Here is a 55,092-nt window from a genome sequence, read left to right as displayed (position 1 = left end):
ACAGCCACTGTCGGCCGTCCCCGATGCGCCCACCGAGACCGGCGGTGAACAACGGTCGCAGCAACCGCAGGGTGCCCCCACGCGGGGACTGCACGATGCCGGTGCGCACCCGCACGACGCGGACTCCGCCCACCGCCGCGGGCTCGCACGCGTCCTCCCACTGTTCGACCACATCGGCCAGGAAGCCGTCACCGCGCTCGGACTTCTCGGTCAGCGCCTGCTCGCCGCGGTCATAGCCGTAGTAGCCGATGGCGGACGCGCTGACGAAGGTGTCGACGTCCGAGGCGGCGGCGAGTTCGGCGAGCCGCCGGGTCGGCTCGATGCGACTGTCGGCCACCGCACGCCGGTGCGCGGCGGTGAATCGGCCCGCGATGGAGGCCCCTGCCAGATGGACCACGGCATCGACGTCGGCGAGCAGGTCGGCGGCAGGCGCGGCGGGGTCCCACTGCCGTTCGTCGGGATGACGGGTGGGATGGCGGACCAGCCGCACCACGCGGTGCCCGCCGGTGCTGAGGAAGGCGCTCAGCGCGGAGCCGACCAGGCCCGACGCGCCGGTCATCGCGATCGTCGTCGGTGGTAGGCCGGACTCGGCCGCGCGGCGGTGGGCGGCCAGATCATTGGTGAGCTGGCGGTAGCGGTAGTGGAACATCGGCCGCAACACGGACTCCGGAATCGGCGTCTGCACCCGATCGATGACACGGGTGTGGGCGTCGTCGATCTCGGCGAACTCGTGTACATGCCGCCACGGCAGCAGCCGGGAGACCGGCAACGAGGCCGGTCCTTCCGCCGCGACGGCGTCGGCGAACCGCTCGGGCGGTCGATACTGCTCGGGGTCGTGCTGAGCGATCCAGCGCAGCCCGCCGGGAAGGCCGAGCACCGCTCGCCCGGTGGCCAGCGAATCGGCTTCGGCGAGCAAGGTGACCGGCTGCCATGGTGGAGCCAAGCGCGTGAACGCACCGCGACGGGCGAACCAGGCGAAGACGTCGGCCCGGGGTGTCGCAACGATGTCAGAACACTCGATGCCCATCACTCGACTGTAGTCACGATCCGCCGTGACCCATGGCGCCCATGTCCATCTGCATGGGTGTGGGTTGCTGCCCCGGGGCGAGGACCAGGAACTGGCCCATCATGCCCTGGTCTTCGTGGTGGAGGAGGTGGCAGTGGTACATGTACGGGTAGGTGGGGTCGGTGTGGTCGGCGAAGTGCATGGCGAGGGTGTAGGTGGTGTCGGGGGCGGTGTAGACGGTGTCCTTCCAGCCGGAAAGGGTCGCGGGAGGCGGTGTTCCGTCGATGGCGATGATCTGGAATTGGACGTCGTGTACGTGGAAGTTGTGCGGCCAGTTGTCCTTGTTGCGGACCGTCCATACTTCGGTGGTGTCGACGGGGATGGTCATGTCGATGCGGTTCATGTCCATGCGGCGGTTGTTGATCATGAACCATTGGAGGTCGAACGAGCGGGTCGGCGCGGTGGTCGCGGAGGCGAGCGCCCGCATCGGGATCAGGGTCGCGGGCAGCGCGCCGGAAGGGCGCAGAGTGTCGGCGGCACGCAGCGTCAGGATGTCGAAGGTGTCGTCGAAGCCGAACTCGGCGGCGCGGTCGATGCCCGCGCGCTCGGTGACCGGCAGGGACCGCAAGGTGACGTTCTCGCCCGCACCGAGGGTGACCACCAGCTCGGCACGTTCACCGGGGCTGAGTGGAATCCGGTTCAGGGCAACGGGTTCCGGCAGTAGACCGCCGTCGGTGGCGATGAGCTGGAACGTTCTGCCGTCGCCGAAGGCGAGGTTGTAGAGGCGACCCGACGAGCCGTTGAGGATTCGCAACCTGACCCGGTCGGTGGTGACCGGCAGGTGGGCGTTCGCGATGCCGTTGGTGACGATCGTGTCGCCGAGCAGGCCGACATCGGTGGCGTCGGATTCGTCGAGCGTGCCGTCGGCGGTGAAGCGGCGATCTTGAATCACCAACGGAATATCGTCGACACCATAGTTTTTCGGCAGATCGAGAGCGTCCGCCGGATCGTCGTCGATCAGGAAGAAGCCGGAAAGGCCACGGTGGACATGCTTTTCGGTCGCGCCGTGCGGATGTGGGTGGTACCAGAGCGTGGCGGCCTGCTGTTGCACCGTCCAATTCGGCGCCCATACCGCGCCGGGCCCGATCATCTGGTGGGGGCCACCGTCGAACTTCGCGGGCAGGTGCATGCCGTGCCAGTGCACCGAGGTGGGCTCGGGCAGATCATTGGTGATGGTGAAGGCGAGCTTCTCGCCGCGTCGAGCGCGCACGGTCGGTCCGAGGATCGACCCGCTGTAGCCCCACGTCGGGGTCTGCTTGCCCCGGATCATCTCGGTGGTGCCCGCCTGCGCTCGCAGCGTGAACCGGCGGACGCCGTCCGCGCCGACGGCCGATGCGGCCAGCGGTGGGATGGGCAATGGGCGGGTCGAGTCGGCTGCCGAACCGGGTGTCGACGGGCGGATCGAACACCCGGCCGCGTACACCACCGGTGTGAGGGCGAGCCCGGTGAGAAATCCTCGTCGCGAGACCACGTGTGCTCCTTCTGTACGGGAACCTCCAGCCTCGTTCGGCCACGGCGGCGGCGACTCCGCCGAACAGTCGGATCCGGCCCGACGGATTCCGCCCGCGCGGCCCTTGCGGACGGGCCAGTCGCGTGGTATTTCGTGTTCGGTCCGATCCCGGACGGGTCGGCCGCGTGGCCCGTGCCCCTCTCGCGGACGCGCCGACCCGCCTGCTCGCGCGGTCCGAACCGCTCGGTCACTTACCGTGGGGATGTGATCGACATCCGTGCACACCGCGACTGGCGAAGGCTGCTGCGGTGGCTGCCGCTGCTGCTGATTCCGGTGGTATTGCTGGCCAGCACCTACCCGGACCAGTACCGTGTGCCGCCGCACTACTGGTTGCTGGCGATGACCGCGGGCGTGGTGTTCCTGGCCGGCTCGCGGTGGCCGCTCGTGGTGTCGATCGTGCTGTCGGCGCTGGCGGTGCCGATGCTGCGGACGGATGCCTGGGGTGTGTCCGGTCTGGTGCCCTACCTCGGCGCGGTGGCTCTGGTCGATGTGGTGGCGCGCACGCATCGGTGGTCGACCGTCGCGGTGGCGACGGCCGGATGGGCCGCGGCGGTGGCGCTCGGGCGGGTCGGTCTGCACGACAACTCGATCGGTCGGGCGTCCACTCTCGTCGAGGCCGCGGCGTATGTGGGACTGCCGTTGCTGCTCGGGTTGTATCTGCGTGGGCAGCGTGACCTCGCGGAGAATGTGCGAATACGCGCCGAAGAGGCGCAAGCCCGTACCCGCCTCGACGAACGCGCCGCACTGGCCAGGGAACTCCACGATGTGGTCGCCCACCACATGGCGTCGATCATTCTGCGGATCTCGGTGGCCGGACATGTTGTGCGCGAAGCTGATCCGCGTATGGTCGCCGTGCTCGACGATGTGCGTGGCACCGCGGCCGATGCGCTCGCCGATATTCGCAGGCTGCTCGCCGCCCTGCGTGACCCGGCCCTCGGCACTGTCGCCCTGGTCGATACCGATGCGGTCGTGACCGAGGTCGAGGCCGCGCTCACCCGGGCCCGTGCCGCCGGGTTCGCTGTCGCGGCCGAGGTCGATGCCGACCTCGGCGGGCTCGACGCGATCAGCAGGCTCACCCTGTTGCGCCTGGTTCAGGAATCGCTGACCAATGTGATGAAACACGCGGATCGTGGTGTGCCGGTGCGGTTTCGGATCATCAGGGACGCGGACGGGATCGCGCTCGAGGTAGTCAACGGCGCTCGCGAGTTGTCGGCGCCGGCGGGACACGGAATCGTCGGAATGCGGGAGCGCGCCGAACTCGCCGGGGGCACTCTCGTCGTCGGCACGGGCGCCGACGACGAGAATTGGACGGTGCGCGCCTGGCTGCCGGACACCGCGAGCGAAGTGGAGCTGTCGTGATCACGGTCTTGTTGGTGGACGATCAGCGTCTGGTACGGGCGGGCTTGCGGATGCTCATCGAGGACACCGCCGACCTCGCCGTCGTCGGGGAGGCGGCCGACGGCGTCGAAGCGGTGCGGCTGTACGCCGAGCTCGCCCCCGACCTGGTCGTCATGGATCTGCGGATGCCCGGCCTCGATGGTGTCGCGGCGACCCGGCAGATCCTTGCCTTGTCGCCGCGCGCGAAGGTGCTCGTGCTGACCACCTTCGACGACGACGAACACCTGTTTCCCGCGCTGTCCGCCGGGGCCGCGGGCTATTTCGTCAAGGACACCGAGCCCGCCGTACTGCTCGACGCGATCCGGCGCACGGTGGACGGCGATCTGCTGTTCTCGCCCGCGCTGCTGCGCCGCCTGGTCGACCGGGCGCTCGCGGCACCGTCGGCGCCGGTCCCCACGCCCGATCTGACGCCACGGGAGCTCGACGTCCTTCGTCTCGTCGCGCAGGGGTACGGCAACCAGGAGATCGCTGATCGGCTCCACCTGGGCGTCAGCACCGTCAAGACCCACATCGCCAACCTCCTCGGGAAGACCGGCACCGACAACCGTGTTCGCCTCGCCGTCTACGCGGCCGAGGTCATCGACCGCTGACATCCCGAGGTGAGATAGGTCGTCCGGAGTCGGATTGTCGTGCCGGTCGGGTTGGCCGACCAGATCGTCGTCGGCGGCGTCATCGAGGCTACGACCCGCTGGTGCACCAAGAACCTGCAGAAGCGCCTGGACGACTCGACATCCCCGCGACCTTCGACCTGTCGAACCAGGGCACCCACTCGTGGGGCTACTGGCAGAAGGTCTTCAAGAACTCGTGGCCGCTCCTGGCCGAGGGGATGGAGATCCCGCCTGATCAGCCGAGCTCGAACAGCCGTGCCGCATTGTCATGACAGACCTTGCGCAGCCATTCCGGACCGAGGTCGAGACGTTCCAGTGCGGCGACGGCCTCGGCATAGGGATAGGGGATGTTCGGGAAGTCGCTGCCGAACAGAATGCGATCGGCGAAGCGGCGCAAGCGATCTCGTTCGGCGGGTGGGAAGGGCGCACCGCCTTCGCTGAAGTCGGTCCACACCATGGTGGCATCGAGATAGAGCAGCGGGTACTGCTCGGCCAGATCGAGGAACTCGCTGTATTCGGGGGTTCCCATGTGCGCGATGATCAAGCACAGGGTCGGGAAGCGCCGCAGGAGTTCGGCGATGGGGGCGGGCCCGGTGAATTCGCCCGGGGCGGGACCGGATCCGCAGTGGATGACAACGGGTGTGCCGGTCTCGGCGAGGATTGCCCACACCGGGTCGAGCAGGGGGTCCAAGGGCGAGAACGCGCCGACCTGGATGTGCACCTTGAACACTCGCGCACCATTGTCGATGGCCTCGCGGACGTAGCGTGGCGCGTCCGGCTCGGGGTAGAAGGTGGCCGTGTGCAGGCAGTCGGGGGTGCGGGCGGCGAACTCGGCGGTCCAGCCGTTGAGCCAGGCCGCCATCTCCGGCTTGTGCGGGTACACCAGCGAGGTGAACGCTCGGATGCCGAAGTCGCGCAAGGTCTTCAGACGCACCTGCTCGTCGTCGCGATAGGTGATCGGCCACGGTCGGCCGATCAGCGGCCCGACGGCGTCGAAATACGCCCAGACCTTGTGCATCACCTGATCGGGCATGAAATGGGTGTGGACGTCGACGATCGCGGGCAGGTTGTAGCGTTCGCGGAAGTCGGCGAGATAGGCGACGGTGTCTTGGGTCATGACGGCTCCGGGTAGAGGTGGCGGGCCAGGGCACCGACGCGGGTGACGAGGCGTTCGAAGAAAACGGCGGGGTCGGTGCCGATCACGATGTCGGCGTTGGGTTCTCGGCCCCACATGCCGGACCAGTCGGCGACGGTGGTGGCGCGGGTGATGGTGCCGGTCAGCTCCACGTCGACGGTGGCCGGGCGGGTGGTCGCCAGGGCCGGATCGAGTGCGACCGCGGCGGCGAACGGGTCGTGCATGTGCGCCAGGTAGCCCAGGTCGTACTGGTGGTGGAAGTCGAAATAGAACCGCACCGCGTCGGTGAGATAGCGGATGATCGGATTGCTTGCCGCCGAACGGAATTCGGTGGGATCGCCCGCGCTGACCTGCTCGATCGGTGCGCTGTGTGCCGACTGCGCCAGAAGCGCGAGGTGTTCGGGGCCCATCTCGATGGACTCGGTGATGTCGAGTGCGCAGATCAGCGGCCTGCGCTCCGGCGGCGCCGCGGAAAAGGCGTCGAACACCTCTTTGGCCGCTTCGGGGTCGACGTGGATGTTCCACTCGTTGGTCGGGGTCGTGTTGCCGGGGTGGTTGAACGCGCCACCCATGATGACCAGACGGTGCAGCAGGCGCGGCAGTTCGGGTTCGATACGCAGGGCCAGCGCGAGATTGGTCAACGGACCGGTGCACAGGCCGGTCACCTCGCCGGGGCTCGCGCGAACCAGGTCCACCCAGAGCTGGGCCGCCGACCGCGACGACAGCGCACGCGGTGAGACGGGCAGTTCGGCGTACCCGAGGCCCTGCGGACCGTGGGTGTCCTCGGTGGTGCGCAAGGGGATGGCGAGCGGTTCGGCCGCGCCGAGCGCCACCTCGATCTCGGGTGCCCGGCCCAGGTCGAGCATCGCCAGGGTATTTGCCGCGACCTGTGCCCCGTCCACGTTGCCCGCGGTGGCGGCGATGCCGATGATCTCGGCGTCGTCGGAGGCCAGCAGGTAGAGGATGGCCAGGGAGTCGTCGATCCCGGTATCGACGTCGAGGATGATCTTCTGCGGCACGTCATCGAGAGTAGCCGCGGACCATGCGGGGTCCGCGGCCAGTCGGTAGGTGGGGTCAGTAGGTCGGGAGGGCGAACTCCTCGGTGTGGCCGAAGAAGATCTTCTTGGTCAGCGGGCGCATCGGGCGCGACATCATGAGTCGCACGTTCGCCTTGGCGAGCCGCGTCAACAGCGGGGATTTGGGGATCATCATCGCCATGCCGCCGCCGGGGATCTCCTTGGCCTTGTCGAGGAACGGCGAGATCTTGTCCTGGTAGCGCTGCTGCGCGCCTGCCAGATCGTGCGGGGTGGCGGCGATCTCGGCGGCCAGCACGTAGGCGCCGACGATGGCCATCGCGGTGCCCATGCCGCTCAGCGGGGATCCGCAGTAGCCCGCGTCACCGATCAGCGTCACCCGGCCGATGGACAACTCGGGGACGTCGACGCGGGCGACTTCATCGAAGTAGAAGTCGGCGGTGGAGTCCATCGCGTCGAGGACCGCCGGGGCGTGCCAGCCCGCGTCGCCGATCGTCTTCCTGATGAGAGCGCGCTGGGCGTCGACGTCGCGGCGCAGTGCCGGGTCGACCTCGGTGCGCATGGTGATGATCGCCTTGGCGGTGCTCGGGTCGCCGTCGGGGCGGATGCCGAGCATGGCACCGGGCACCAGGCGCATGCTGAACCAGCCCGGCTCCATATCGGCCGGCTTCGGCATGGTGAAGAAGGCGCCGTACCCGCCGAGGTTGGTGCTGAACTTCTCCTCGGGCCCGAAGACGAGCCGGCGGGTCGCCGAGTGCACACCGTCGGCGCCGATCACCAGGTCGAACCGCTCGGTGACCCCGGATGCGAACGTGACGTCCACGCCGGTGTCGTCCTGGACGACCTTGTCGATCCACTCGCCGTAGCGATAGTCGAGCTGACCGTTGTCGGCGATGGCCACCGCGTCGAGGAGCACCTGATTGAGATCGCCGCGGGTGATCTCGATTTCGGCGACGGCGCCCTGACCGTCGAAGTCCGCCATCGCCATCCTGGCGTAGATCTTGCCGTCGCCGTCGATATAGGACATCCCGCGCTCGTCGAGCTGGTACTCGGCGATGCCCGCCATCAAACCCATCCGCTCGGCGGCCTCCTTGCTCGGACCACGCAGATCGACGGCCTGACCGCCGGGACGGGGGACCGTGGCGCGCTCGACGACGGTGGTGCGAATGCCGGTGCGCAGCAACTGGAGTGCGACCGCGTTGCCCGCGATACCGCCGCCGGAGACGAGAACGTGGAGGGGACTGGTAATGCTCATGATGGTGCTTCCCGTCTGATGTACGAATGTCTTAGACATATGTCTAACAGAGGCTGGCACGGATGTCTAGAACAAATGTCTAAGACGTCGGGTAGGCTGCTGAGCATGGGTAACAGAGAAGATCTACTGGCGGGGGCGCGCAAAGTGATTCTGGAGCGCGGCGTCGCGAAGGCGACCGCGCGCGATATCGCCGCCGCGGCGGGGGTGAGCCTGGCCGCGATCGGCTACCACTTCGGGTCGAAGGATCGCCTGGTCACCGAGGCGTTGAGCGAGGCGCTCGGCAACTCCATCGGTGACGCGATGGACGAGTTGATCGCCGCGGGAGCCGGGAAGTCGCCACTGGAGGGGCTCGCGCTGCTGTGGAACGCGATGCCCGCGGTGTTCGCGGGCAATCACGAGGCGATGCTGGCCAGTCTGGAGAACATCGTGCGGATCGTGCGCTCCGACGACGCGCGGGCGCAGTTGGGCGACCAGCTGTCCGGGGCGTTCGCCGATCTCGGGGCGCATGTACAGGCCGCCCATCCCGAACTCGATCCGGCGCAGGCCGCGGCGATCGGGCGGTTGTACTTCGTGCTCGCCCAGGGGCTCGGGATGCTGTGGTTGCTGGATCCCGGCGAGGTGGCCGTCGATGGTGATCAACTCACCGTGGCGGTCCAGGCGCTCGCGGGGAAGTGATCATGGGCGGTGGTAGTGGTCGGGCGCTTCGACCCAGAACGGCTGCGCCGATCCGTACGGTGGCGCGGGCCAGCGGTAATCGTCGTAATCGGCGAATGCCGGTGCGGCCGTGACGAGTTCGTGGTGGGTGACCGTCGATGCCGGATCGGGTGGTAACGCGGCAGGATGTTCGGGGGAGCGGCCGTCAGCCGCCAGGAGCCAGGATGCGGTGCGGGCCAGCGAGACTCCGATGGTTCGACCGAACCCGTCGTGGGCGCGGGCCAGGAGTGCGTCCATGACGGCGGCGGCCAGGAGGTAGCCCGACCCGTGGTCGAGTGCCTGGGCGGGCAGTGCGCCGGGACGATCCGGTGTTCCCTCGATGAACGAGATGCCGGATGCCGCCTGGACGATGCTGTCGAAACCTCGTCGGTCGCCCCACGGTCCGCTCGTGCCCCATGCGGAGACCGAGGCCTCGATCGAACCGGGACGCCGGGCCGCGCCGACACCGGCCGCGGCGAGCGCGCCCGGGCGGTAGCCGGTGACGAGCACGTCCGCCTCGGCGAGGAGAGCCTCGAAGGTCGCGAGGTCGGTGCGTAGGTCGAGCAAGGTCGAGCGCTTGCCCTGGCAGTTGTCGGCGAACTGCCAGTCGATCTCGGGGAGGTGCGGTGGGTCGATGCGGAGCACGTCGGCGCCGAGCAGGGCCAGCGTTCGGGTGGCGACCGGCCCGGCGAGGACGCGAGTCAGGTCGAGCACGCGAATGCCGGTCAGCGGTCGGTCGGTCGTGGGACCGGCCCCGGTGGCGCCGAGTGGAGTGCGCGGCCGGTGATCGTTCTCGCGCGGGCGAGGATCGTGCCCGCCCGCCGACAGCCTCGCATCGGTGGTGGGCATACGGTCCGCGCGCACGTCCGAGGCGACCAACGGGCCGGTCGCGGCGGCACGGCCCATCGGGCTGGTCGACCATTCGTCTTCGGCGCGGACGCGGACCGCGATCGCACCCGCCGCGGTCGCGGCGTCTTCGATCTCGGCGCCCTTCATCGTGGACAATCGTTCGGTGAGCCGGCCGGCGTCACCGTCGGCGGGCAGGTCGAGTGCCCGCAGGAGCCGGTCACGGTGATGTGGGTAGTTCGCGTGGGTGCGGACCCAGCCGTCGGCGGTGGGGAAGAAGCCTGACAGCTCGGCGAAGATCGAGGGGGCGCTCGCGCCTCGACGGAACAGACGTTCACTGCTGAATGCCGCGCTCACCCGGTCGGCATCGAGGCGAACAGGGCGGGTGGGCAGTCCCCGCGCGACTCTGACCCGGTTGGCGGCCGCGCTCGCCGCCGCGACCGAACCCGCGGCGAGTGCCCACACCGGTAGGGTGGCCGCCAACCGCGCACCCGCGTCCGGCACGTCGACATCGCTCGACAGGGGGAGTCCCAGTCCTGTCTCGTAGGCGTGGACGAGCTGCTGCGCGGTGGTCACATCGACCAGCCTAGTTGCGGTGATGATGGTGAGGAGTGTGATGTGGGCGTGAATACGGCTGCGACGGAGTGGGTTCGAATACTGCGACCGGACACAGCGGCGCGCGGGCGATTGACGTGCTTTCCGCCAGGCGGGGGATCGGCGACCTTCTATCGGGAGTTGGCGCGACACATCGGTGCGGGCGTCGAGGTGGCGGCGGTGCAGTATCCGGGGCGGCAGGACCGCCTCGCAGACCCGACGATCACCGACCTGCATCTGCTCGCCGACCGGATCGCCGCGGACATCGCGCGTCAGCCGGGACCGGCCCGTTCACTGTTCGGGCACAGCATGGGCGCGACCGTTGCCTACGAGACCGCGCTGCGACTCGCCGCGGCCGGACAACCGGTTCGCGCACTCATCGTATCCGGCCGTCCCGCACCGGAATTCGTCGAAACGGCACGGCTGCACCAGGCCTCGGACAGCGCGCTCATCGACGATCTGGAGCGTCTGGCGAACGATCCGGCACCGGTGCGACTGCTGCGTACCGAACCAGGATTCGCCGATCTCGTACTGCCCGCCGTCCGCGCCGACTACCAGGCGGTCGAGACCTATCGGCAGCGACCGGGACCGTCGCTGCGCTGCCCGGTAGTCGCGCTTGTCAGCACCGAGGACCCGACGACCACCGTGGCGCAGGCCGAACAGTGGCGTGCGGTCACCGACGGGCCGTTCAGCATCCGCACGTTCGGTGGCGGGCACTTCTATCTCGACGAACAGCACGCCGCGGTGGCGCAGGAGATCACACGGCACGTGAACTGAGTCGGCGCTGGTGCAGGCGCGCGTAGCCCAGCCACGACACCAGCACGGCCACCGCCGCGAGCGCGCGCACCAAGCCGAGTGCGCTGTCGGGGTAGATCACGCCGGTCAGGTAGTGGTCGATGAATCCCGCGGCGGGCAACTCGCCCACCTCGGCCTGCCTGCGCGCCCAGTTCTCGGCGTAGGTCAGCGGGCAGTGGAAGCCGATCAGGACGGTGCCGAAACCCCACGCCACGGCCAGCACGTGCAGGCCGATCGTGCGCGGCCATCGCCACGCGAGGAATCCACCGGCGACCACGTACGCGATGAACGCGACGTGGGTGACGGCGAAAACGTCGGCCAGCACCCGGAACAGCACCTATTCAGAATATGTAACCGTTCGCCGGTCGGAATCATGATCATCATTCCGGTTCGGCATCGCTTGGATCACCAGGGCGAAGGCCGGTAGTCCTTCAGGAAGCAGCCGTACAGGTCGACGCCGTCCTCGCCCTGCACGATCGGGTCGTAGACGCGGGCGGCGCCGTCGACGAGATCGAGGGGCGCGTGGAAGCCCTCTTCGGCGAGGCGGACCTTCGTGAAGTGCGGGCGTTCATCGGTGATCCAGCCGGTGTCGACGGCCGTCATCAGGATCGAGTCGGCCTCGAACATCTCGAGCGCGCTGGTACGGGTGAGCATGTTCAGCGCGGCCTTGGCCATATTCGTGTGCGGGTGCCCCGGGCCCTTGTAGCCGCGGCCGAACTGGCCTTCCATCGCGGAGACGTTGACCACATACTTGCGCCTGCCCGCCGCGGCGGCCAGCGCCGGACGCAACCGCGACACCAGGATGAACGGTGCGACCGAGTTGCACAGCTGCACCTCGAGCAGTTCGGTGGCTTCCACCTCGCCGACCGTCTGCACCCAGCTGTTGGTGTGCGCGAGATCGGGGACGAGGCCGCCTGCGTCGATGGCAACGCCCGCCGCGATCCGTTCCGGGGTGGCCGAGCCCGCGACCAGCGCGAGTTCGGCGACATCGGTGGCCGACAGCGACGGCGTGAGCGAGGCGGTGAGCGCGGTCGGGTGCGCCTGCATGGTCTTGCCGAAGGTGACCATTTCCGGCAGGACGCCCGCGGGGAGCGGGGCGGTCTCGGCGTCGACCAGAGCGCTGTAGGCACCGGCCGAGCGGCGCACGGTCTGGGCGGCGTTGTTGATCAGGATGTCGAGGGGGCCCTGTGCGGCGACATCGTCGGCCAGTGCCACGACCTGCGCGGGGTCACGCAGGTCGATGCCGACAACGCGCAGCCGGTGCAGCCAGTCGGCGCTGTCCTCCATGGCGGCGAAGCGGCGGATCGCGTCGTTGGGGAAGCGGGTGGTGATGGTGGTGTGCGCGCCGTCGCGCAGCAGGCGCAACGCGATGTACATGCCGATCTTGGCGCGGCCACCGGTGAGCAGGGCGCGCTTGCCGGTCAGGTCGGTGCGGGCGTCGCGCCTGGTATGGCTCGCGGCCGCGCAGTCGGGGCACAGCTGGTGGTAGAACGCGTCGACCTGGGTGTATTTCTGCTTGCAGATGTAGCAGGGTCGCGCCTTGAGCAGGGTGCCCGCGCTCGCACCGGAGGTGGTCGAGCTGATCGGGATGCCCGCGGTCTCGTCATCGATCCGCTGTGGGGAGCCGGTCGCGGTCGCGGCGATGACCGCGCGGTCGTTCGAGGAGATCTGCTCCCTGGCCTCGATGCGACGGCGGTGCTTGAGTTTCTTGAACATGTGCCCGACGGCGCGCTGCACGGCGATGGAATCGGGGTGTTCCTTCTCCAACTGCCCGGCGCGTTCCAGTACCCGCAAACAGGTCGCCAACTCATCCGGATCGATCATGTTCTCGGTCATCGGGGAGTGCGACATTCCTTCGTGCGGGAGCGGTGGACGACATCTATTGTCGCATTGGCCGCGCGAGCGACCCGCTGGGTATCGTGATGGGCCGTTGCCGCAACCGCGCGACGACGATTCGAACCCGACGGAGCAGCCCGATTTCCCCGCTGGAGACCGACACCGCAGACGCGCCGCGCAGGCGCAGGCTCGAACCCGACGAGCGACGCGCGCAGATCCTGGCCTGTGCCATCGACATGTTCGGTGAGCGGCCCTATGCGGCGGTGTCGACTGCGGAACTAGCCCAGCGAGCGGGGGTGGCGCGTGGCCTGATCAACCACTACTTCGGCAACAAGCGCGACCTGTATCTGGCGGTGGTGCGTCGCATGGTGACCCTGCCGCGTCAGGACAAGGTCTCCATTCCCGACGGCACGCCGGGCGAGCGGGTCGACGCGATCGTGAGTTGGCTGCTCGACACCATCGCCGAGCACGGCACCACCTGGGTGAAGGTCACCAGCCACGAGGGCGTCGGTGACGACCCCGAGGTGCAGCAGATCCTCGACCAGGCCGACGATGCCGCCGCCGAACGCATGCTGGTGATGATCGGACGCCCCGATCTGGCAGACAATGCACCGTTGCGCGCACTGGTACTGGCCTACGCGGGCCTGGTGAAAGTCGCCGGGCGCGAATGGATCACCCGCGGCACGCTCAACCGGGCACAGATACATCAACTGCTGGCCGACACCTTGCTCACGATCATCACCCAGACGATCCCCAGCGTTGTCGGCACCGAGCCGACAACGCGACATCGCTAGGAATCGAGCGCGCGCCTCGGGCGTGGCATCGCGACCGCGGCGCTGTATCGCTGTGGTCCGGCATGGCCGGGTGCGTGGCCGGTGCGGCCGAGCGCCTGTTCGATCTTCTGCTCGCGGTGATGTTCGAACATCAGCGCCGCGACGCCGCCGCCGAGGAAGAACACCGTCGCTATCCCGGCCAGCACGGCCCACCCGGTGTGCTCGGTGCCCGCTGCGACGAGGGTGCAGGCGAGCCCGACCACCCCGATCGCGCACATGATGATGCCGGGAACGTTGTAATCGTCGGCCAGCAGATCGCCGGCTTGGGCATGCCAGGTTCGGTCTGCCGAAGGCGTGCTGTCGGACATGAGTCCTCCTCGCGAGCTCAGGAGTGCGCGCAGTGGTGCACTTGATGACCAGCATGAACCTGTTCCTTCTGAGGAGGCAAAGGTGTTAGCCGGTTCGTTACCAGGCGGGTTACCGCGGAATCACACGTTATGTCACTGTGACCCTATTTTGCGTTTGAGCTGTCCTACCGGGCTCTGAGTCCTTATTCTCGTCGCGTAACCCGGCGTCGCACCGGTTTCGTTGTGCGCCCGGGGAGATCGGAGAGGGAACCCGGGGTTGATGGCACGGTACGAGGAATGGGACGACGACCCCGAGCAGGAGTCCGACGATCGGCGTTGGAACGGCCAGCGCTGGCCGCAGGTGTCATCGGACGGTTCGGGCGGTGGTAGCCGCGGTGACCAGCCGCGCGTGAATCCGTACGCGATGGTGGCGCTCGCCGCCGCGTTGGTGGTGCTGTTCCCGATCGCGATCGTGTTCGGGCTGCTGTCGTTCGGGCATCCGCGGGGGCGGGGGATCGCGATGTTGGCCTTACTGCTCGGCATCTCCGAAGCGGCGGTCGCGATCGCGATCGGGCTCGCGGTGTTCGGCGGGCTGGACGTGTCCGTTCCGACGCTGGCCCAGTCGGCAGCGACGACACCCTCGCCGGTGTCGGTGACTTCCCACGGCGTGCCGACGGTGACCGAAGCCGCGCCGACGACTGAGGCCGCCCCAGTGACGAGTCCCGCGGAGAAGGGCAGCGTCGTCGAGAAGGGCACGCAGTGTGCCGCGGAGAAGGCCGGTCTGCTCGGTGTTGCCGCAGACGGTGCAACGTTGCTGTGTCTGCGCGGACCGGGTGGTCACACCTGGTCAGGGCCGTTCCGGGTGTCGGGGTCGTACTACAGCGCGGGGGCGAAATGCGATCCCTCGGTGGACAAGTCGGGGCGCACCTCCGACAACCACGCGCTCGTGTGCGAGGGCAAGGGCAGCGCCGCGGTCTGGTCGCCCTGGACCACCGAGTAGATCTGGAGTTCAGTCCTTCTTGGCCCGGCTCGGTTGCACGCGCGGTGGCTCGTTCGGCATCTTCGGATACTGCGGTGGCCACGGTGCGTCCATCAGCCCCGCCGCCATGTCGCGCTCCGACATTTCCAGCAGTGGTTCGATCGACTGCGGTGCCCGGTTCGCCCACGGATCACCCGACTCGGCGAGGCGCGCGGGCACGGTCGCGAGGGTGAGTTCGTCGGGGACGACGGTGTCGAGTTCGGCCCAGGTGATCGGCGTCGACACCTGGCCGCCGACCTTCGGCCGCACCGACCAGGCACCGAACACGGTCTTGTGTGGCGCGTTCTGATTGAAATCGATGAACACCCGCGAGCCGCGCTCCTCTTTCCACCACTGCGCGGTGATCTCCTCGGGGTGCCTGCGTTCCAGTTCCCTGGCCAGCGCCACCGCGGCCGCCCGCACCTCGTAGCCGTCCCACCGGGGCTCCAGCGCCGCGTAGATGTGCAGGCCACGCGAACCCGAGGTCTTGATGGACGAGTCGATGCCGAGTTCGGCCAGCAGTTCGCGGGTACGCACCGCGGCGCGGCGCAGATCGTCGAATCCGATGCCGGGCGAGGGATCGAGGTCGATGCGCAGTTCGTCGGCGATCCGCAGATCGGGAACGTGATTGGGCCACACGTGGAAGCCGAGGCAGCCCTGATTCACCGCCCACAGAATGTGCGCGAGATCGTGGGCGACCAGCGCGTCGCTGGTGGTGCCGTTCGGGGTGGACACCTCGACGGTCTGCAACCAGTCCGGCGCCGACTTCGGTACCCGCTTCTGGAACCACGATTTGCCCGACGCGCCGTCGGGATAGCGTTCCAGCAGCAGTGGACGCCCACCGATCACGCCGAGCAGCGGGTCGGCGACGGCCCGGTAGTAGTTGACCAGGTCGAGCTTCGTCTCGCCGCGTTTGGTGAAGTAGATCTTGTCGGGATTGCTGATCGTCAGCGCACGGCCGTCGACGTCGAGTTCCACCGCGGTGCTCATCGGCCGCCTCCGAAGATCGCGTCGAGCTCGGCGGGTGCCACTTCGTCGAGTTGGGCGTAGGTACACGAATCCGGGGTGCGGTCGGCCCGGAACCGGGCCAGCCGCCCGCCGTGGCGGAACCGCCCCGACTGCACGTGCTCGTAGCGCACTTCGGCGACCAACTCGGGCCGCAACGGCTCCCACGACAGGTCCTTGCCGCCGCTCCATCGACTCACCCCGCCCGGCATCTTGCCGTCGGCGTTCGCCTGCGCGGCGGCGTCGGCCCAGTTGCGCCACGGATGGTCGTCGAGCGCGTTCTCGCGTAACGGCGCCAGCTCGCCGAGCAGTTCGCGGCGCCGGGCGGCGGTGAAACTCGACGCCACCCCGACATGATTCAGATTGCCCTCGTCGTCGAACAGCCCGAGCAGCAGCGAACCGACACCCTCGCCGTCCTTGTGCATCCGGTATCCGGCGACCACGCAGTCGGCGGTGCGTTCGTGCTTGATCTTGAGCATCACGCGCTTGTCCTGCAGGTAGGCCAGCTCGTCGGACTTGGCCATCACACCGTCGAAGCCCGCTCCTTCGAACCGGGTGAACCAGTCCTGAGCCACGTCGGGATCCTGGGTGATCGGCGTGAGGTGGATGCGGCCGGGCGCGGCGTCGAGCAACGATTCGAGCTCGCGGCGCCGCAGCGCGAACGGTTCGGTGGTGAGATCGCGATCGCCGAGGGCGAGCAGATCGAAGGCGACGAAACTGGCCGGTGTCTCCACCGCGAGCTTGTTCACCCGCGAGGCCGCCGGATGCAACCGCTGCTGCAAGGTATCGAAATCGAGGCCCTGCTCGGTGACCACCACGATCTCACCGTCGACGACACAGCGTTGCGGCAGCGCCGCTTTCAGCAGCTCGGCCAACTCGGGGAAATAGCGGGTGAGCGGGCGATCGTTGCGGGAACCGAGTTCGATCTCGTCACCGTCGCGGAACACGATGCAGCGGAAGCCGTCCCATTTCGGCTCATAGCGCAGCCCTGGTTCGCGCGGTAGCGACGGCGTCGACTTGGCCAGCATGGGGCGCACTGGCGGCATCACCGGTAGATCCATCCGATCCTCCTCGCGGGTCTGTACACCCGTGTCGACGATGCGAGCACGCCCGATTCATCGGTGTGTGAGGCGATCGTAGGACGGGGCACCGACACGTGCGCGGACATCGGGTGCGCGCCTGTCGCGCTCAGCGGTCCGCGAGCGTCAGCTGTCGAGCCAGCCGTGCTCGTCGGCGAAGGTGGTGAACCGGTCGCGGATGGTGATGATCTCGGCCGCGGTGAGCGCCGGGGAGGCCTCCAGCAGCAGCTCGGTGATCTGCTGACGCAGTTCGTCGGGACCCAGCCGGTCGCCGTTCTTACGCGTCTTCGGGGCTGCGGGTGCCTGGCCGACCCCGGTCAGATTGATCGCTTTGGGGCCCCGGTCACCTTCGGTCACATCGAATTCGAACAGGCGGCCCTGACGGAGCTCGTCCTCGTCGAGGCCGATGTCGTTGACGTGGACGAATACATCGGGCCCGCCGTCGTCGGGCCGAATGAACCCGAAACCCCGTGAACCGTCGAACGACACCAATTTCCCGATGGACACCAACAACTCCTCGCTCCGCTTCCCGTCGCTACTCTAACGCGGCTTTTGGGCGATTTCGCCCGGAAAGTGGATAGTGGGCGAAATCTTCGGATTCGCGATGCGGACGGTCGACCGAGCATGGTCACGATCTGGCAACTGTGTGTTCACATCGGGTCATTAGCGTTCCTCCCTGTCGGAACGGTGTGGAGGTTGTAGACGCGTGCTCGACCCCGGTGTGGGGATGAGATCGGGGGGATTCGATGTCGGTCGCGGCGTTCTGTCGGCGACGGCCCGCACCGGGAGTGCCTCAGCGTGTCTGCGGCCTTCCATGTCACCGGCGCTCGGCCCGGCTCAGCAGGTGGTCGACCCCGGCGATGTCGTCCTCGATGTGGCCGAATGTGAGGTCGTGGAAGCCGAACTCGCTTCCGCGGTCGCCGCACAGCCCTTCGACCTCACCCGGGATCTGCCGGTGCGGGCGCGGCTGTTCGTGCTCGGCCCCGGCGATGTGGTCCTGGCCCTTGTCGTGCACCACATCTCGGTCGACGGCCGCTCGATGGGACCGCTGATCCGCGACCTGGTCACCGCCTACCTGGCCTGCCGCGCCGGCACCTCCCCGCAGTGGCCGCCGCTGCCGATCAGCTACATCGACTACACCCTGTGGAAGCACGAGCAGCTCGGCGAGTTCACCGACGAGTGGAGCCGGGCGACCCATCAGCTGCGGTACTGGGCCAATGCGCTGGCGGGCCGTCCCGCCCTGCTCGACCTGCCCGGCCGCGAACAGCCCGTGGCGCCGATCGACCCGGTCGCCGGTGCGCTGCTGCCGATCTCGTTCGACGCCGCGACCCACGCCGGGCTGCTGCGGGTGGCGCAGGACGGGCGGGCGAGTCTGTTCATGGTGTTGCAGGCCGCGTTCGCCCTCACTGTGGGCGCCTTCGCGCGAAGCGCCGATGTCACTGTCGCCACGGCGGTTTCGGGTCGCGATCACCGTCTGCTCGATGATCTCGTCGGCAACTTCTCCGATGATGTACTGATGCGAATCCGACTCGACCGTGCGGGTGACGTCGGCGAGCTCATCGATCAGGTACGCCGCGTCGCGCTCGCCGCGTACGCCCACCCTGACACCCCCAACCCCCGCGTCAAGCGCTGTCTGCTGCAGGACGCCGCGCTCCCGCTGTTCCAGGCGACGCTCATCCTGCAGCGGGCGGGTGCACCGCGCACCGCCACTGAACCGTCACCGGCGCAGGGGCTTTCGATCACCGAGGTGCCGACCGGCGTGGTCAGGGCCAAGCATGATCTCGAGTTCGGGCTCACCGATCACTACGATCCGCTCGGCACGCCCGCCGGTATCGACGGGTCGTTCATCTATCCGATCGCCCGGTTCGACGAGGCGACCGCACAGCAGTTCGTGGCGCGCTTCCGTGCGGTCGTCGGACTGCTCGCCGATGGGTATCGCGGCCCGCTCGCGGCCCTGCTGGCGACCACCGGTCGCGGTCGTTCGCTGAGCACCGCCCGCCGGGCGACCAGGGCGCTCGTCTGATCAGCCGCCGCGCTCCATGGCGTATCCGGCGTCGCGCCACGCGACTATGCCGCCCGCGAGGCTGAACGCCTCATAGCCCGCGCGGTGGGCGAGTGCGGCGAAGCGCAGCGAGGTCTCCCCGACAGGGCACACGAACACCACCGGCCGTGACCGTGGAAACGGCACGCCCTGGGTGAGCATTTCGTCGAGTTGGTCGTCGCGGATGTTGAGCGCGCCGGGGACATGCCCGACTCGGTAGGCCATCGCGCCACGGGTATCGACGACAGTGGGTCTGCCGGTGCGGTCGAGTTCGGCCAGCGCGGCGGGCGAGAGCGTCGGCGCGGTGTCGTCGGGGCTCGGCGGCGGCGGTCCGGTGGGCTTGCCGAACAGGTCCGGCCTGCGTTTGGCGAAATAGGACAGATACGGTTCGATCCGGTCGCACACGATCAATACGGCGACGAGTGGTCTGTCGTCGGGTCGCGGTGCCGCTGCCAGGGCGCGAAGGGCGGCGAAATAGCCTGCGCCGCTGGTCGGCCCCGCGAGGATGCCGTAGCCGCGAACCAGGTCGAGGGTCGCCGCGATGGCTGCGGCGGAGTCGACGGTGACGATCGAGTCGTAGAAATCCGGCTGGAACAGGCCGACCTCCCACATCTCGCGCTCGGAGCGGATACCGGGAATGAAGTCGAAACGGTCCGACACCACCCCGATGGTGCGCAGCCCGGGATGGTGGGCGAGCAATGCGGTCGCGGTGCCGCGGGTGGAGCCGGTGGTGCCGAGGCCGCCGATCAGATAGTCGAGATGGCCGATGCCCGCGTCCGCGAGGTCGGTGGCGATCTCGGTACCGGTGCCGTCGTGGTGGGCCGCGATATTGCGCTCATTCGTGTATTGCGAGGGGTGATACCAGCGACCCTCTGCCTGGCTGATGGTCTGCTCGATGACGGCTGACACATCGTCGGCCGCATGGGGATCGGGGCATTCGGACAGGCCGGGAAGTTCCACGATCTCGGTCCCGAGCAGTTGCAGCAGCTGGCGGACTTCGCCCACCCTGATCCGGTTGGTGACCGCGCGCAGCGGGATGCCGTGCAGTGCGCCGAGTACCCGCAATGCTTTGGCGGTGTTGCCGCTCGACGCCTCGATGAACGACTGCCGACCCTCGGTGACGCGCTCGAGATCATCGCGAATCATCGCCCACGCGACGCGGTCCTTCACCGAACCGAAAGGGTTGTGCGACTCCAGTTTCGCGTACAGATCGACATCGGGCAACCCGTGGACGGCGGGGTCCAGGCGCAGCAGGGGAGTGTTGCCGATCAGCTCGGTGATGTGGGTGTAGACCATCACCGGGCCCCGGGGCGGTAGTCGGCATCAGGGCAGAGCACGAACCGTCCCTCGTCATGGAGCACAGCGACTTTCGCCGGAACCGGGTGCATGCTGGCCTGCGCGGCCGACAGATCCATGTGGTAGGCGGCGGTATTGGCGAACACCACCGGATCGCCCGGCGACGGCAACCGCGCGAGGCGCACCTGCCGCTGGGTGACCAGGTCGCGCTCGAGGCACAGGTGCCCGGCGAAATACACCCCGACAGGCCGGGATTCGACTTCCTCGGTCAGCACGATCGGATCGATGAGCACCTCCTGGTCGGCGGCGGTGACGGTGTCGCGGCTGAGATCCAGATGTACCAGCGTCGCGCCGTTGCCCGCCTGTTTGACGAATTCGACTTGCGCCACGGTGATTCCGGCGTGGTCGACCAGCGCTTTGCCCGGCTCGAGCCAGAGGTCGAGGAGGTTGTCGGTGAGCACCGTCCCCAGCGCCCGTCCACCGTGTCCGGGCAGCGGAGCGGCGAGTAGTTCGGCGAGGATATCGGCGGCGGGTGCGGTATTGGCGTACTTGTGGAACACCGGTCCGCCGTGCACCATTCCGTCGGCGAGGTGGTAGCCGAAAGTGTTGTTGCCCCAGTGCATCGCGGGTCCACGCCCGAGCAGACCTGCCCGCAGAACGTGGTCGTAGGCGTCGTAACCCGCGGCGTCGGTGGTGAAGACCTGGCGCAGGCCACCGCCGATATCGAGCACGGTCGGCGCGAGACCGTGCGCGTAGGCGCGTTCGATCAGTTCGAGACAGTCGCCGACAGCGTTGACCCGTTCGGTGGTGGCGGCGGTATCGAGGTGGAAGGCGAACCCGAACAGCCGCAGCCGATCGCGGTGCGCCACCAGCAGGTCCAGCGCTGTCGGGACATCGGCGAGATCGATGCCGAACCGGCTCGGCGAGCTACCGGAGAATCCCGAAACACGCAGCAACACCGGCACTGTCGGCTCCGGCGGCGCCAGCTCGGCCAGGGCCGCGAGTTCCCAGAGATTGTCCACATTGACCGTCACCCCCGCCGTCAGTGCGGCTCGCAGCATCGCGGCGCCTTTGGGTCCGGTCACCTCGATCCGGTCGGCGGGGAATCCGGCAGACAACGCCGAACATAGTTCTCGCGCGGACGCGACATCGACGGCGATTCCCGCGTGCGCGGCGGTATGGGCGAACGCCGCCGAGCGATTCACCTTGTGCGCGTAGCAGATTCGATGCCGGAAAGACCCGGCGTCGAGCGCGGTCCGCAGCGCTACGAGGTTGGCGGTGAAGACCTGCGGGAACACCAGATGCAGGGGGGAGCCGTAGTGGCGCAGCGCCGCACGCACGCCGTCGCGATCGGTGAGAAACGCGGCGACGAGCGGATGCAGCGCGGCGGGAACGGCGGGCGGGATCATCCCACCGACGCGCCGGGCACCTGCGCCGGCACGTCGTCGACCGGGTTGTAGCCGCCGTCGCGCAACGCCTCGAACACGCGCGACCTGTTGCGCGGACTCCGGATCCGGGCGATCACCCGCTTGGATTCCAGATCGATGTCGACGAGGGGGATATCCATCGACTCGAGCAGCGCGGTGATCGTGCGGACGCAATGCCGGCAGCTCATATCGGGGACGTAGAAGACACCGTCGTCGCCTGCCGGGTCGGTTCCGGGTCGTTCCTCGGTCAGGTCCTCGACCACCTCCACCGAGCCTGCCAGCGCGGCGAACATCTCGACGAACCGCTCTGCGACGGTAGCGAGCACGTGCACGCCCGCACCGTCGATGTCGTGCTGAGTCGCCGCGAGGCAGGTGGGCCGGGTGTCGGCCGGGAGCAGCGCGTATTGCCGGGAGATCAGGTCGAGATCGTCGTGGTATTTCGCGACGGCCGTCTCGGTATCGAGGCCTTCCTCGGTGGTCGCGCGCAGCATCACCGCGTGCGCGTCGGCGATGGTGGCGTCCTTCATCGCGCGCAGGACGGCGATCGAATCGGCGGTGTAGCGCACGGACCCATCGGGTTGGGTGGCCAATCGCACCGGGATCATCCCGCGCCGGAAGGTCGACGCCTGCAACTCCCAGAACCAGCGGGTCGCGACGGCGGTGAAGATACCGGAATCATGGATCCCCCTGGCGAATTCGATGACTCCGCGATACGGGGTGTCGGCGGCGATCAGTCCGTGCTGGACCAGCGCGCGTCCCGTTGCCTCGATCCCGACCCGGAAGATCTCGTGCGGATCGTGATCGGTGGTGGTCGCGGAAAGGACGCCGTGATCGCGGGCGGGCAGCGCCTCGGCCCGCGCCGGCAGACCGGATACCGACAGTGAATGCCACAGTGCGAGCACGGTTTCCCGCGCGATCACCGCGAGTTCAGGACCTGAGCCCGCGGTGTGGAAGTAGCCGGTGTTGGGAATGCCCGCGCTGTCGGTCCAGGTGAGGCGGTGGGTCGCGCTGGTCACCTGGTCGGGGCGGCAGGGTCGCATGAACCGTTCCAGGTACATCCGCTGGGACTGCGTCAGCGCGGCGCCGGTCTCGGGTGGTAATGCGCGGGTACGGAAGGCGATTCGAACCGGAGGCGGTGGTTCGGTCGAGGCGAAGAGTCCGGGGGCGGCCAATCGGGCCAGTACCCGGGACGCGGCGCGGCGATCGTAGTGCTGCACGGTGGGTGTACCCATCGTTCCTCCTCGGCGTCGGGGGCATCGGGACAGGTCGGGTCAGCGCCCGTGCCCGGCGATGCCGGACACACAGGCGACGAATCGGTCGATCTCGTCGAGGGTGTTGTAGAGGTGGGTGCTCACCCGCACCGACGCGTTCCCGGCATCGGCCGAGGGCACACAGTGCGCCCCGGTGCGCACCAGGAAGCCGGCATCGGCCAACACGAACCCGAGGTCGGCCGCGCTGAGCGTATCGAGGGTGAACGAGACGATTCCGTAGCCGACGGCGCACGCGGCATGCGCGGGCCCGGGGAGGAAATCGAGCCCGGGGACCTCGCGCAGGCCATCGACCAGCCGCCGGGTGAGCACCCGGTTGTGCTCGGCGACAGCGAACCGATCGAGTTCGTCCAAGAGGTCGAAAGCCGGTGCCAGGGACAGGATCCCGGGAATATTGTGGGTGCCGCCCTCGAGCAGTTCGGGCATTCCGGTGCCGACGAGACCGGCATCGGTGATCGTGACCCCGGAGTGCCCGCCGGGCAGGAAAGGCCGCAGTCTGTCGTGCACCCGGCGGTGGCAGTACAGCAGGCCGGTGCCGGGCGCGCCGAACATCTTGTGCCCCGCGAAGACCGCGAAATCGGCGCGTAGCGCGGTCACGTCGACCGGCAGGTGCCCACCACTCTGCGAGCAGTCCAAGCACAGCAGGATCTCGGGGTCGATCCGGCCGTGCAATTCCTCGAGGGTGGTGAGCCCGCCGTACACGTGATGCAGGTGGCTGGTGGTGATCAGTCGGGTGCGCGGCCCGACCTGCGCGAGGATGTCATCGATGTCGGCTTCGCCGGTCGCGGTGCTGCGGTAGGGCCGCAACACGATTCGGCGGCCGAACCGGGCGAGTGTGTCGCGCAGGTGATGCCACGGCAGCACATTGGCGGCGTGATCGGCGGGGTTGTAGACGATCTCGTCGCCGTCGTTCAACTCGGCCAGGCCCCAGCTGTGCGCGATCGCGCCGAGCGCGGCGGTGGCTCCACTGGTGAACACGATCTCGTCGCAGTGCTGCGCGCCGAGGAAACCGGCCGCTCGGGTACGGACGGCGGCGATCCGCGCCGACAGCGAGGTGGCCCAGCCGTAGGTGCCGCGGCCCGCGTTGGCGGTGTGCTCGCGGTGGTAGTCGGTGACGGCCGCGATGACGGTGTCGGGCTTCTGTGTCGTCGCGGCGCTGTCCAGATAGACCACCGCGGGATCGGCCAGGGCGGGGAACCGCGCGCGGATCGAGGCGGGCACCGGGGTGGGCGCGTGCCGGATCACCGAGGCGGCGGCGAGCTCGGGCCGGGCGGGGTGCACCTGCTCAACGATACGCACGTTTCTGGTACGGCTCGCGAAGAATTCTCAGGCGCAAGGCTTTTCGGCACCGCGGGGTGGCGTCGGGCTCAGTAGTTGCCCTGGAGGTACTCGACGAGGTGTTCCCGTTCGGCGGCCAGTTCGGTGATCTCGCTCTTCACCACGTCACCGATGCTGACAATGCCGATGAGCCGGTCGGAGTCCACCACCGGCATGTGCCGGATCCGGTGCTCGGTCATCACATCTCGCAGCGAGGACACGTCTTCATCGGCCCCGCAGGTGCGCACCCGGGCGGTCATGATGTCGGTGACCGGCCGATCCAGCAGTGCGGCACCGTTGGCATGCAGATGACGCACCACATCGCGTTCGGAGACGATGCCCGCGATCGCCGAGCCATCGGGGGAGACGACCACCGCGCCGATATTGTGTTCGGCCAGCGCCGCCAGCAGCTCACGCACCGTGGTCTGGGGTGGCACCGTCGTGACCGCCGTGCCCTTGTTGCGCAGGATCTCCGCTATCCGCATACGCGCACCACCTGTCCGAATCGATACCTCGCCCCCCAGCATGACCTGTCGGAACCGGCCTGACCAGCACGAAGACGTTACGACCGCACTATTCGTCGTCCAGCCCCGCGGACAGGTACGCGGCGGCGGCCAACCACTGACGGCACTGCGGACCGTGGATGTCGTGTTGACGCAGCATCTCGCGCGCCTGACGGTAGGTGAGCCCGTTCGGCTCGTCGCTACACGCCGTGGGCGGTGCGATCGCGGCACCGAGGTGGCGCTGAAACGGACTACTCATCGAAGTCCCCTCCCATCCGGCGACGAAAGGTCTGTCCGGCTGATGGAGCCGACGAACCTCCCGGTGATCTTGCGCCCTGAGTCTACGGGCGGGTCGTTTTCGAATGCAAGCACATCTGCACGTTCGTTGTGGCCGTGTCGGGCCGCGATGGGGTTGTGGCGCTTACGAATTCAGGGGGCTGGACGACTCGGTCGAAGCGTCCCCCCGGTCATGACGTCGGGTAAGTACCGACCGGTGCGCGGTGGTGTTTCGCGTGTTAATGTCCCCATCGCGCAACGCAGATGCAAGAACGTTTGTGCGTGCATCTGCAATTTTCGTACCGATGGGCATCATTCGAGAAGGAGGAGTGCGGTATGTCCGGAATGCAGCATGATCAGCGTGAACGCCCGGGAGCCGGCGCGTGGCGCAAGAGCACCTACAGCAACCCCAGCGGCAACTGCGTCGAGGTCGCTGAAGCCGCCGACGGTTCGGTCGCCGTGCGCAACTCGCGCGACCCGCAGGGCTCGGTGATCTTCTACACCCGGCCCGAGATCGACGCGTTCATCCGCGGCGCGAAGGCCGGAGAGTTCGACTACCTCACTGGGTAATCGGTAGCATCTGGGTTCATGACGGCTGAACCCGACGAGATCGGTCGCGTGCAACCTGTTGTCGACCGCGGCCCTACCGTGTTGCGCATCGCGCTCGGTGGCCAGTTGCGCAAGCTACGCGAGGGCAAAGGCATCACCCGCGAGGCCGCCGGTGACGCGATTCGCGGTTCGCACGCCAAGATCAGCCGACTCGAGCTGGGCCGCACCGGCTTCAAGGAACGCGACATCCGGGATCTGCTCACGCTCTACGGCGTGCACGACCCCATGGAGCGCACCGCGTTCTTCGAATTGGCCAGGCAGGCCAGCGAACCCGGCTGGTGGCATCGCTACAGCGATCTGTTGCCGTCGTGGTTCAGCACCTACCTCGGGCTCGAGCAGGCCGCCAGTCAGATCCGCACCTATGAGGCCCAGTTGGTGCCCGGCCTGCTGCAAACGCCGGACTACACCAGGGCCATCGTCGGCCTCGGTTTCGACGACGCCGAAACCGAGCGCCGGGTCCAGGTGCGTCAGCTACGCCAGGACGTCCTGCGCCGGATGGATCCGCCGGTGGTGTGGGCGGTGATCGATGAGGCCGTGCTGCACCGCCCGATCGGTGGTCGCGAGGTGCACAAGGCACAGCTGCGTTACCTGGCCGAACTGTCGGAGCTGCCGAACGTGACCGTGCAGGTGCTGCCGTACGCGGCGGGCGGGCACGCGGCGGCGGGCAGCTCGTTCAGCATTCTGCGCTTCGGTGAGCCGGAACTGCCCGACATCGTCTACCTCGAGCAACTCACCAGCGCGCTCTATCTCGAGCGTCGCCAGGACCTCGCGATGTATCTGTCGGTGATGGATCAGCTCAGCGTCCAGGCCGAGCGGCCGGATCGCTCCCGCGAGATCCTGCTGTCCTACGCCGAGCGGGATTGACGCCGGAGCGGGATCGGCAACGCCAGAACCCGATCGGGCTGCTCAGTAGGTGGCGCAGTCGATCGTCGTGGTACCGATTCGGTGTTCAGTACCGGATACAGCCGGCGGCGATGCGCCAGAAGGTATCCGGGGTCAGCGTCTGTAGATCCCAGTCGTCGGCCAGTTCGTGCGCGGTGGTCACGATCCGGTCGATATCGAAATCGTTGCGGGTCGCCGCGCCGGTGGATTCCACGGCATCGATGACGAAGGCGACCGCGCTTTCCCTTGACCATCGTGCGGTGCCGGGGTGGGTGGTCGCCGCGCGATCGGCGAGGCCGTATCGGCCCTTGGTGTTGTTCATGTGAATGCCCCTGTGCTACTCAGGCAGTGGCAAACCCAAGGCAATCCTGGCCCCGGGTGTGCCGCTCGCGGCCTCCCCTGATATCCCCTGAATTGTGTTGCGGCCCTGAGTTTAGGACGGAGACACTTTCAGATGCAAGCACATCTGCACGATCGATTCCGTCTCGATGCGGCGCATTTCCCCGCTTCTGAGCGGCGAATCCGGGGTGGCGGCACCGCCCTCGCCATGGGTGGTGCTCGAATAGTGGCGTGACCGGCGGTTCGCGGTGTTCATCGGGTGACGACACAGTGGCCGGGGTGGGCGGAAATCGTGGCAGGCGGGCGAAATTTCCTGCGATAGTTAATTTCTGGTTATCAAATGGCCGCGACGGCTGACTCGATCGGCAGCGATCCGGATACCAGCTCGAGTGTGCGTCGAAAAGTGTTGTCCGCGAACAAGATCGACGCGAGCGTCGCGGCGACATCGGCGCGCGGCACCGAATCGCGCGGAATCGGCGGCGGTCCGAGCGTGATCAGACCGTTGCCTGCGGTGTCGGTGAGCATGCCGGGACGCAGGATCGTCCAGTCCAGATCGCGGGTCCGCAGATCCGCTTCCGCGCGGGTCTTGGCGTCGATATAGGCGGCCCACACCTCGTCGGTGCCCGGTGCGGGCGGGCTGCCTGCGCCCATCGTCGAAATCTGCACGAACCGCGCGACGCCGGTCTGCGCGGCGGCGTCGGCCAGCTGCACCGAACCGTTGAGGTCGACCGTGTATTTGCGGGCCACGCCGCTGCCTGCGCCTGCGCCTGCGGCGAATACCACCGCATCCGAACCGGCGACCGCGGCCGCGAGGTCGGCGGGGGTGTCGCGCTCCATGTCGTAGATGACCGGGACGCCACCGGTCGCGGCGATATCGGCAGCCTGACCGGGCTCTCGGATGAGCGCGTGGACGTGGTCACCGCGCCGGGTCAGCAACTGGGCGAGCAGTAAGGCGATCTTGCCGTGTCCACCGGCGATGACGATGCGCATGGGGTGCTCCTATCAGCGTTCGGGGCCGCCAGGATTGCAGTTCGCCGCCACTGTGGCCTGATAGCCGACGTCGGGGCGCCACGGTTCGAGATTCCAGCTCGGTTTGTCGGGCGCCACCATCCTCGCCCACACCCAGTGGCAAAGGAACTGGTCGCGCATGCCCGGCGCGTCGGCATCGGGGTCGAGGGCGCGTACTTCCTGCCAGGCCAGCTCGTCGGTGCCGGGTGCGGCCGTCTTGCGGCCCGCCTGGGTGGGGAAGACGAGCAGGCGGGGGCCGTCGACGTTCTCGGTCCAGGTCACGTGATCGATGAGGGGCAGGCCCGCGTAGGGGTCGACTGTGGTGGTGGGCGGTGCGATGGTGGCGGGCACTCTCTTGGTGGTGGTGGTCGGGGCGGTGGACGTGGCGGTGACATCCGGGGTGTCGGCCGAGCCGCAGCCGGTGAGGACGGCCACCGCGGCAAATGCGAGTACGAACTGCCACCGTGTCACGAACGCCCCTTCGGTCACCGCGGGCCGACGAACGCCCGCCGTGCCAGCCTAGTGCGGTCGACGAGTTGGTGCCGCGATCGTCAGTGCCACAGGGACCGGCACGGCAACCGGCGCAGGCCGGGGCCGACGTGGCCGTCGACGGTGACCAGCAGACCGGAATGCACGGCCGCCGAGGTGAACTCCCATGCCTCGGCCTGGGTCGCCGCGTATTCGAGCACCAGTGCGTCCTCGGGGGTCGGGCCGTCGAAGTAGACCGTGATCCGCCGGGTCGGTATCTCGTTCGGGTCGATGCGGTGGAGGGTTGCGATGTTCTCGTCGGTGGGAATAATGGCGTGCTCCTTTCGCCCCGGCACTGGTGAGCGCCTTCCTACTCGACGGTAGGTGTTGCACCGTCGAGAGGAACACGTTCCGATTTCGCTTGGAGATCTCACAAACCACCTGTCGCCGCGGCGGTGCGCCCGCATATCGGCGTACGTGCTGCCTCCGGTCACAACACGCACCAGGTGAGGTTGTGAGCTCCGCTGATGTTCGCGGCGACCCGTCGACGAGGAGCCACGGTACCGGCGAGGATCGCTCTCGACAGCAGCGACACGGGAGGGACAGCCGCATGATCTGGGTTGCCGGGGCACGACACACTGGGGCGCGCCGAACACTACTGGTCTGCGTGGTGGCAGCGGTGCTCACCGTGGTCTCCGCGGGGGCGGGCCACACCACGCCGCTGTACCCGAGTGCGGACCCCGACCCCTTCTACAGCCAGCCGACCGGCCTCGACGATCACCAGCCCGGAGACGTGCTCGACGTGCGGCCGATGCCGCCGCTGGCCATGTTCCCCGACACCACGATCACCCTGATCCAGTTCCGCTCCACCAACTCGGCGGGCGACCCGATCGCCGCCACGACAACGGTGCTACAGCCGAACAACCACCGCGCCGATGCCCCCGTGCTGTCCTACCAGCACATCATCAACGGCCTCGGCACGCGGTGCTCGGTCTCCAAAGTCCTCTACACCGACGATCCCGACCTCATGGTGCGCGAGGCGGTGGCCTGGAACTACGCGCTCCAGCGCGGCTGGACGATGGCCGTGCCCGATCACCTCGGGCCGAATTTCGCGTATGGCGCCGCGAAATTGGGCGGTCAGGTGACCCTCGACGGCATCCGTGCGGTGCGCCGGGTCGAGCAGCTGCGGGTCGGCGGTAGCCGGGTCGCGATGGCCGGGTACTCCGGTGGTGGCATGGCGACGGCGTGGGCGGCGGCACTGCAGCCCGAGTACGCGCCCGAGCTGGCGATCGCGGGTGCGGCGATGGGTGGGGTGCCGATGAACCTGGTGTCGATGCTGGAGGGGCTCGGCTTCGGCTCGCATCCGGTGTTCGGACTCGCGCTGGCGGCGGGGATCGGGCTGGAACGTGAATACCCGCAACGGTTTCCGATCAGTGATCAGATGAATGCCAGTGGCCTGGCCGCCCGTGCGTCGATCCGCGACGCCTGCACCAACGACATCCTCGGGGCGGGCGCGGGGCGCGGCATCCTGGACTTCGCGGCCACCACCTCGCTGGTGGCGGATCCGCAAGCGCGCGCCGTGGTGGAGGAGAACAGCCTCGAGCTGTATCCCGGCGTGCCGACAATGCCTGTCTTCGAATGGCATTCGCCGATCGATGGCCTCATTCCGGTCGACGCGATCACCTCGACCACGCATCGGTGGTGTGCCGCGGGCGCCAGGGTGGTCAGCCTGCAGACACCGACCCCGGACCATCTGAGCGCGGCTGTGCTCGGACTGCCTACCGCGCTGAGTTGGCTCGATGCCCGGTTGCGGGGAGAGCCGGCGCCCAGCACCTGCTGAGTCCGGTGTCGATCGACCCGAATCCGCTCGCCCCCGATGCGGATCCGGGTCGATTCGTCGCGCGATGGGGCGATTCTTGTTGCGATACAGCGGCATTGCGCACACGAGTCGGGCACAACGCCGAGGTCGCGTAGCGGCGCCACGTAGCGTGATTGCTCTGACGACGGCGCGGTGGGGGAGTTTCGGCGGGGGCCGAAGCACCGCATGGTGGCACGTCATCGACGAATCCGTTGCCACCCGAAGGCGTGTGTGCCATGAGATCTGTTCGAGTACTTGTCTGTTCGATGCTGCTGCTCTTCTCGTTCGCGGCGGGCACTGCCGCCGCCGATCCGCCGCCGACCCAGGAATTCCCGGTGCCACAGGTGGGGACACCCGGTTTCCTGCCTGATCTGCAGCGCTGGATCGACCGGGTCCTTCCCTCGCCGATCCAGCCGAACGCCGCTGATCCGGCCGCCGAGCTCGCGGCGCTGCACGCGGCGGTACTGCCGTCGGCGGTCGGTGATCCGATCTTCGACCAGTGGCCCGCCGGGCTGGACGAGCTGTCGCCCGGCGATCTGATCGAAACCCGCGACGTCACCGCGACCGCGGCCTGGTTGACCCTGGTGCCCATCCGCTCGGCGACGCTGCTGAAATTCCGCACCGACGACGCGCACGGCAGGCCGTCCTACGCCACCGCGACCCTGATCGTGCCCGCCACCGAGTGGACCGGGCCGGGAGACCGCCCCGTGCTGGTGAACAACCTGCCGATCGACGCGCTCGGCCGCAAATGCACCCCGGGTTACTCACTGGCGCACGGCCTGACAACACAGTCGAGTGCGACGGAATTCATTCCGCCGACCACCCAGCTGGCGGTACTGCGCGGATACGCGGTCCTGGTGCCCGACCACGAAGGCCCGTGGATGGCCTATGCCGAACCGTATGTCGCCGGGCACGCGGTGCTCGACTCGATCAGGGCGCTGCGCGGTCTCGACCCGGTGTCCTACGGCGAGAGCCGCTTCGCGATGACCGGCTATTCCGGCGGCGCCATCGCTACCCACGGTGCGGCCAAGCTGATCGATTCCTACGCTCCGGAACTGGCCGGCGCGATCGTCGGCGCGGCACTCGGCGGCGTACCGGCCGACTTCGAAATCCTGTCGCGCAGCATGAATGCCAATCTCGCATCCGGAATATTTATGGCCGCGACCTTCGCGATCGGCCGGGAACGACCCGAAATCCTCGCCGCGATGAACAATCTCGGGCGCTGGGTGACGACCTCGATTATGAAAGATACGTGCGCCAGTGTGTTCGCGGTGCCCGGAATCTTGCATCTGCCGATCGATGTCGGCGCCAATATCGCCGACCCGCTGCGTTCGGAACTGGCCACCGATATCTACGAGATCACCCGGATGGAAGGCCTGCGCTCGGCTACTCCGCTCTACATCTACAACGGTGACCAGGAATTCTGGATCCCCGCCGAGGGCGCGCGCAATCTCTATGCCGAGCAGTGCGAACTCGGTGCCAGCGCGGTGTATCGCGGTGTGCTCGGTGAACACATCATCGGTGCGGCGACCGGCTATCCGGAGGCGATGTTGTGGCTCGACGAGCGACTCCTCGGGGTTCCCGCGCGCAGCGAATGCTGAATATTTTCCTGTGCCCCGTCATGGCCGTTTTCGAGAGGGCGTGGTGACCTGCCCAGACCGCACGTGACAATCGTCTCGTAAGGAATTCTGCGGCTTATGTTTTGGGCGGTTTCGACAAGCCATTCGTTCTCCCGGCAGGAAAAGGGCGGCGAATATTCGAATCGCACAGGAAGACAAGTCACCACATGAAATCTCCCAGTCGCAGGCGCACGCTGCACACGGCGGTATTCGCCGGAGTCGGCGCCCTTTCCATGGTGCTCACCGGGCCGGGGGCGAGCGCGGCTCCCGCCGCGTCGCCGACCGAGCAGGATCTCGCCGACATCGTCTCCGAAGGTCGTCAGGTCGCCGGGTCCGGTTCGGCGTGCACCTCCGGCAGCGGTGCCGGGTCCGGTAACGGGTCCGGTGACTGCTACGGCGGTTCGGGTTCCAGCTCGGGTTCCTCGGGCGGCTATTCCTCCGATCCAGGCGCATACGGACCGGAGTCGACGGCGTTCCTCGCCGCGTTCGCCTACGGCCTCGGCAACCCCGACGCTGCCGCACCAGGGACGAACGACTGGACCTGCAAGCCGACCGCAGAGCATCCTCGCCCGGTCGTGCTGCTGCACGGCACCTGGATGAACGCCTACAACGGTTACGCCTACATGGGCCAGCCGATCAAGGACGCCGGCTACTGCACGTTCACGTTCAACTTCGGTCGCTCCAACATGATGGAGGGTGGCGGTCTCGGTTCGTTCCTGCCCGGTGTGATGGGTACCGGCTACATCGAGGACTCGGCCAAGCAGACCGCGACGTTCGTCGATCGGGTGCTCGCGGCCACCGGTGCTGACGAGGTCGACATCATCGCCCACTCGCAAGGCGGGTCGATGGCGAACCACTACACCAAGTTCGAGGGCGGCGCCGCCAAGGTGAACAAGCTGATCACCTTCGGTGCCACCCACCACGGCACCAGCCTCGACGGTATCGGCGCGCTGGGTCGCATGATCAACAACCTGGGTATCGACATCCTGGGCCCGATCGAGATCTTCGTCGGGCACGCGGGTATCCAGCAGACCATCGGCTCGGATTTCGTCAACAACCTCAACGCGGGCGGTGACACTGTCGCCGGCGTCGACTACACCGTGGTCGGTACCCGGTATGACGAGGTCACCAACCCCTATGACCTGACCTTCCTGAAGGCGGGCCCGGGGGCGCGGGTCGACAACATCACCCTGCAGGACGGCTGCGAGCAGGACATCTCCGATCACCTCACGATGATGTACTCGCCGCGTGCCCTGTCGATCGCGTTGCGTGCGCTCGACCCGGTGCAGAACCCGCAACTGACCTGCGCGTTCAACCCGTGGCTCGTCGGTGGCGGCGGCTCGATCTGACCCGCTCACGCTGACGACGACGAAGGCGCTGTCCACATCGTGCGGACAGCGCCTTCGTCGTGTTCGGGGTCAGGCGGGGACGGAACGGTAGCTGCGGGCGACGAGTGCCGAACGCAAGTACCACAGCCCCGAAGGCTGGGTGGGGTCGAAACCGGTGAGCTGACCGATCCGCTTGAGCCGGTAGTCGACGGTGTTGGTGTGCACGTGCAGCACGCGAGCGGTGCGCTGGCGGTTGAGGTTGTTGGCGATATGGCGCTGCAGGGTTTCGAGCAGCTCGGGGTACTGATCCAGTGGATCCAGTAGCGAGCCGAGGAATTCGCGGCCGGGGCCGGGGCGGGTGAGCTGGTATTCCAGGGCCAGCTCGTCGAAGCGGTACAGACCCGAGGTCACGTCGAGCCGCTGCACCATGTCGAGCAGTTCGTGGGCCTGGTCGGCGGCGTCGGGGACGCCGGTGGTGCTCGTTTCGACCATCGCGGCGGTGATGCCGACCTGTGCGGCCTGGGAGAGCTGGGCGACCAGCGCGGTCAGGCCCTCGCGGTCGAAGGTATCGGCCGGGATCAATACGGTCCCGCCGTCGACACTGAGCAGCGACAGCGCCGAGTCGCCGCAGCGTTTGGCCAGTTCGGCCTGCACCCGGCGCAACTTGCGGCGGGCGACGACCTTCGCATCCAGCGCCGGGTTGGCTTCCTCGCGGTGCTGCGGGATCGCCAGGGCGAAGACCGCGTAGGTCTCGGCGATCGTGATGCCGCATTCGCGGGCCATCGTCGAGGTGCTGTGGCCGCCGAGCAGGGCGGAGGTGAGGGTGTGTACGGCGGTGTGGTGTTCGCTGACCACGCCGCGGAGCTCGCGCACATAGGCCAGCGAGATCTGCGCGGTGATGGTGTCGAGCAGTTCCATCACGACCTTGACGCCGTCGATGAGGTTGTCGAAATCCTTCCCCGACGCGCTCGATACGACCAGGTCGAGGCCGATTTTGAAGCCCTCGGAGATCGAGTGGTGAATCGTGTCGATGGGCACGCCCTCCCGTGCCCACGCGCCCGCGGCGTCCTGCAGGCGCTGCAACTTGCTGGGAATATCGCGCCCGTCGAGCATGCCGACGGCGAATTCCAGGCAGATCCGGGTGATCGTGGTGACATCCCCGGAAATGGCGTCGCCCGGCAGCGTCCCGCAGGGCGCGACGGTAGCGACGAAATGGCCGACCATTTGCCGCGACAGTGTGCGAACGTCCTTGAGTGGCAACGACATCGGCTTGCCCGAGACGGTCAGCGACGGTCGGGGTGGATTGTGGACGGACATCTGTGTTCCCTTCGCCTGTTGCGGCTGTACCCCCCGCTGTCCAGCGAACCCCACCCTAACCAACTGCCGAGGAAACCGGAATGGAACGTCAGGTTCTGGGTAGGGGGCCCACGGTAGCGGACCCCTGTAGTGACCGCTCACAAGTCTGGTTCTTCGCTATCAGTGGTTGTAGAGTTCAGCGCCATGCGACCTGCCGTCCGTTGTCTGGTCTGGGAACTGGACGAGACCCTGTGGGAGGGTGTCGTCCACGACGAGACCGGCACCACGCCGCGCCCACCGGCACTGCGCACGCTGACGAAACTGAGCGAGCGCGGTGTGCTGCATGCTGTCGCCGCGCGCGGTGACCGGGGCGCGACCCTGCGCACGCTGTACCGCCACGGTGTGTACGAGATGTTCTCGGCGGTCGAGGTCGGCTGGGGCCGCAAGTCGGCCTCGATCGTCCGGATCGCGGGCACGCTCGGCCTCGGCCTGGACGCACTCGCGTTCGTAGACGCCGAGCCGATCGAACGTGCCGAGGTCTCGCGCGCGCTGCCGATGGTGCGCTGCTACGCCGCCCGCAACGTCGAGATGCTCCCGCTGCTGCCCGATTTCCGGCATGACCTGCGTTCCGGCCCCGTCCCGACCCCGCCGTTGGGATTCGCCCGCGTCCCCGCCTTCTGACCGGGACGAATGCGGGATCCGGTCATCTCGCGGCCCTGTTCACGGCAGTTCTGGCGGCAACGACAGGGTGAACGCGGCCACACGCTCCGGCGAGGCGACGACGTCGTAAGCCGTGATCCGCCCGCCGCGCACCGTGAATGTCACCGCGAACACCGGGCCGCCCGCTCCCGCCACTACCAGACCGGGCGTGCCGTCGATGAGCACGAGCACCGCGTCCCGCGACCGGTGCCGCAGCGCGAGGGCCCCGTCTGCCACGGCGCGTGCCCCACGCACGATGACGGCCATTCCGGGCGAGAGCGCCGCCGGGTCGGCGGTGCGCACCACATCCGGTGCGAGCACCGCCAGTAACCCGCCGAGATCGCCCCCGCGGGCAGCCCGCACAAAGGCCGTCACCGCGGCCTGATGTGCGACCAGTTCCGTCGGTTCGATCCGGGCGGGCGCGTGCACACGCAATCGCGCGCGACTGGCGAGCTTCTTGGTGGTGGCGGGCGTGCGTCCGAGCATCGGCGCGATTTCGGCGAACGGCACGGCGAACAGGTCGTGCAGAACGAAGGCGACCCGTTCCTCGGGGCTGAGCGCGTCGAGAACGACGAGCAGCGCCCGTCCGACCGAATCCGCCAGCAGCGCTTCGGCTTCGGGATCGATGCCCGCGCCGGTCGCCGCCCGATCGGGAGTGTCCGGGACCACGGCGCGGCGGGTACGGCTGCGCAGCATATCGAGGCAGATCCGCGACACCACTGTGGTGAGCCAGCCGTCGAGATCGGCGATCTCGGTGTCGGTTCCGGCCAAACGCAACCATGCCTCCTGGACCGCGTCCTCGGCCTCGGCACCGGCACCCAGCATCCGAAAGGCGACGCCACGCAGGCGATCGCGCCGTTGTTCGAACGCGCCTGCCGACGCTGCCGGCCGATCCGCGCGCATCGGTCACCTTTCGCTCACGCCGTTCGTCTATCGAATGGGCGGCACACGCTGTCCCGTCACGGCGGCTGCCTCCACGATGGCAGAGGCGGCCGATCACCCCGAAACCGGAGGACCTGATCCGATGCACACCACCTATCTCGTCGTCACCGCGCTCGCCGCGGTGGCCGCCTTGGCCGCCGCGCTGATCGACATCGTTCGTGCCGACTGGGTGCGCGAGAACATGCGCCGGTACGGCCTCGCACCGTGGACGCTCACCCCGCTGGCCCTGATCAAGGCGGCGGGTGGGCTCGGTCTGCTCGCCGGCCTGGCGTATCGGCCGCTGGCGGTGGCTGCCGCGGCCGGGCTCGTGGTGTATTTCGTCGCCGCCGAACTCACGGTCGCACGGTCGCGCCGGTACGCGGATCTGGGCTATCCGCTGCCGTATCTGCTGCTCGCGGCCGCGTCGCTCGGTCTCGCGGCGGCATGAGATATGCGGTGGCGCGCCGTTGCCCGCGCGCCACCGTCACCTCTGTCAGGCCTCGGCCAGGATGAAGTCCGCGGCCTGTTCGCCGATGAAGATGGCGGGGGCGTTGGTGTGGCCGCGGATGATCAGCGGCATCACCGAGGCGTCGGCGACGCGCAGACCTTCGACGCCGCGGACCTTCAGGTCAGGCGTGACGACGCTGGCGGCGTCGGTGCCCATCCGGCAGGTGCCGATCGGGTGATAGAGGGTGTGCGAGAACTGTTCGATGGTCAGCGCGATGGTGGCTTCGAGATCTTCGGGTGCCTCGGGCGGGTAGATCAGCGCGCCGAGTGCGCTCTTGAGCGCGGGCTGCCCGGCGAGCCCGGCGCATACCCGAAGCCCGGCGGTCAGCGCGGCCCGGTCGGCGCCATCGGGATCGGACAGATACCGCGGATCGATCACCGGCTTGGCCGTCGGATCGGCCGAGGCCAGGCTGATCTTGCCGCGGCTACGCGGGCGAAGCAGGATCGCGCCGAGCACCACACCGTGTTCGGTGGCCTCGACCAGACCCTCGTGGTAGAACGGCGCCGGTGCGTAGATCAGTTCCAGATCGGGGTGCTCGAGGTCGGGCTCGCTGCGCACGAAACCGTATGCCTCACCGACATTGGAGCTGAGCATGCCGCGGTGGCGGACCAGGTAGTTGATCAGTTCGAGTGGCTTCTCCGCGGTGAACAGCGAGTCCGATTCCACGCTGTAGCCGAGCGCCGAGATGAGGTGGTCCTGCAGGTTCGCGCCGACCTCGGGGGAGTGGGCGACCAGCTCGATGCCGTGTTCCTTCAGCTCGTCCTGATCGCCGATGCCCGAAAGCTGCAGCAGCTGCGGACTGTTCACCGCGCCACCACACAGGATGACCTCACGGTTCGCGGTCACGGTGAGTGTCTGCCCGCCGTTGCGGTACTCCACGCCGGTGGCCCTCGTGCCTTCGAACAGCACGCGGGTGGCCAGCGACTCGGCCAGCACGGTCAAGTTCGGCCGCTTCATCGCGGGCCGCAGGTATCCGTCGGCGGTGCTCCAGCGCCTGCCGTCGCGCTGGGTCACCATGGTCTGCGTAAAACCCTCGGGCGCTGGCCTGTTCGCCGACTCGAGTTCGTGGCCCGCCTGGCGCGCGGCCTCGAGGAACGCGTGCGTCGACGCGCGCGGGCTGCGCTGGCGCTGCACGTGTTGCGGTCCCTTGGAACCTTCGTCGGGGAACTGCGCGTCCTGGACGTTCTCGATCTTGCGGAACTGCTCCACCGCGGCGGCGAAGTTCCACTTCTCGCCTGCCAGGAGCCCCCACTCCTCGTAGTCGGCGCGGAAACCGCGTACCCACATCATCGCGTTCATCGAGGACGAGCCGCCGAAGGTCTTGCCGCGCGGCCAGTAGATCTGCCGGTCGCCGAGCTCGGTCTGCGGCTCGGTCAGATAGTCCCAATCACGCTCGCTGCGAAAGAGTTTCGAGAACGCGGCCGGAATATGGGCGAACTTGTCGTCGTCGGCCGGGCCTGCCTCCAGCAGTACGACCGTGGTGCCGGGGTCGGCACTGAGCCGATTCGCGAGCACCGCCCCCGCGGATCCGGAGCCGACGATCACGTAATCCGCGGACGTCCCACCTGCTTGCACTGTCCAACTCCGATCTGCACTGAGTCTGTTGTTCGGCGCGCCTGCTCCCGGGTGTGAAAAGACCGTGAGCCCAGCCGGACTCGTCGTCGGGCGTGACGCTGCAAGCAGAGTACTGACAGAAGGCCCGCGGTGGGCCGTCCGTGGTTCAGCCCGCTGCCGCCGCCTTGCCCGCGCGACGGCCGTAGAAGCTGCCGTCGCCGAGCGAGGCCCCGCTGACGTAGCCGTACGCGCACAGTCCCGAGGTGCAGCGGCCCGCCGCGAACAGGCCCTCGATCGGTTCACCGCTCACGTGCAGCACCCGCGAATCCAGGTCGGTGCGCAGCCCGCCGAGGGTGAACCCGGCGGTGAACCCGCGCAGGTCGAAGCAGGCCAGCGACCCCGTGATCGGTCGCACCCATTCGGGCTTCTTGCCGAGCACCGGGTCGCTGCCGTGTTCGGCGTGCTGGTTGTAGGTGGCGACGGTGGTCTGCAATGTCTGTGCGGGCAGCCCCATCTCGGCCTCGAGTTCGGCGACCGTCTCGGCGACCCACTTGGGCGCGAAGCGGAAGAACGGCGTGGCGCTCTCGGTCGCGAGCGCCTCCTCGAGCGAGGTCTCGTCGATGATCAGGAACGCCTGGTTGTCGTTCTGCAACAGCGTCGCCTGGCCGATCCGGCCGGGGTAGGTGTCCTCGGTGACGTAGCGCTGACCGCGTCCGTTGACGAGGATGCCGCGCGCCATCATCTGCGGATCGCCGAAGATGGCCACCTCGCTGGCATCCATGTGCGCGAGCTCGGCGCCGAGCGCTTGGGCCAGCCGGATGCCGATGCCGTCGTGTTCCTCGATGGCCGCGCCCGGCCTGCCGCTCAGGCGCGGGGTGTAGCGGTCGATCATCTCGGTGTCGTAGGCGAAGCTGCCGGTCGCCAGCACGACACCGCGCGCGGCCCGCACGGCGACGGGCTTGCCGTAGGTGGTGGCCAGCACGCCGACCACGCGGTCGGCGTCGTCGACGACGAGCCGGCGGATCCGGGTGTCGTACTCGACGTCGATGTCGAGCCCGGCGACGGTGTCGGCCAGCGGCTTCATCAGCATGTAGCCGCCGCTGCGCTCACCGATCTTCTTGCCCGCCAGCTCCGGAACATGGCCGCGCGGAGCGGGTTCGGCGATCTCGAGGAACGGTGCGGAGTTCTCGCCACCGGAGTACATCAGGCCCTCGTCGTGCGGGGGCTCCCAGCCGGGCTCACCCCAGAACGACTCTTTGAACGGCACACCGCAGTCGACGAGCCAGTTGTAGTGCTCGACGCTGCCGGCGCAGTAGTCATTGATCTTCGCCTCGTCGACGCCGGGCCCGAGTGCCGCGGTGAGGAAGGCCGCCATGTTCTCGGGGGTGTCGTCGAATCCGAGCGCCTTCTGCAGCGGTGTGCCGCCACCGAGGTAGACGAATCCGCCCGCCAGCGCCGCCGCGCCGCCCCAGCCGCCGGTTCGTTCCAGGATGAGTACCTTCGCACCGGCCCGCGCGGCTTCGATCGACGCGCACACGCCGGCGATGCCGAAACCGGCCACCACCACATCGGCCTCGAAATCCCACTGGGTCACCTCGCTCGCGCGCAGCGGGCGGACGGTATCGATCCGATGTGGCTGGTCGCTCACGTGTTTCCTCCGGTGCTCGGGGTGGGGCGTCACCGCCCATCAATGGAATGGTGCCGCCAACCGCGCCACAAAACAAGAACGTGTTACAGATTCTCCCGCATAGTGGGCGCAGACGCGAAGCGTTCCTTCACTGCGCGCACGGCCACCGGCGAAGGCGGCGGTACGCCCAGCGGGACACTTGCGCGCCGATCGGGCTCCGGTACGGTGGCGATCGAACCTACATAGACGAGATCTGGTGGTGATGTGATGAGCGCGAACATTCGAGACATTGCGGTGCAGACCCTGACGGGCGAGGACACCACGCTGGGCGACCTGGCGGGCGAGCGGGCGGTACTGCTGGTCAACGTGGCCTCCAAATGTGGTCTGACCCCGCAGTACGGAGCCCTGGTCGAGCTGCAGAAGGCCTACGGCGAGCGCGGTTTCACCGTGATCGGCTTCCCGAGCAACCAATTCATGGGCCAGGAGCCGGGCAGCGCCGAGGAGATCCAGGAATTCTGCTCGGTCACCTACGGCGTCGATTTCCCGCTGCTCGCCAAGGCCGATGTCAACGGTGACGACCGGCACCCGCTCTACGCCGCGCTGGTCGAGACGGCCGATGCCGAGGGTGCGGCGGGTGACGTGCAGTGGAACTTCGAGAAGTTCCTCGTCGGTCGCGACGGCACGGTCGCAGGCCGGTTCCGCCCGCGCACGACCCCCGATGCCGCCGAGGTCGTGCAGGCGATCGAAGCTCAGCTCTGACCTACTGAGCGTCCGCCAGGGGTCCTGAGCTCGTGCATGGTGTCGCGCTAGCTCAGGACCGGTGACGTCGCGATCGGCACGATCAGCGGCTGATCCTGCGCACGGCGACCGCGGCCGAGGCGGCAGCGACGAGTGTGGTCGCGGCGCAGATCAGATGCACGACCGCTACCGCATCGGCCGCCGATGACGCTGTCGTTCCGACCGATTCGAAGAACACCGACCCGATCGTCGCGATCCCGGCTACGGTTCCCAGTTGCACGCTGGTGACGAGAATGCCGCTGGCGTCGGCGGCGAGGGGCAGCGGCACCGCGGCAAGCGCGCGCGTCATCAACGGACTGAAAGCCAGCCCGTTACCGAGGCCGAACAGCCCGAACGCGATCGACGCCGCGGGTCCGATCCCCGCTCCGTCGCCGAGCAACCACGCGAGCCAGCCCAGCGAGGCCGCGCTCACCACCAGCCCGAACGGAATCATTCTCGCGTGCAGGCGAGCCGGGACGCGTTGCCAAGACAGGCCGGCCACCGCGAACGTGGCAGCCATCGGCAAGAACTGCGCGCCCGCCCGCAGTGCGCTGTAGCCGAGGTCGCTCTGCATGTGGATGGCGCTCACGAACAGCCATCCACCGAAGGTTCCCATCACCAGGAGCAGGGTCGCGGCAGCCGCGAGCAGACCGGGTGCACCGAGCACCTGCGGCGCGAACAGCGGATCTCGACCACGCCCGGCGACCGCCCGCTCGACCAGAACGAACACGGCCGACCCGAGCACGCCCGCCCCGAGACACAGCCACGACCACAGCGGAAACCCGAGCTCTCGCCCGAGCACCAGCGGCACGACCAGCAACAGCACGGTGGCGGTCAGCGTCACCAGTCCCAGTCCGTCGACGGTCCGATCCGCGCGCGCGACGGTAACCGGGAGCACGCGCGGCGCCAGCACCAGCAGGGCGAGTCCGATCGGCACATTCACCAGGAACACCCCACGCCAACCACTGCCGCCCAGATCCGCGTCGACGATCAATCCGCCGATAATCTGGCCGGCCAGCAGGCCACCGGAGACGATCGCCGCGTAGATACTCAGTGCCCTGGCCCGCGCCGCTCCGGCGAATGTGCGCTGGATCAGCGTCATCACCTGTGGCGCCAGTGCGGCCGCGCCGACGCCCTGACCGAACCGGAACACGATGAGCGACTCCGCGTTCCACGCCAACCCGCAGGCGAGCGAGGCCAGAGTGAACACCGCCAGACCCGCGATGAACGTTCGTCGCTGAGTGAACCGGTCACCCAGGCGCGCACCACCGATCAGCAACACCGCGTAGGCGATCACATAGCCGGCGACGATCAATTGCAGTGCGGCCCCGCCGGTATCGAGGTTCGACCGCATGGACGGAATGGCGACATTGACGATGGAGCCGTCGAGCACCGTCATGAACTGGCCGGTGAGGATCACGACGAGCACGGCGATCGAACGCCTACCCACCACCGAATCGGGCACCTGGGCTGGTTTGAGCATCTGGATCATGCTCTGATCGTGGGACCGCCACGCGCTGCTCGAATAGGAGCCCACCGATACGGGTACTCCGGGTACCCGGCTGCACGTCGTATCCGCGTCGGTGCCGGAATAGCTTGTCCAGCAAGGCAAACGATGCTCTAGGCTGAAATCGTCCAGTCGGCTCCGATGCCCGAAAGGCGCTCCCTGATGTCGCATTCCTCTGCCGCCTACCCCAGCGCTGTCCCGGTCGGGGTGGACACCACCCGTGCGAGTATCGCGCGTGTCTACGACGCCGCACTCAACGGCAAAGACAACTTCGACGTCGATCGCGCGGTGCTGGACCAGGTCCGCACGGTCGCCCCGCAGGTCAACGACCTGGCCTGGGCCAACCGCGATTTCCTCATCCGCGCCTGCCGGTTCCTGGCCAGGGCGGGCATCGACCAGTTCCTCGATCTCGGATCGGGTCTGCCCACCGCGGAGAACACCCACCAGGTGGTCCAGCGGGTGAACCCCCAGTCCAAGGTCGTCTACGTCGACAACGACCCGTCGGTGCTCGTGCACGCGCAGGCGCTGCTGGCCAGCAATCGCCGCACCCGCATCGCCGAGGCCGACATCTTCCGCCCCTTGGACGTGCTCGGCAACGCCACGGTGCGCCGCGAACTCGACTTCACCCGCCCGCTGGCCCTGTTCCACATCGGCACGCTGCACCACTACCTGGGCGACGACGGCCCCGCCCTGATGCAGACCTACATCGACGCACTGCCCTCGGGTTCGTTCGTGGCCATCGCCCACTTCCACGACCCGGAGACCGCCGAATACAGCGAGCTCGCCCAGAAGATGGAAGAGAAGTTCATCCACAGCCCGATGGGCAGTGGCCGCTTCCGCACCCGCGACGAAATCCAGGCGATGTTCGGCAATCTCGAGATGGTCGAACCCGGCTTGGTCCGCTGCGACGACTGGTGGTCGGACGGCCCCCACCTCACCCCACTCTCCGATGTCCGCAACTGCATCGTCGCCGGCGTGGGCCGCAAACGCTAGCCAGCCCCCCGCCGATCCTGGTTCCAGTACCGCCTGGATAGGGATCGGGAGGGGGATCGCCGAACGCCTAACCGTGGCAACGACTTCGCTGGATCGCTGATCAGGGAGCGAGTACGACCGTCTTCCCGACCAGACGTCCCGCGCCGGCCTCCGCGTGCACGTCGGCGAGCTCGGCCACCGGGCGACGGTCGGCGACGTGGATCTGGAGTTTGCCCGCGTCTACCTTGGCGACCAGCTCGCTCAGCTGGGCGCCATCGCTGCGGACCCACAGGCTCTCGCTGCGCACACCGCGGGCGGTGTCCTCGGGAATCGGGCCTGCCGAGCTCGCGGCTATCCCGCCGTCGGCGACATAGTTCGTCAGCTGTGCGAGTTCCTCGGGTGAGACACGCACATGGTTCACCACGACCTGGAACGGACCGCCCACCGCGGCGGGACCATCCGAGAGGCTGAGCGGGCCTTCGACCCGGTCGGCGCCGTAGCCACGAAGGCGGTCGGCGTGCTGCGGCGCGTCCACCGTGGTCACGTGTGCGCCCGCGTCGACGGCGAGCTGGACCACGAGGCTGCCCACTGCGCCGCCCGCCCCGTTGACCAGCACGGTCTGACCGGGCTTCAGCTCGGCGAGCTCGAACGCCAACTGCCAGGCCGCGAGGCCGGTCAGCGGCAGCGCCGCGGCGTCGACCAGCTCGGTCGACCGCGGCGCAGGGGCCAGCGACTCGGCGGGAACGAGCGCGTATTCGGCGGCGCCGCCCGCGGAGTCCAGGGGCAGCATCGCCACGACCCGGTCACCGATCGCGTGGCCCGTCACGTCCGCGCCGAGTGCTGTGACGGTGCCGGCCAGGTCGATGCCCGGGACGTAGGGGAGTGCGATCGGGATCATTTCGGCGAGGTGGCCGGCGCGGATATGGTCGTCGACCGGGTTGAACGAGGTGGCGGCGACCTGCACGAGCACTTGTCCGGGGCCGGGGACCGGCCGGTCGATGTCTTCGTAGCGCAGAACCTCGCTGGTGCCGAACTGGTGGAAACGCATGGCCTTCATGGAACTGTCCTCCAGGATGTTTCGGTGTCGCCGCCCCAGGTCGAGGCGATCGAGTCGGAAGGTCGAAGTCGAACCGGCTCAGGTCAGTCGGACCGAGCGGATGGAGTTGCCCATGACCAGGCGGTCGATTCCTTGACTTGCCCAGGCAAATCATTTGACTTGCCTGGGCAAGTAAGAACGTAGCGCACGATGACTTTCCCAGGCAAGTGCAAGTTGCCCAGGCAAGTACGATGGGCTCATGAATTCCCCCTCGCCCTGGCTCGATGAGGACCAACAGGATCTGTGGCAGGCGCTGCTCACAGTCGTCGTCGCCCTCCCCGCGGCTCTCGACCGTCAGCTCCAACGCGACGCGGGCATTTCCAACTTCGAGTACGGGGTGCTCGCCCGGCTGTCCATGGCCGACGACGACACCATGCGCCTGGGCGACCTCGCCCGGCTCTGCGACAGCACCCAGCCCCGCCTGTCGAAAGCGATGGACCGCTTCGAAGCCCGCGACTGGGTCACCCGAAGACCCGACCCCAGCGACGGTCGATACACCTTCGCCACCCTCACCGACGGCGGCCGCCGCAAGCTCGTCGAGAGCGCACCCGAACATGTCGCGCAGGTCAGGCGGCTCGTGTTCGATCCACTGACCGCCGCCCAGCGCCGCAACCTCGAGACCGCGCTCGCCCGCATCGCCGCCACCGTGCGCGGGGAACTCGACCAGGGCTGAGCGACCGGACGAAACTCGCCGACGGCCGGATCTTGATGTCATCGGCCGAGCGCCCGGCCGCGACCGCGCGGGCTTTGATGTCGCGGTAGAAATCCGCTGCCTCGGGCAGTTTGCCCCCTTCGAAGTCGATGTGGTGCAATTTGTCGCGGTCGATGCAGCGTCGTGTGCTGCTTGGGCGTGGCGACTAGAATTCTGGTGATGGAGCGCCGCAGCGAGGCCGCACGAAGTCGTGGTGGAGGTGACCGTCGTTCGCCGTTCGACCGGTTTGTCGAGCTGGCCGAACTGCGGGTGAGTCAGGCTCCGTTCTTCTTCGTCTGTGCCGGCATCGTCGTGGTGTGGCTGTTCAGTTTGCCGTGGTGGACCGACCTCAAAACCTGGCAAGCTGCTATCCACACCGTTGCGAGCGTTTTCACGCTGCTGTTGGTGGTGTTGCTCGAAAACGCGAGCCGCCGCGCGAGCGAGGCCTCGCAAGAGAAACTCAATGTCATCGCCGAGGCACTGGCCGCGCTGCTGGCTTCATCCGCCTTCGACGATCCCGACCTTCGAACGGCCGCGGATCGGCTGCGGGATGCTGTCGGCCTCGAAGACCGGCACTGACTCGGCCGAACTCAACGACGCCTTACCGGCGGTCGTCCGGGGGTGGGTGGTGATGATCGAGCGGCGGCGTGAGGTCGTCTACCACCACCAGGTTTCCGCCGGACTGTTTGGCCCGGTACATCGCCGCATCGGCTGATTGCAGCAGCCGGTCCGGGGTCGGACGTGGACAATGCGGACAGATCATTGCGTCGAAGACGGCCACGCCGACGCTCGCGGTGACCACCACAGCGGTCTCCGGCGGTTCGGCGACCACCTGGCACAACCGCTCGGCCTCGCTGCGCGCGGCGGCTGCGCTGATCGGGGTGGCCACCACGAATTCCTCCCCGCCGGTGCGCGCCACCACCGCCGTTTCCCCTGCGGCATCGCGCAACCGGCGCGCGGTCCGGACCAGACCGATGTCGCCGATGCTGTGGCCCCAGGTGTCGTTGACGCGCTTGAACTGGTCGAGATCGAAGCAGATGACACAGATCGCGGGACTGCGGTCCATCAGCTGCGGCAGTCGGTTCTCGAGGCCGCGGCGGTTGAGCAGCTCGGTGAGCGGGTCCGACAGCGACTCGGTGCGCAGGAGCCAATAGAGGAGTTGGAAGGCCGGCATCGCACCGGCCACCGAGGCGAGCAGGAGCGCGACCGCGAGCGCCAAGCGGACATCGCCGCCGCCGGTGGTGATTCGCACCGACAACACCAGTACCGACAGCACCGACCAGGCCGAATGCACGGCCAGTGCCCGTGCGCTGTGGAAGAAGCTCAGGTAGCTGCCGGTTACCAGGAGAAGTACCGTGCCCATCGCACCGAACAGCCGATCTTGCAGCTGGAGGAATTCGACCGTGAACAGCACGTCGGCACAGGCGATCAGCACGAGCGACTCGGTCTTGTTCGGCCACGGCAGCAGCCACCAGCGCGCCGCCCACAGCGTCCCGGACAGCACTCCGATCGTCGAAGCGATGCCGGGATCGCCGGGCGGCCCCACCGGTGTTCCCGCGATCACCGCACCCATCACCGCGATCGCCGCGCCCGCGGTGCCGATCAGTACCTTGAGCGGCCCCAGCGCTGATCGGGCAGCCAGGGTGTCCACCAGCCATCGGTAGTCGACCGGGTCCTTCCACCAGGCGCGCAACGTACTGCCGTTGTTCATCGCCCCACCCTTGGTCCCGACCGCGCTGCCCATTGTCGCTCGTGCCGTCTGTGAGAAATCCAGAAATCCCACCAGCTCATCGGCAGAGTCTAGGTCGGACCCTTTCATACCCGACGTGTGCGTGTGTGTCGCAGCCCACTGCGGACATGTCGGATCTGTGCGGCCGACGGCCGCCGTCCCCACTTCGGTGAGCTGGGGACGGCGGCCCGGGGCACCGGTGGCGAATGCCGAAGTCGCCGCCGTGGTTCAGCTGGGGACTGGAATCGCGCCGTCGGCGCGCAGGAAGGGGTCGATCGCGGCGGCACGGGCGAGGGTCGCCCTGGCCATCTTGATGTGCGCGGCGTCGACGAGTACCCCGTCGACGCCGACAGCGCCACGGCCCGCCGCCTCGGCCGCGCGGTAGGCGGCGATATTGCGTTGCGCCAGCGTGATCTCCGCTGCGGTGGGGGAGTAGACGGTATTGGCGATCGGTACCTGGTTCGGGTGGATCGCCCACTTGCCGGTGTAGCCCAGCAGCGAGGCGCGCTGGGCGTCGCGCTCGTAGCCGACGAGATTGCCGTAGTCGGGATAGGGCGCGTCGATGGCGTCGATGCCCGCGATGCGGGCCGCGACCAGCACCTTGTTGCGGGCGTAGTGCCAGAAGTCGCCGGGGTAGTCGCCGAGCGGTTCGAAATTGGTGTCCACCCGCGCACCCTGGGACAGCGAGAAGTCGCCGACGCCGAAGATCAGCGTGTCCACCCGCGGGCTGGCGACGGCGATCGCCTCGGCATTGGCGAGTCCCTCGACCTCTTCGATCAGTACCTCGAGGCGGATCTTGTGCTCCAGCCCGAGCTTGTCCTCGAGTTGGGTCAGCAGCACGTCGACCCACCACACGTCGCGGGCGGTGCGCGCCTTGGGCACCACGATCGTGTGCAGGTGCGCGCCGGCCCGGCTGACCACCTCGATGATGTCGTCGTGGCACCAGCGGGTGTCGAGGGCGTTGATCCGGATCGCGGGAACCGTACGGCCCCAATCCAGCTCGGTCAGCGCCGTGATCGCCTTCTCCCTCGCCTGCTCCTTGAGCGCTTCCGGGGTCGCGTCCTCTAGATCGAGGAACACCAGATCAGCGCCGCTGGCCAGGGCTTTGGCGAACATGTGGTCGTTGCAGGCGGGCAGCGCGAGCTCGGAGCGCCGTATCAGCAGGGTCATCGTGGAATCCTTTGTCGTGGTGGGTAACTCACAGCACGCCGCGGCTGCGCAGGTCGTCGATGGTGTCGGTGTCGAGGCCGAGTAGCTCGCCGTAGACCTCGGCGTTGTGCTCGCCGAGGCGGGGGCCGAGGTGCGATACCCGGCCCTGCGCTTCGGAGAAGCGGGGCACCGGCGCCTGCACGGTCATGGTGCCGAGTTCGTCGTCGGCGACGGGGACGAATACCTCGCGGTGGCGTAGCTGCTCGTCCTCGACGAGGTCGGTGATGTCGTAGACCGGTGCCGCGGCCACCTGTTCGGCGTCGAAGACTTTCATCGCCTCGGCGAGAGTCTGTCGCGAAACCCATTCCGCGACAACGTCATCGACTTCGCGCGCGCGGGCCAGGCGGCGCTGTGGATCGCCGAAGTCCACGTCGTCGATCAGGTCCGCACGGCCGATCGCGCGGAACACCCGCAGCGCCAGCGCGGGGGAACTGCCCGACATCGCCAGCCACTTGCCGTCGGCTGTGCGATAGGTGTTGCGGGGCGCGGAGATGTCCCAGCGGTTGCCCGCGCGCTCGGCCACGATGCCGAGCTGGTCGTAGCTGAGCAGGGTCTGCTCGAGCAGGCGGGTGAGCGGGTCGACCAGGTTGATATCGATCAGTTGCCCCGGCCCGCCGTGTACGTCGCGGTGGTAGAGCGCCATGAGTACGGCATAGGCGGCATTGAGGGAGGCGACACCATCGGCCAGCATGAACGGCGGCAGCGTCGGCGGACCCTGTGCCTCGCCGGTGATGTGGGCGAAGCCGCTCATCGCCTCGCCCAGTGTGCCGAAACCGGGGCGCTCGCTCTTGGGACCGGTCAGCCCGAACCCGGTGATGTGCAGCATCACCATGCGCTCGTTGACCGTGCGCAGGCTCGCGTAGTCCAAGCCCCACTTGCGCAGGGTCTGCGGCCGGGTGTTGGTGACCACGACATCGGCGGTCGCGACCAGCCTGCGCAGCAGTTCCTGGCCCTCGGCGACGCGCAGGTCCAAGGTGATCGAACGCTTGTTGCGCGATACCGATTTCCACATCAGGCCGACCTCGTTGCGCTGCGCACCCCAGGTGCGGATCGGGTCACCACCGGTGGGCTGTTCGATCTTGATCACCTCGGCGCCGAATTCGCCGAGGTAGGTGGCGGCCAGTGGCGCCGCCGCGAGCGTGGCGAGGTCGAGCACTCGCACGCCGTCGAGCATGGCTCGGCTCATGTCACACCACTGTGCTCGTGGGCCGGACCGGTGCGGGCCGGGACAGGCCGAGGTGCTCGCGCAGGGTCGTGCCCTCGTAGGCGGTGCGGAACAGGCCACGCTGTTGCAGCCGGGGCACCACCATCCGGACGACATCCTCGAACGATCCTGGCATGTGCGTGGCCGCCAGCACGAAACCGTCACAGGCATCGCCGTGGAACCACTCGGCCATCTGATCGGCGACCTGTTCGCCGGTGCCGACGAATCGCGGACCCTGCAGCAGTGTCGCGCGGTGACCCGCCAGGTCCCGCACGGTGACGGTGCCACCGATGTGGGTGCGCAGGTTCTGCACCAGACCGCGGATGCCCGAGACCGAGGCGATCAGCTCGTCGGTGACCGGGTCGTCCAGATCGTGTTGCGCGAAGTCGTAGTTCATCAGCTCCGAGAGCAACGTCAGCGACGCCATCGGATGCACCAGGTCCTCGAGCAGCATGGCCTCGCGCTCCTTGGCGTGCTGCTCGGACTCGCCGACCACGGCGTAGGCCATCGGACAGATCCGGACCGAGGCCGGATCACGGCCCGCGTCGGCGATCCGGGCCTTCTGGTCGGCGTAGTGACTGCGCGCCACCTCCAGACCGGGATCGCCGGTGAAGATCAATTCCGCCCAGCGCGAAGCGAATTCGCGGCCGCGACCGGAGGAGCCAGCCTGGATGATCACCGGCCTGCCCTGCGGTGTGCGCGGCACGGTCAGCGGTCCGCGCGCGGCGAAGAAACGGCCCGAATGCCGCAGTTCGTGCACCTTGGCGGGATCGGCGAAGTAGCCGGCCGCGCGGTCGTGCACGATCGCGTCGTCGTCCCAGGTGTCCCACAGGCCGCCGACCACCTCGAGGAATTCGTCGGCGCGGTCGTAGCGCTCCGCATGACCGAGATGGGCGTCCATGCCGAAGTTCTGGGCCTCGCTGTCGTTGACCGAAGTCACCACGTTCCACGCGGCCCGGCCCGCGGAGAGGTGATCGAGGGTGGCGAAGGTGCGGGCGACATGGAAGGGCGCGTAGTAGGTCGTGGAATACGTTGCGCCGAGACCGATATGGGACGTGCTCTGCGCGAGAACGCCCAGGACCACCCCCAGATCCAGCTTCACCGGACGGGCGCCGGTACGCACCGCCTCCTCGACCGAGCCGCCGTAGATGCCTGGCATGGCCAGCCGGTCGTCGAAGAACATCAGATCGAAGCAGCCCTCCTCCAGTTGCCGCCCGACCTTCGCGTAGTACGACGCGTCGAGATAGCCGTGCTCGGTGGCCGGGTGCCGCCAGGAACCCGAGTAGACCGAGGTGTTGCCCGCCTGCATGAACGCGACCAACGTCATCTGGTCGCCGTGCCTCATCGCCATAATTGGAATGTAACATCTGACATATCAGATTTCAAACCTGGTACCTCTGGCCTGTTAAGCTTCGCGGATGGCAACCGACATCGCAGGGACCGTGCGCGAACGAGCGGCGCGTGAGCTGCGCGATCGCATCCTCACCGGGGCCTTGCCCGCAGGCGCGCGCATCGACCTCGACGCCATCACCGACGAATTCGCGACCAGTCGCACCCCGGTGCGCGAGGCCTTGCTTGAGCTGTCCTACGAGGGCCTGGTGCGGGTCGCGCCGCGCAGCGGTATCACGGTGATCGGGATCAGCCCGGCCGACATCATGGACAGTTTCACCATTCTCGGCGTGCTCACCGGGCAGGCCGCGGCCTGGGCCGCGCAGCGCGCGAGCACGCCGGAACTCGACCAGCTGCGCGCACTCGCCGCCGATGTCGCCTCGTGCTCGGGTGACGACTCCATCGGTGACGCCAACTGGCGATTCCACCAGGAAGTGCACCGCGCCGCGCACTCACCGCGGCTGCTGACCCAGATCAAACAGGCTGTGCGGGTGGTCCCGTCGAACTTCCTGCGATTGTTCCCCGAGCACGAACAGCACTCGCTCGACGATCACGACCAGCTCATCGACGCGCTCGGCGAGCGTGATGCGGTGCGGGCCAGGGCAATCGGCGAACGACACGTGCTGGACGCGGGCCGCTCGCTCACCGAGTGGCTGGAACGCAACGCCGGGCCGAACTCACCCTCGGCGTGACAGCGGCGCGCCGGTGACGGCGTGCACCAGTCGTGCGGGTAGCTCGGGTTCGGTTGCCGCGCGGGTGATCACGTGCAGGATGATCACGCCGATGAGCGCGTCGGAGATCTGCTGCAGTGGCGCGTCGGCCGCCAGTTGGCCGAGTGTGCGCGCCGCTTCGAGGCGGGACTGCAATGCCGAGGACGCGCCTAGTGCGTCGCGCAACTGCAGGCCGACCCGCTCGTCCTCGGCCGCGGCCCCGACCAGCGAACGGAACAGCACCGCATTGCGCGGCTCGTCGGCGAACTCGAACACCGCGGTGAGCCAGGTCGTGAGGTCGGCGCGCAGGTCGCCGGTGTCGGCCGGGACGAACGACTCGGGGATCAACAGACCCTCGAGCAGACAGTCGGCGACGAGTCCCGCCTTGGACGACCACCACCGGTAGATGGTCTGTTTGCCGACGCCTGCCGCAGTGGCGATGCCCTCGATGGCGAGGTGATCCCAACCGCGCAGCGCGAATTGGGCGGCGGTCGCGTGCAGGATCGAGATCCGGGCAGCCTCGCTGCGCACCGCTCCGCGTCGTCCCTTCGTCATGGCCGCGATGATACCGCCGATTACCTATACGGACCGTCTCGTATAGTTGATTTGCACCCGAGGTGAGGACACAGTCATGGCGGAATTTCTGTACCGGTTGGGCATTCGCTCCGCGCGCAGCCCATGGACGGTGATCGGTAGCTGGCTGGCGATCCTGCTGCTCGGCGGAGGAGGGTTCGCGATCGGATTCGCCGGGCTGGCAACCTCGTTCGACATTCCCGGCCTGCCGTCCTCGGAAGTTGTCGCCGAACTCGAAGGTGCCCTGCCGGAATACGCCGGAGCCTCGGGCGGTGTCGTCTTCCGGACCGTGGACGGGACCCCGCTGTCCGAACGGCAGCGCGCCGCGATCACCGAACTGGCGACCGGCCTGTCCGAATCGCCGGACGTGGCCCGGGTATTCGACCCGTTCCGGATGGAACAGGAACGCGTGGCGGGCCGGGCCCAGGTGACCGGCGGTGCCCAGTTCATCTCGGCGGGCCGCGCCCGATCCGACGCCGAACAGGCCCAACTGGACGCCGACCTGGCCCGGGTGCGGTCCGAACGCACCGGCCTGGAGGCCCGCCTCGCCAGGACCGGCGACCCGAGCGGATCGCTGCGGGATCGGTTGGGTGCCCTCACCGCCGAGGAGACCGACGTCGACGCGGGATTGGCGCGGCTGGCCGCGACCAGGACCGGACTGGACCGGCAGGCGGCGATGCTCGCGGACGGCACCGCGATTCTCGCACTGGCCGAACCGATTCGCGCCGTCTCGACGGACGGGTCGACCGCGGTGGTGACCGTGAGCTTCACCGAGCCGCGACTGGAACTGGCCGACAGCTCGAAACGCGCGATCATCGACTACGTCGACGCGCATCCGATCGAGGGTGTCGAGGTCGGCATCTCAGGGGAGATCGCGCAAGGCATGCCCGCGATCTTCGGGGTCGCCGAAGTGGTGGGGATCGCGTTCGCGGCGATCGTTCTCGGCGTGGTGCTGCGCACCCTGGCCGGTGCGGCGATCCCGCTGGTCAGCGCCACGGTCGGGGTCGCGGTCGCACTGCTGGTCGCGCTGTCGTTCTCCGGGGTCGTGCAGATGATGATGACCACGCCCATCCTCGCCATCATGCTCGGGCTGGCGGTCGGCATCGACTATTCGCTGTTCGTGGTCAACCGGCATCGGCGTCAGGTCCGCAGTGGCACTGATCTCGTCGAGTCGATCGGGCTGGCCAACGGAACCTCGGGCAACGCGGTCGTTTTCGCGGGCGCGACGGTGATCATCGCGCTGCTGGCGCTCAATGTCATCGGCATTCCGTTCCTCGGATTGATGGGGACGGTCGGCGCGTTCGCGGTGGTCGTCGCGGTGCTGCTCGCCGTCACCTTGACGCCCGCTCTGCTCGGTCTGGCGGGACGCCGGGTCATCGGGCGCGGTGGCTCGGGCGAAGACCGGACGGTGGCGCCGATCGCGCCGATGCGGAACCGGCGGGCGGTGGGGACGGTCGTCGGCGTGGCGGTGGTGCTGCTGCTGGTCGCCGCACCGCTGCTGGACATGCGCGTCGGCCTGCCCGACGGCTCCACCGAGCCCGTCGGGTCCCACGCCCAGCGCGCCTATGTCATCACCGAGGCGGAATTCGGTGCGGGCGCGAACAGTCCGCTGCTGGTGACCGCCGAGCTGCCCGCCGACCTCGACGACGCGGGCGAGCTGGCCGCCCAGCGGCGGGTCGCCGCCGCGATCGCCGAGGTGGACGGAGTGGTCGGGGTCGCGGCCGTCGCTGTCGCGAAAACCGGTGGCCTGGCCGCGTTCCAGGTGCTGCCGGGTGGGGGTCCGAACAGTGATGTGACCGCGCACGTCGTCCGGGAGCTTCGTGCACAAGAGGCGATCGACGGGGCGATCTCGCTCGGCGTCGCCGGGCAGGCGGCCATCGACATCGACATCTCGGAGCGGCTGGCGCAGGTGCTGCCGCGCTATCTGGCGGTCATCATCGGGCTCTCGCTGCTGATCATGATCATGGTCTTCCGTTCGCTGCTGGTGCCGCTGGTGGCGACGGCGGGATTCGTGCTGTCGCTGGCCGCCACCTACGGTGCGCTGGTCGCGGTGTTCCAGTGGGGGTGGGGGTCGGCGATCATCGGGCTCGAGACGCCCGGTCCGGTGCTGAACTTCCTGCCGATCATCCTGGTGGGCTTCCTGTTCGGGCTCGCCATGGACTATCAGCTGTTCCTCGCCTCGGGAATGCGGGAAGCGCTGGTGCGCGGTGCGCTGGCGCGGGTCGCGGTGATGCAGGGGCTGCGCGCGGGCCGGGCCGTGGTCTCGGCGGCGGCGCTGATCATGGCGCTGGTGTTCGGCAGTTTCGTCTTCGCCGAGTCGGGCATCATCCGCTCGATCGGGTTCGGGCTGGCGGTCGGAATCCTGTTCGACGCCTTCGCTATCCGGATGCTGCTCATGCCCGCCCTGCTGCATCTGCTCGGCGAGTCCGCCTGGAAGCTGCCTGCGCGGCTGGACCGGTTGATCCCGAATGTGGACGTGGAGGGAGCGGCGCTCGAGCGGCGCCGGATTGCTGTGGCCGATTGAGGACGGCGGTCAGCGCACCGAGGGGACGCGCGCGGCCGCGAGTGACGCGGCGTTGCTGTGAAAACCCTCGATCATCGGCACCGTGTCCGTTCGCGTGTGGGTCGCTGCCAGCGCGCGTCCCTTGAACGCCCGTGCCGCGCTACTGAGGCGATGGCTCATCAGCTCGACTCGGCTCTCGAATTCCGCGGGCAGCGGGCCCCACAGCACGATCTCGATCAGATCGTGCTCCAGGCAGTTCAGCACGCCGTCGCGGACCCGGCTGTCGGACCGGAGCAGATCCGGTGCGACAGCCAGCGCGTCGGGCCAGGTGTGGTGCACCGGAACAGCCAGTGGCCCTTCGAGTTCGAGCACGCTCGCGCCGAGAATCTGCAGCGGCAGCAGGTCGGTGACATCGGTGAGAACCGCGTTCACGTCCCAGCCTGCCATCGACCGGTCGAACAGCCAGCCACCGGCGTGGGTGACCACCTCGCGGGCGTCGGTCGCCAGTACCGCCAGCCGGTACCGCAGCGGGTGCCGGTGCGCGTAAGCCCACCAGTCGACGATCGGTCCTGCGTCCTGGGCAACATCCACGAACAGTCCATTCCGAGAGATCGAAGCGCTTCTCAGCAGTCGTACTACAACTCCACCGGCGCTGAGAGGGAAAATCGGGAAGCTGTACGAACGGTCAAATCTGGACGGTTGACCTGGTAGGAGGTAGAGGGAACGGCGCGGGCGCTTGGAGAGAATTACATTTCCGAATATTAGAACGAAACTCTTGACCACGGTTTCGGTCCGGTGCTAAGTGGTCACGCCCGTAAGTCGTTCGGGGGTCAGTGTCCGAGGTAGAGATCGCAGGCGCAGTCAAGGGCTTCCTGGGGGCTGCCTGCGGTGAAGCC

Annotated in this window: 54 protein-coding genes and 1 pseudogene (1 of these 55 only partly in view); 21 read left to right on the top strand and 34 right to left on the bottom strand. The window is 68.1% G+C overall.

All coding sequences use genetic code 11. The features are described from left to right. Window positions 1-1,027 carry the 5' portion of a TIGR01777 family oxidoreductase gene (locus ACFWO8_RS14460; protein WP_378949922.1) on the bottom strand. It extends 335 nt beyond the left edge of the window, so only the first 1,027 of its 1,362 coding nucleotides appear in the window; the start codon lies at window positions 1,025-1,027; the stop codon falls past the left edge of the window. A gap of 13 nt (window positions 1,028-1,040) precedes the next feature. Continuing rightward, complete coding sequence (locus ACFWO8_RS14455) at window positions 1,041-2,537, bottom strand: multicopper oxidase family protein (RefSeq protein ID WP_378949920.1); 1,497 nt, start codon at window positions 2,535-2,537, stop codon at window positions 1,041-1,043. A 243-nt stretch (window positions 2,538-2,780) separates the two neighbouring features. Here ACFWO8_RS14455 and ACFWO8_RS14450 point away from each other — a divergent pair, with 243 nt between their 5' ends. From ACFWO8_RS14450 to ACFWO8_RS14440, 3 genes and pseudogenes are all read left to right on the top strand, one after another. Beyond that, window positions 2,781-3,935 (top strand): sensor histidine kinase, encoded by a 1,155-nt coding sequence (locus tag ACFWO8_RS14450; RefSeq protein ID WP_378949918.1) that lies wholly within the window; start codon window positions 2,781-2,783, stop codon window positions 3,933-3,935. Then, complete coding sequence (locus tag ACFWO8_RS14445) at window positions 3,932-4,564, top strand: response regulator (RefSeq protein WP_378949916.1); 633 nt, start codon at window positions 3,932-3,934, stop codon at window positions 4,562-4,564. Before ACFWO8_RS14450 ends, ACFWO8_RS14445 begins: the two co-directional genes overlap by 4 nt. 48 nt (window positions 4,565-4,612) lie before the next feature. Continuing rightward, window positions 4,613-4,854, top strand: a pseudogene (locus ACFWO8_RS14440) (hypothetical protein); the annotation flags it as partial. On the opposite strand, the gene ACFWO8_RS14435 reads toward ACFWO8_RS14440, so the two are convergent. The 3 genes from ACFWO8_RS14435 to ACFWO8_RS14425 are packed head-to-tail and all read right to left on the bottom strand — an operon-like array spanning window position 4,818 to window position 8,006. Then, the gene (locus ACFWO8_RS14435; protein ID WP_378949914.1) at window positions 4,818-5,699 is read right to left on the bottom strand and encodes an amidohydrolase family protein; all 882 of its coding nucleotides are present in this window, start codon (window positions 5,697-5,699) and stop codon (window positions 4,818-4,820) included. The pseudogene ACFWO8_RS14440 and the gene ACFWO8_RS14435 overlap by 37 nt on opposite strands. Further along, complete coding sequence (locus tag ACFWO8_RS14430; RefSeq protein WP_378949912.1) at window positions 5,696-6,736, bottom strand: nucleoside hydrolase; 1,041 nt, start codon at window positions 6,734-6,736, stop codon at window positions 5,696-5,698. Before ACFWO8_RS14430 ends, ACFWO8_RS14435 begins: the two co-directional genes overlap by 4 nt. A 55-nt stretch (window positions 6,737-6,791) precedes the next feature. After that, the gene (locus ACFWO8_RS14425; protein WP_378949910.1) at window positions 6,792-8,006 is read right to left on the bottom strand and encodes an FAD-dependent monooxygenase; all 1,215 of its coding nucleotides are present in this window, start codon (window positions 8,004-8,006) and stop codon (window positions 6,792-6,794) included. A gap of 105 nt (window positions 8,007-8,111) precedes the next feature. Between ACFWO8_RS14425 and ACFWO8_RS14420 the strand changes: the two genes are divergently transcribed. After that, window positions 8,112-8,681, top strand: a complete 570-nt coding sequence (locus ACFWO8_RS14420) for a TetR family transcriptional regulator (protein WP_378949908.1) — start codon at window positions 8,112-8,114, stop codon at window positions 8,679-8,681. On the opposite strand, the gene ACFWO8_RS14415 is transcribed toward ACFWO8_RS14420, so the two are convergent. Continuing rightward, complete coding sequence (locus ACFWO8_RS14415; RefSeq protein WP_378949906.1) at window positions 8,682-10,121, bottom strand: CoA transferase; 1,440 nt, start codon at window positions 10,119-10,121, stop codon at window positions 8,682-8,684. Between the two features lie 42 nt (window positions 10,122-10,163). Here ACFWO8_RS14415 and ACFWO8_RS14410 point away from each other — a divergent pair, with 42 nt between their 5' ends. Continuing rightward, complete coding sequence (locus tag ACFWO8_RS14410; RefSeq protein ID WP_378949904.1) at window positions 10,164-10,916, top strand: thioesterase II family protein; 753 nt, start codon at window positions 10,164-10,166, stop codon at window positions 10,914-10,916. Here ACFWO8_RS14410 and ACFWO8_RS14405 read toward each other — a convergent pair. Further along, window positions 10,897-11,271, bottom strand: a complete 375-nt coding sequence (locus ACFWO8_RS14405) for a DUF2784 domain-containing protein (protein WP_378949902.1) — start codon at window positions 11,269-11,271, stop codon at window positions 10,897-10,899. The genes ACFWO8_RS14410 and ACFWO8_RS14405 overlap by 20 nt on opposite strands. 68 nt (window positions 11,272-11,339) lie before the next feature. Next, a complete protein-coding gene (locus ACFWO8_RS14400; RefSeq protein ID WP_378949900.1) occupies window positions 11,340-12,770 on the bottom strand; it encodes an SDR family NAD(P)-dependent oxidoreductase in 1,431 nt (476 codons plus the stop codon). 83 nt (window positions 12,771-12,853) lie between these two features. Between ACFWO8_RS14400 and ACFWO8_RS14395 the strand changes: the two genes are divergently transcribed. Continuing rightward, window positions 12,854-13,564 (top strand): TetR/AcrR family transcriptional regulator, encoded by a 711-nt coding sequence (locus tag ACFWO8_RS14395; RefSeq protein WP_378950895.1) that lies wholly within the window; start codon window positions 12,854-12,856, stop codon window positions 13,562-13,564. Here the strand turns inward: ACFWO8_RS14395 and ACFWO8_RS14390 are convergent. Next, on the bottom strand, window positions 13,561-13,911 hold the full coding sequence (locus tag ACFWO8_RS14390; protein WP_378949897.1) for a hypothetical protein: 351 nt from the start codon (window positions 13,909-13,911) through the stop codon (window positions 13,561-13,563). The two genes, ACFWO8_RS14395 and ACFWO8_RS14390, sit on opposite strands and share 4 nt — an antisense overlap. A gap of 259 nt (window positions 13,912-14,170) precedes the next feature. Between ACFWO8_RS14390 and ACFWO8_RS14385 the strand changes: the two genes are divergently transcribed. Continuing rightward, window positions 14,171-14,890 carry a hypothetical protein gene (locus ACFWO8_RS14385; protein ID WP_378949895.1) on the top strand — a complete coding sequence of 240 codons (720 nt, stop codon included), beginning with the start codon at window positions 14,171-14,173 and terminating at the stop codon, window positions 14,888-14,890. A gap of 9 nt (window positions 14,891-14,899) precedes the next feature. Here ACFWO8_RS14385 and ligD read toward each other — a convergent pair whose 3' ends face one another. From ligD to ACFWO8_RS14370, 3 genes are all read right to left on the bottom strand, one after another. Then, entirely contained in the window at window positions 14,900-15,898 is a 999-nt protein-coding gene (gene ligD / locus ACFWO8_RS14380) for a non-homologous end-joining DNA ligase (protein WP_378949893.1), read from the bottom strand. Then, window positions 15,895-16,974, bottom strand: coding sequence for an ATP-dependent DNA ligase (locus ACFWO8_RS14375; protein ID WP_378949891.1), 1,080 nt, complete (start codon window positions 16,972-16,974; stop codon window positions 15,895-15,897). Before ACFWO8_RS14375 ends, ligD begins: the two co-directional genes overlap by 4 nt. A gap of 144 nt (window positions 16,975-17,118) precedes the next feature. Further along, entirely contained in the window at window positions 17,119-17,505 is a 387-nt protein-coding gene (locus tag ACFWO8_RS14370; protein ID WP_378949889.1) for a cold shock domain-containing protein, read from the bottom strand. A 301-nt stretch (window positions 17,506-17,806) separates the two neighbouring features. Here ACFWO8_RS14370 and ACFWO8_RS14365 point away from each other — a divergent pair, with 301 nt between their 5' ends. Beyond that, window positions 17,807-19,015 carry a condensation domain-containing protein gene (locus ACFWO8_RS14365; RefSeq protein WP_378949887.1) on the top strand — a complete coding sequence of 403 codons (1,209 nt, stop codon included), beginning with the start codon at window positions 17,807-17,809 and terminating at the stop codon, window positions 19,013-19,015. Here ACFWO8_RS14365 and ACFWO8_RS14360 read toward each other — a convergent pair whose 3' ends face one another. From ACFWO8_RS14360 to ACFWO8_RS14335, 6 genes are all read right to left on the bottom strand, one after another. Next, entirely contained in the window at window positions 19,016-20,329 is a 1,314-nt protein-coding gene (locus ACFWO8_RS14360) for a pyridoxal-phosphate dependent enzyme (RefSeq protein ID WP_378949885.1), read from the bottom strand. After that, complete coding sequence (locus tag ACFWO8_RS14355) at window positions 20,329-21,738, bottom strand: alanine racemase (protein WP_378949883.1); 1,410 nt, start codon at window positions 21,736-21,738, stop codon at window positions 20,329-20,331. The genes ACFWO8_RS14360 and ACFWO8_RS14355 overlap by 1 nt, the downstream gene beginning before the upstream one ends. Next, window positions 21,735-22,988: a heavy-metal-associated domain-containing protein gene (locus tag ACFWO8_RS14350; protein ID WP_378949881.1), complete on the bottom strand. Its 1,254-nt coding sequence runs from the start codon at window positions 22,986-22,988 to the stop codon at window positions 21,735-21,737. Before ACFWO8_RS14350 ends, ACFWO8_RS14355 begins: the two co-directional genes overlap by 4 nt. 39 nt (window positions 22,989-23,027) lie before the next feature. Then, a complete protein-coding gene (locus ACFWO8_RS14345) occupies window positions 23,028-24,323 on the bottom strand; it encodes an aminotransferase class V-fold PLP-dependent enzyme (RefSeq protein ID WP_378949879.1) in 1,296 nt (431 codons plus the stop codon). 68 nt (window positions 24,324-24,391) lie between these two features. After that, on the bottom strand, window positions 24,392-24,826 hold the full coding sequence (locus ACFWO8_RS14340) for a CBS domain-containing protein (RefSeq protein WP_378949877.1): 435 nt from the start codon (window positions 24,824-24,826) through the stop codon (window positions 24,392-24,394). An 88-nt stretch (window positions 24,827-24,914) separates the two neighbouring features. Beyond that, window positions 24,915-25,103: a hypothetical protein gene (locus ACFWO8_RS14335; RefSeq protein WP_378949875.1), complete on the bottom strand. Its 189-nt coding sequence runs from the start codon at window positions 25,101-25,103 to the stop codon at window positions 24,915-24,917. Window positions 25,104-25,456: 353 nt separating this feature from the next. Here ACFWO8_RS14335 and ACFWO8_RS14330 point away from each other — a divergent pair, with 353 nt between their 5' ends. Both ACFWO8_RS14330 and ACFWO8_RS14325 read left to right on the top strand, forming a co-directional pair. Then, window positions 25,457-25,690, top strand: a complete 234-nt coding sequence (locus ACFWO8_RS14330; RefSeq protein ID WP_378928334.1) for a DUF397 domain-containing protein — start codon at window positions 25,457-25,459, stop codon at window positions 25,688-25,690. Window positions 25,691-25,708: 18 nt separating this feature from the next. Then, complete coding sequence (locus ACFWO8_RS14325; RefSeq protein ID WP_378949873.1) at window positions 25,709-26,593, top strand: helix-turn-helix domain-containing protein; 885 nt, start codon at window positions 25,709-25,711, stop codon at window positions 26,591-26,593. An 85-nt stretch (window positions 26,594-26,678) separates the two neighbouring features. Here the strand turns inward: ACFWO8_RS14325 and ACFWO8_RS14320 are convergent, their stop codons facing one another. From ACFWO8_RS14320 to ACFWO8_RS14305, 4 genes are all read right to left on the bottom strand, one after another. After that, a complete protein-coding gene (locus tag ACFWO8_RS14320) occupies window positions 26,679-26,933 on the bottom strand; it encodes a hypothetical protein (RefSeq protein ID WP_378949870.1) in 255 nt (84 codons plus the stop codon). A 353-nt stretch (window positions 26,934-27,286) separates the two neighbouring features. Next, window positions 27,287-27,940 carry an NAD(P)-binding oxidoreductase gene (locus ACFWO8_RS14315; RefSeq protein ID WP_378949868.1) on the bottom strand — a complete coding sequence of 218 codons (654 nt, stop codon included), beginning with the start codon at window positions 27,938-27,940 and terminating at the stop codon, window positions 27,287-27,289. Window positions 27,941-27,952: 12 nt separating this feature from the next. Further along, window positions 27,953-28,429, bottom strand: a complete 477-nt coding sequence (locus ACFWO8_RS14310; RefSeq protein WP_378949866.1) for a DUF2599 domain-containing protein — start codon at window positions 28,427-28,429, stop codon at window positions 27,953-27,955. A gap of 80 nt (window positions 28,430-28,509) precedes the next feature. Further along, window positions 28,510-28,782 carry a hypothetical protein gene (locus ACFWO8_RS14305; RefSeq protein WP_378949864.1) on the bottom strand — a complete coding sequence of 91 codons (273 nt, stop codon included), beginning with the start codon at window positions 28,780-28,782 and terminating at the stop codon, window positions 28,510-28,512. Between the two features lie 254 nt (window positions 28,783-29,036). Here ACFWO8_RS14305 and ACFWO8_RS14300 point away from each other — a divergent pair, with 254 nt between their 5' ends. The 3 genes from ACFWO8_RS14300 (at window position 29,037) to ACFWO8_RS14290 (ending at window position 33,252) form a co-directional block, all read left to right on the top strand. Beyond that, window positions 29,037-30,266: a lipase family protein gene (locus tag ACFWO8_RS14300; protein ID WP_378949862.1), complete on the top strand. Its 1,230-nt coding sequence runs from the start codon at window positions 29,037-29,039 to the stop codon at window positions 30,264-30,266. 254 nt (window positions 30,267-30,520) lie between these two features. Next, window positions 30,521-31,885, top strand: a complete 1,365-nt coding sequence (locus ACFWO8_RS14295) for a lipase family protein (RefSeq protein WP_378949860.1) — start codon at window positions 30,521-30,523, stop codon at window positions 31,883-31,885. A 185-nt stretch (window positions 31,886-32,070) separates the two neighbouring features. Further along, window positions 32,071-33,252 (top strand): esterase/lipase family protein, encoded by a 1,182-nt coding sequence (locus ACFWO8_RS14290; protein WP_378949858.1) that lies wholly within the window; start codon window positions 32,071-32,073, stop codon window positions 33,250-33,252. Between the two features lie 69 nt (window positions 33,253-33,321). Here ACFWO8_RS14290 and ACFWO8_RS14285 read toward each other — a convergent pair whose 3' ends face one another. After that, window positions 33,322-34,548, bottom strand: a complete 1,227-nt coding sequence (locus ACFWO8_RS14285) for a PucR family transcriptional regulator (RefSeq protein WP_378949856.1) — start codon at window positions 34,546-34,548, stop codon at window positions 33,322-33,324. 183 nt (window positions 34,549-34,731) lie between these two features. Between ACFWO8_RS14285 and ACFWO8_RS14280 the strand changes: the two genes are divergently transcribed. After that, on the top strand, window positions 34,732-35,208 hold the full coding sequence (locus ACFWO8_RS14280) for an HAD-IIIC family phosphatase (protein WP_378949854.1): 477 nt from the start codon (window positions 34,732-34,734) through the stop codon (window positions 35,206-35,208). Window positions 35,209-35,247: 39 nt separating this feature from the next. Here the strand turns inward: ACFWO8_RS14280 and ACFWO8_RS14275 are convergent, their stop codons facing one another. After that, window positions 35,248-36,129: a sigma-70 family RNA polymerase sigma factor gene (locus ACFWO8_RS14275; protein ID WP_378949852.1), complete on the bottom strand. Its 882-nt coding sequence runs from the start codon at window positions 36,127-36,129 to the stop codon at window positions 35,248-35,250. A 121-nt stretch (window positions 36,130-36,250) separates the two neighbouring features. On the opposite strand from ACFWO8_RS14275, the gene ACFWO8_RS14270 reads away from it, so the two are divergent. After that, window positions 36,251-36,595, top strand: coding sequence for a DoxX family protein (locus tag ACFWO8_RS14270; protein ID WP_378949850.1), 345 nt, complete (start codon window positions 36,251-36,253; stop codon window positions 36,593-36,595). Window positions 36,596-36,640: 45 nt separating this feature from the next. Here the strand turns inward: ACFWO8_RS14270 and ACFWO8_RS14265 are convergent, their stop codons facing one another. Continuing rightward, the gene (locus tag ACFWO8_RS14265; RefSeq protein ID WP_378949848.1) at window positions 36,641-38,230 is read right to left on the bottom strand and encodes a GMC family oxidoreductase; all 1,590 of its coding nucleotides are present in this window, start codon (window positions 38,228-38,230) and stop codon (window positions 36,641-36,643) included. A gap of 145 nt (window positions 38,231-38,375) precedes the next feature. Then, entirely contained in the window at window positions 38,376-39,857 is a 1,482-nt protein-coding gene (locus ACFWO8_RS14260; protein WP_378949846.1) for an FAD-dependent oxidoreductase, read from the bottom strand. Between the two features lie 246 nt (window positions 39,858-40,103). Between ACFWO8_RS14260 and ACFWO8_RS14255 the strand changes: the two genes are divergently transcribed. Beyond that, window positions 40,104-40,595 (top strand): glutathione peroxidase, encoded by a 492-nt coding sequence (locus ACFWO8_RS14255; protein ID WP_378949844.1) that lies wholly within the window; start codon window positions 40,104-40,106, stop codon window positions 40,593-40,595. Between the two features lie 82 nt (window positions 40,596-40,677). Here the strand turns inward: ACFWO8_RS14255 and ACFWO8_RS14250 are convergent, their stop codons facing one another. Beyond that, on the bottom strand, window positions 40,678-42,105 hold the full coding sequence (locus ACFWO8_RS14250; RefSeq protein ID WP_378949842.1) for an MFS transporter: 1,428 nt from the start codon (window positions 42,103-42,105) through the stop codon (window positions 40,678-40,680). A gap of 177 nt (window positions 42,106-42,282) precedes the next feature. Between ACFWO8_RS14250 and ACFWO8_RS14245 the strand changes: the two genes are divergently transcribed. Next, window positions 42,283-43,113: an SAM-dependent methyltransferase gene (locus tag ACFWO8_RS14245; RefSeq protein ID WP_378949840.1), complete on the top strand. Its 831-nt coding sequence runs from the start codon at window positions 42,283-42,285 to the stop codon at window positions 43,111-43,113. Window positions 43,114-43,213: 100 nt separating this feature from the next. Here the strand turns inward: ACFWO8_RS14245 and ACFWO8_RS14240 are convergent, their stop codons facing one another. Continuing rightward, window positions 43,214-44,149 (bottom strand): NADP-dependent oxidoreductase, encoded by a 936-nt coding sequence (locus ACFWO8_RS14240; protein WP_378949836.1) that lies wholly within the window; start codon window positions 44,147-44,149, stop codon window positions 43,214-43,216. Window positions 44,150-44,387: 238 nt separating this feature from the next. Between ACFWO8_RS14240 and ACFWO8_RS14235 the strand changes: the two genes are divergently transcribed. Together ACFWO8_RS14235 and ACFWO8_RS14230 are read left to right on the top strand one after the other, a co-directional pair. Beyond that, window positions 44,388-44,861, top strand: coding sequence for a MarR family winged helix-turn-helix transcriptional regulator (locus ACFWO8_RS14235; protein ID WP_378949834.1), 474 nt, complete (start codon window positions 44,388-44,390; stop codon window positions 44,859-44,861). Between the two features lie 198 nt (window positions 44,862-45,059). Further along, window positions 45,060-45,458, top strand: a complete 399-nt coding sequence (locus ACFWO8_RS14230) for a low affinity iron permease family protein (protein WP_378949832.1) — start codon at window positions 45,060-45,062, stop codon at window positions 45,456-45,458. 22 nt (window positions 45,459-45,480) lie between these two features. On the opposite strand, the gene ACFWO8_RS14225 is transcribed toward ACFWO8_RS14230, so the two are convergent. From ACFWO8_RS14225 to ACFWO8_RS14210, 4 genes are all read right to left on the bottom strand, one after another. Beyond that, window positions 45,481-46,590, bottom strand: a complete 1,110-nt coding sequence (locus ACFWO8_RS14225; protein WP_378949830.1) for a GGDEF domain-containing protein — start codon at window positions 46,588-46,590, stop codon at window positions 45,481-45,483. Window positions 46,591-46,836: 246 nt separating this feature from the next. After that, on the bottom strand, window positions 46,837-47,778 hold the full coding sequence (locus ACFWO8_RS14220) for an HpcH/HpaI aldolase/citrate lyase family protein (protein ID WP_378949827.1): 942 nt from the start codon (window positions 47,776-47,778) through the stop codon (window positions 46,837-46,839). 28 nt (window positions 47,779-47,806) lie between these two features. Continuing rightward, complete coding sequence (locus ACFWO8_RS14215) at window positions 47,807-48,991, bottom strand: CaiB/BaiF CoA transferase family protein (RefSeq protein WP_378950892.1); 1,185 nt, start codon at window positions 48,989-48,991, stop codon at window positions 47,807-47,809. A gap of 13 nt (window positions 48,992-49,004) precedes the next feature. Beyond that, window positions 49,005-50,372 (bottom strand): LLM class flavin-dependent oxidoreductase, encoded by a 1,368-nt coding sequence (locus tag ACFWO8_RS14210; RefSeq protein ID WP_378949824.1) that lies wholly within the window; start codon window positions 50,370-50,372, stop codon window positions 49,005-49,007. A 67-nt stretch (window positions 50,373-50,439) separates the two neighbouring features. Here ACFWO8_RS14210 and ACFWO8_RS14205 point away from each other — a divergent pair, with 67 nt between their 5' ends. After that, the gene (locus ACFWO8_RS14205) at window positions 50,440-51,102 is read left to right on the top strand and encodes a GntR family transcriptional regulator (RefSeq protein WP_378949822.1); all 663 of its coding nucleotides are present in this window, start codon (window positions 50,440-50,442) and stop codon (window positions 51,100-51,102) included. Here the strand turns inward: ACFWO8_RS14205 and ACFWO8_RS14200 are convergent. Next, entirely contained in the window at window positions 51,088-51,675 is a 588-nt protein-coding gene (locus ACFWO8_RS14200; RefSeq protein WP_378949820.1) for a TetR/AcrR family transcriptional regulator, read from the bottom strand. The genes ACFWO8_RS14205 and ACFWO8_RS14200 overlap by 15 nt on opposite strands. A gap of 76 nt (window positions 51,676-51,751) precedes the next feature. Between ACFWO8_RS14200 and ACFWO8_RS14195 the strand changes: the two genes are divergently transcribed. Continuing rightward, window positions 51,752-54,217, top strand: a complete 2,466-nt coding sequence (locus ACFWO8_RS14195; protein WP_378949818.1) for an MMPL family transporter — start codon at window positions 51,752-51,754, stop codon at window positions 54,215-54,217. Between the two features lie 9 nt (window positions 54,218-54,226). Here ACFWO8_RS14195 and ACFWO8_RS14190 read toward each other — a convergent pair whose 3' ends face one another. Then, on the bottom strand, window positions 54,227-54,787 hold the full coding sequence (locus tag ACFWO8_RS14190) for a hypothetical protein (RefSeq protein WP_378949816.1): 561 nt from the start codon (window positions 54,785-54,787) through the stop codon (window positions 54,227-54,229). Window positions 54,788-55,092: the final 305 nt, after the last annotated feature.

The organism is Nocardia sp. NPDC058480 (assembly GCF_042720495.1).
In the GTDB taxonomy this organism is placed as follows: domain Bacteria; phylum Actinomycetota; class Actinomycetes; order Mycobacteriales; family Mycobacteriaceae; genus Nocardia.
This window is presented reverse-complemented; position numbering and strand designations above follow the sequence as displayed.

Excerpts from the sequence above, each read along its gene's own strand:
- ACFWO8_RS14210 (WP_378949824.1), bottom strand. The coding sequence starts at position 50,372 with ATGGCGATGAGGCACGGCGACCAGATGACGTTGGTCGCGTTCATGCAG.
- ACFWO8_RS14420 (WP_378949908.1), top strand. The coding sequence starts at position 8,112 with ATGGGTAACAGAGAAGATCTACTGGCGGGGGCGCGCAAAGTGATTCTG.
- ACFWO8_RS14240 (WP_378949836.1), bottom strand. The coding sequence starts at position 44,149 with ATGAAGGCCATGCGTTTCCACCAGTTCGGCACCAGCGAGGTTCTGCGC.
- ACFWO8_RS14385 (WP_378949895.1), top strand. The coding sequence starts at position 14,171 with ATGGCACGGTACGAGGAATGGGACGACGACCCCGAGCAGGAGTCCGAC.
- ACFWO8_RS14290 (WP_378949858.1), top strand. The coding sequence starts at position 32,071 with ATGAAATCTCCCAGTCGCAGGCGCACGCTGCACACGGCGGTATTCGCC.
- ACFWO8_RS14325 (WP_378949873.1), top strand. The coding sequence starts at position 25,709 with ATGACGGCTGAACCCGACGAGATCGGTCGCGTGCAACCTGTTGTCGAC.
- ACFWO8_RS14225 (WP_378949830.1), bottom strand. The coding sequence starts at position 46,590 with ATGAACAACGGCAGTACGTTGCGCGCCTGGTGGAAGGACCCGGTCGAC.
- ACFWO8_RS14350 (WP_378949881.1), bottom strand. The coding sequence starts at position 22,988 with ATGGGTACACCCACCGTGCAGCACTACGATCGCCGCGCCGCGTCCCGG.
- ACFWO8_RS14285 (WP_378949856.1), bottom strand. The coding sequence starts at position 34,548 with ATGTCCGTCCACAATCCACCCCGACCGTCGCTGACCGTCTCGGGCAAG.
- ligD (WP_378949893.1), bottom strand. The coding sequence starts at position 15,898 with ATGAGCACCGCGGTGGAACTCGACGTCGACGGCCGTGCGCTGACGATC.
- ACFWO8_RS14270 (WP_378949850.1), top strand. The coding sequence starts at position 36,251 with ATGCACACCACCTATCTCGTCGTCACCGCGCTCGCCGCGGTGGCCGCC.
- ACFWO8_RS14320 (WP_378949870.1), bottom strand. The coding sequence starts at position 26,933 with ATGAACAACACCAAGGGCCGATACGGCCTCGCCGATCGCGCGGCGACC.
- ACFWO8_RS14235 (WP_378949834.1), top strand. The coding sequence starts at position 44,388 with ATGAATTCCCCCTCGCCCTGGCTCGATGAGGACCAACAGGATCTGTGG.
- ACFWO8_RS14280 (WP_378949854.1), top strand. The coding sequence starts at position 34,732 with ATGCGACCTGCCGTCCGTTGTCTGGTCTGGGAACTGGACGAGACCCTG.
- ACFWO8_RS14400 (WP_378949900.1), bottom strand. The coding sequence starts at position 12,770 with ATGACCGAGAACATGATCGATCCGGATGAGTTGGCGACCTGTTTGCGG.
- ACFWO8_RS14390 (WP_378949897.1), bottom strand. The coding sequence starts at position 13,911 with ATGTCCGACAGCACGCCTTCGGCAGACCGAACCTGGCATGCCCAAGCC.
- ACFWO8_RS14300 (WP_378949862.1), top strand. The coding sequence starts at position 29,037 with ATGATCTGGGTTGCCGGGGCACGACACACTGGGGCGCGCCGAACACTA.
- ACFWO8_RS14295 (WP_378949860.1), top strand. The coding sequence starts at position 30,521 with ATGAGATCTGTTCGAGTACTTGTCTGTTCGATGCTGCTGCTCTTCTCG.
- ACFWO8_RS14245 (WP_378949840.1), top strand. The coding sequence starts at position 42,283 with ATGTCGCATTCCTCTGCCGCCTACCCCAGCGCTGTCCCGGTCGGGGTG.
- ACFWO8_RS14250 (WP_378949842.1), bottom strand. The coding sequence starts at position 42,105 with ATGATCCAGATGCTCAAACCAGCCCAGGTGCCCGATTCGGTGGTGGGT.
- ACFWO8_RS14275 (WP_378949852.1), bottom strand. The coding sequence starts at position 36,129 with ATGCGCGCGGATCGGCCGGCAGCGTCGGCAGGCGCGTTCGAACAACGG.
- ACFWO8_RS14220 (WP_378949827.1), bottom strand. The coding sequence starts at position 47,778 with ATGACCCTGCTGATACGGCGCTCCGAGCTCGCGCTGCCCGCCTGCAAC.
- ACFWO8_RS14315 (WP_378949868.1), bottom strand. The coding sequence starts at position 27,940 with ATGCGCATCGTCATCGCCGGTGGACACGGCAAGATCGCCTTACTGCTC.
- ACFWO8_RS14335 (WP_378949875.1), bottom strand. The coding sequence starts at position 25,103 with ATGAGTAGTCCGTTTCAGCGCCACCTCGGTGCCGCGATCGCACCGCCC.
- ACFWO8_RS14330 (WP_378928334.1), top strand. The coding sequence starts at position 25,457 with ATGTCCGGAATGCAGCATGATCAGCGTGAACGCCCGGGAGCCGGCGCG.
- ACFWO8_RS14425 (WP_378949910.1), bottom strand. The coding sequence starts at position 8,006 with ATGAGCATTACCAGTCCCCTCCACGTTCTCGTCTCCGGCGGCGGTATC.
- ACFWO8_RS14365 (WP_378949887.1), top strand. The coding sequence starts at position 17,807 with ATGTCACCGGCGCTCGGCCCGGCTCAGCAGGTGGTCGACCCCGGCGAT.
- ACFWO8_RS14435 (WP_378949914.1), bottom strand. The coding sequence starts at position 5,699 with ATGACCCAAGACACCGTCGCCTATCTCGCCGACTTCCGCGAACGCTAC.
- ACFWO8_RS14200 (WP_378949820.1), bottom strand. The coding sequence starts at position 51,675 with ATGACGAAGGGACGACGCGGAGCGGTGCGCAGCGAGGCTGCCCGGATC.
- ACFWO8_RS14215 (WP_378950892.1), bottom strand. The coding sequence starts at position 48,991 with ATGCTCGACGGCGTGCGAGTGCTCGACCTCGCCACGCTCGCGGCGGCG.
- ACFWO8_RS14255 (WP_378949844.1), top strand. The coding sequence starts at position 40,104 with ATGAGCGCGAACATTCGAGACATTGCGGTGCAGACCCTGACGGGCGAG.
- ACFWO8_RS14375 (WP_378949891.1), bottom strand. The coding sequence starts at position 16,974 with ATGGATCTACCGGTGATGCCGCCAGTGCGCCCCATGCTGGCCAAGTCG.
- ACFWO8_RS14195 (WP_378949818.1), top strand. The coding sequence starts at position 51,752 with ATGGCGGAATTTCTGTACCGGTTGGGCATTCGCTCCGCGCGCAGCCCA.
- ACFWO8_RS14360 (WP_378949885.1), bottom strand. The coding sequence starts at position 20,329 with ATGGTCTACACCCACATCACCGAGCTGATCGGCAACACTCCCCTGCTG.
- ACFWO8_RS14230 (WP_378949832.1), top strand. The coding sequence starts at position 45,060 with ATGGAGCGCCGCAGCGAGGCCGCACGAAGTCGTGGTGGAGGTGACCGT.
- ACFWO8_RS14355 (WP_378949883.1), bottom strand. The coding sequence starts at position 21,738 with ATGATCCCGCCCGCCGTTCCCGCCGCGCTGCATCCGCTCGTCGCCGCG.
- ACFWO8_RS14205 (WP_378949822.1), top strand. The coding sequence starts at position 50,440 with ATGGCAACCGACATCGCAGGGACCGTGCGCGAACGAGCGGCGCGTGAG.
- ACFWO8_RS14340 (WP_378949877.1), bottom strand. The coding sequence starts at position 24,826 with ATGCGGATAGCGGAGATCCTGCGCAACAAGGGCACGGCGGTCACGACG.